The organism is Anaerovibrio sp. JC8 (assembly GCF_002100115.1).
In the GTDB taxonomy this organism is placed as follows: Bacteria; Bacillota; Negativicutes; order Selenomonadales; family Selenomonadaceae; genus Anaerovibrio.
On record NZ_ANBM01000002.1, the window covers coordinates 230,686 to 288,356 of the forward strand.

The 57,671-nt window shown below is 46.9% G+C and carries 41 protein-coding genes (2 of these 41 only partly in view); 21 read left to right on the forward strand and 20 right to left on the reverse strand.

What is annotated here, in order from left to right:
* Positions 1-1,138, forward strand: the 3' portion of a protein-coding gene (dnaB, locus tag D081_RS02765; protein ID WP_085022661.1) for a replicative DNA helicase. Its footprint begins 194 nt before the window's first position; 1,138 of the gene's 1,332 nt are visible here — the last part of the coding sequence; the start codon falls outside the window, past its left edge; the stop codon is at positions 1,136-1,138.
* A 182-nt stretch (positions 1,139-1,320) separates the two neighbouring features.
* A complete protein-coding gene (gene cysK, locus D081_RS02770; RefSeq protein ID WP_085022602.1) occupies positions 1,321-2,250 on the forward strand; it encodes a cysteine synthase A in 930 nt (309 codons plus the stop codon).
* Between the two features lie 69 nt (positions 2,251-2,319).
* Here cysK and D081_RS02775 read toward each other — a convergent pair whose 3' ends face one another.
* Positions 2,320-2,991, reverse strand: coding sequence for an A24 family peptidase (locus tag D081_RS02775; RefSeq protein ID WP_143272103.1), 672 nt, complete (start codon positions 2,989-2,991; stop codon positions 2,320-2,322).
* A 208-nt stretch (positions 2,992-3,199) separates the two neighbouring features.
* On the opposite strand from D081_RS02775, the gene cpaB reads away from it, so the two are divergent.
* From cpaB to D081_RS02825, 10 genes are all read left to right on the forward strand, one after another.
* Complete coding sequence (cpaB, locus tag D081_RS02780; RefSeq protein WP_085022604.1) at positions 3,200-4,183, forward strand: Flp pilus assembly protein CpaB; 984 nt, start codon at positions 3,200-3,202, stop codon at positions 4,181-4,183.
* A gap of 2 nt (positions 4,184-4,185) precedes the next feature.
* Entirely contained in the window at positions 4,186-5,538 is a 1,353-nt protein-coding gene (locus D081_RS02785) for a type II and III secretion system protein family protein (protein ID WP_085022605.1), read from the forward strand.
* A 28-nt stretch (positions 5,539-5,566) separates the two neighbouring features.
* Complete coding sequence (locus tag D081_RS02790) at positions 5,567-6,379, forward strand: AAA family ATPase (protein ID WP_085022606.1); 813 nt, start codon at positions 5,567-5,569, stop codon at positions 6,377-6,379.
* Positions 6,380-6,393: 14 nt separating this feature from the next.
* The gene (locus tag D081_RS02795) at positions 6,394-7,527 is read left to right on the forward strand and encodes a response regulator (RefSeq protein WP_085022607.1); all 1,134 of its coding nucleotides are present in this window, start codon (positions 6,394-6,396) and stop codon (positions 7,525-7,527) included.
* Positions 7,517-8,485, forward strand: a complete 969-nt coding sequence (locus D081_RS02800; protein ID WP_085022608.1) for a type II secretion system F family protein — start codon at positions 7,517-7,519, stop codon at positions 8,483-8,485. Before D081_RS02795 ends, D081_RS02800 begins: the two co-directional genes overlap by 11 nt.
* A gap of 132 nt (positions 8,486-8,617) precedes the next feature.
* Positions 8,618-8,836, forward strand: coding sequence for a Flp family type IVb pilin (locus D081_RS12800; protein ID WP_085022609.1), 219 nt, complete (start codon positions 8,618-8,620; stop codon positions 8,834-8,836).
* Between the two features lie 104 nt (positions 8,837-8,940).
* Positions 8,941-9,381, forward strand: coding sequence for a TadE/TadG family type IV pilus assembly protein (locus D081_RS02810; RefSeq protein ID WP_085022610.1), 441 nt, complete (start codon positions 8,941-8,943; stop codon positions 9,379-9,381).
* Positions 9,382-9,418: 37 nt separating this feature from the next.
* Positions 9,419-10,801: a CpaF family protein gene (locus tag D081_RS02815; protein ID WP_085022611.1), complete on the forward strand. Its 1,383-nt coding sequence runs from the start codon at positions 9,419-9,421 to the stop codon at positions 10,799-10,801.
* Positions 10,801-11,754 carry a type II secretion system F family protein gene (locus D081_RS02820; RefSeq protein WP_085022612.1) on the forward strand — a complete coding sequence of 318 codons (954 nt, stop codon included), beginning with the start codon at positions 10,801-10,803 and terminating at the stop codon, positions 11,752-11,754. Before D081_RS02815 ends, D081_RS02820 begins: the two co-directional genes overlap by 1 nt.
* A gap of 18 nt (positions 11,755-11,772) precedes the next feature.
* Positions 11,773-12,129 carry a DUF192 domain-containing protein gene (locus tag D081_RS02825; RefSeq protein ID WP_143272105.1) on the forward strand — a complete coding sequence of 119 codons (357 nt, stop codon included), beginning with the start codon at positions 11,773-11,775 and terminating at the stop codon, positions 12,127-12,129.
* A 58-nt stretch (positions 12,130-12,187) separates the two neighbouring features.
* Here the strand turns inward: D081_RS02825 and D081_RS02830 are convergent, their stop codons facing one another.
* The gene (locus D081_RS02830; protein ID WP_158087533.1) at positions 12,188-13,432 is read right to left on the reverse strand and encodes a TadE/TadG family type IV pilus assembly protein; all 1,245 of its coding nucleotides are present in this window, start codon (positions 13,430-13,432) and stop codon (positions 12,188-12,190) included.
* 374 nt (positions 13,433-13,806) lie between these two features.
* On the opposite strand from D081_RS02830, the gene trkA reads away from it, so the two are divergent.
* The 4 genes from trkA (at position 13,807) to D081_RS02850 (ending at position 19,424) form a co-directional block, all read left to right on the forward strand.
* On the forward strand, positions 13,807-15,144 hold the full coding sequence (trkA, locus tag D081_RS02835) for a Trk system potassium transporter TrkA (protein ID WP_085022614.1): 1,338 nt from the start codon (positions 13,807-13,809) through the stop codon (positions 15,142-15,144).
* 25 nt (positions 15,145-15,169) lie between these two features.
* Complete coding sequence (locus tag D081_RS02840; RefSeq protein ID WP_085022615.1) at positions 15,170-16,627, forward strand: TrkH family potassium uptake protein; 1,458 nt, start codon at positions 15,170-15,172, stop codon at positions 16,625-16,627.
* Positions 16,628-16,639: 12 nt separating this feature from the next.
* A complete protein-coding gene (locus D081_RS02845) occupies positions 16,640-18,085 on the forward strand; it encodes a TrkH family potassium uptake protein (RefSeq protein WP_085022616.1) in 1,446 nt (481 codons plus the stop codon).
* A gap of 463 nt (positions 18,086-18,548) precedes the next feature.
* Positions 18,549-19,424, forward strand: a complete 876-nt coding sequence (locus tag D081_RS02850; protein ID WP_085022617.1) for an Rpn family recombination-promoting nuclease/putative transposase — start codon at positions 18,549-18,551, stop codon at positions 19,422-19,424.
* 186 nt (positions 19,425-19,610) lie between these two features.
* On the opposite strand, the gene D081_RS02855 is transcribed toward D081_RS02850, so the two are convergent.
* From D081_RS02855 to D081_RS02900, 10 genes are all read right to left on the reverse strand, one after another.
* Complete coding sequence (locus tag D081_RS02855) at positions 19,611-20,258, reverse strand: SIS domain-containing protein (RefSeq protein ID WP_085022618.1); 648 nt, start codon at positions 20,256-20,258, stop codon at positions 19,611-19,613.
* A 281-nt stretch (positions 20,259-20,539) separates the two neighbouring features.
* A complete protein-coding gene (locus tag D081_RS02860) occupies positions 20,540-20,686 on the reverse strand; it encodes an aminoglycoside phosphotransferase (RefSeq protein WP_085022619.1) in 147 nt (48 codons plus the stop codon).
* A gap of 135 nt (positions 20,687-20,821) precedes the next feature.
* Positions 20,822-27,484, reverse strand: a complete 6,663-nt coding sequence (locus D081_RS02865; RefSeq protein ID WP_085022620.1) for an autotransporter outer membrane beta-barrel domain-containing protein — start codon at positions 27,482-27,484, stop codon at positions 20,822-20,824.
* 472 nt (positions 27,485-27,956) lie between these two features.
* The gene (locus tag D081_RS02870; protein ID WP_158087534.1) at positions 27,957-28,532 is read right to left on the reverse strand and encodes a type III toxin-antitoxin system ToxN/AbiQ family toxin; all 576 of its coding nucleotides are present in this window, start codon (positions 28,530-28,532) and stop codon (positions 27,957-27,959) included.
* Between the two features lie 203 nt (positions 28,533-28,735).
* Positions 28,736-29,512, reverse strand: coding sequence for an autotransporter outer membrane beta-barrel domain-containing protein (locus D081_RS02875; RefSeq protein WP_085022622.1), 777 nt, complete (start codon positions 29,510-29,512; stop codon positions 28,736-28,738).
* Positions 29,513-29,548: 36 nt separating this feature from the next.
* On the reverse strand, positions 29,549-36,724 hold the full coding sequence (locus D081_RS02880) for a hypothetical protein (RefSeq protein WP_085022623.1): 7,176 nt from the start codon (positions 36,722-36,724) through the stop codon (positions 29,549-29,551).
* A 491-nt stretch (positions 36,725-37,215) separates the two neighbouring features.
* Positions 37,216-37,440 (reverse strand): DUF6718 family protein, encoded by a 225-nt coding sequence (locus D081_RS02885; protein ID WP_085022624.1) that lies wholly within the window; start codon positions 37,438-37,440, stop codon positions 37,216-37,218.
* A complete protein-coding gene (locus D081_RS02890) occupies positions 37,412-38,047 on the reverse strand; it encodes a hypothetical protein (protein ID WP_198941938.1) in 636 nt (211 codons plus the stop codon). The genes D081_RS02885 and D081_RS02890 overlap by 29 nt, the downstream gene beginning before the upstream one ends.
* 151 nt (positions 38,048-38,198) lie before the next feature.
* Positions 38,199-38,642: a hypothetical protein gene (locus tag D081_RS02895; protein WP_085022625.1), complete on the reverse strand. Its 444-nt coding sequence runs from the start codon at positions 38,640-38,642 to the stop codon at positions 38,199-38,201.
* Between the two features lie 132 nt (positions 38,643-38,774).
* Positions 38,775-40,013, reverse strand: coding sequence for a dicarboxylate/amino acid:cation symporter (locus D081_RS02900; RefSeq protein ID WP_085022626.1), 1,239 nt, complete (start codon positions 40,011-40,013; stop codon positions 38,775-38,777).
* A gap of 332 nt (positions 40,014-40,345) precedes the next feature.
* On the opposite strand from D081_RS02900, the gene D081_RS02905 reads away from it, so the two are divergent.
* Positions 40,346-42,118, forward strand: coding sequence for a hypothetical protein (locus D081_RS02905; RefSeq protein WP_085022627.1), 1,773 nt, complete (start codon positions 40,346-40,348; stop codon positions 42,116-42,118).
* A gap of 74 nt (positions 42,119-42,192) precedes the next feature.
* Here D081_RS02905 and D081_RS02910 read toward each other — a convergent pair whose 3' ends face one another.
* Positions 42,193-43,128, reverse strand: a complete 936-nt coding sequence (locus D081_RS02910; protein ID WP_085022628.1) for a sugar-binding transcriptional regulator — start codon at positions 43,126-43,128, stop codon at positions 42,193-42,195.
* A gap of 219 nt (positions 43,129-43,347) precedes the next feature.
* Here D081_RS02910 and D081_RS02915 point away from each other — a divergent pair, with 219 nt between their 5' ends.
* Positions 43,348-44,364 (forward strand): YitT family protein, encoded by a 1,017-nt coding sequence (locus tag D081_RS02915; protein WP_085022629.1) that lies wholly within the window; start codon positions 43,348-43,350, stop codon positions 44,362-44,364.
* 78 nt (positions 44,365-44,442) lie between these two features.
* Here the strand turns inward: D081_RS02915 and D081_RS02920 are convergent, their stop codons facing one another.
* The gene (locus D081_RS02920) at positions 44,443-44,892 is read right to left on the reverse strand and encodes a cytidine deaminase (protein ID WP_085022630.1); all 450 of its coding nucleotides are present in this window, start codon (positions 44,890-44,892) and stop codon (positions 44,443-44,445) included.
* A gap of 653 nt (positions 44,893-45,545) precedes the next feature.
* On the opposite strand from D081_RS02920, the gene D081_RS02925 reads away from it, so the two are divergent.
* Together D081_RS02925 and D081_RS02930 are read left to right on the forward strand one after the other, a co-directional pair.
* Positions 45,546-46,742 carry a lipopolysaccharide assembly protein LapB gene (locus D081_RS02925; protein WP_158087535.1) on the forward strand — a complete coding sequence of 399 codons (1,197 nt, stop codon included), beginning with the start codon at positions 45,546-45,548 and terminating at the stop codon, positions 46,740-46,742.
* 399 nt (positions 46,743-47,141) lie between these two features.
* On the forward strand, positions 47,142-48,329 hold the full coding sequence (locus tag D081_RS02930; RefSeq protein ID WP_085022664.1) for an LCP family protein: 1,188 nt from the start codon (positions 47,142-47,144) through the stop codon (positions 48,327-48,329).
* A 293-nt stretch (positions 48,330-48,622) separates the two neighbouring features.
* Here the strand turns inward: D081_RS02930 and gyrA are convergent, their stop codons facing one another.
* Positions 48,623-51,052 carry a DNA gyrase subunit A gene (gene gyrA / locus D081_RS02935; RefSeq protein ID WP_085022632.1) on the reverse strand — a complete coding sequence of 810 codons (2,430 nt, stop codon included), beginning with the start codon at positions 51,050-51,052 and terminating at the stop codon, positions 48,623-48,625.
* Positions 51,053-51,112: 60 nt separating this feature from the next.
* Complete coding sequence (locus D081_RS02940) at positions 51,113-52,021, reverse strand: exopolyphosphatase (protein ID WP_085022633.1); 909 nt, start codon at positions 52,019-52,021, stop codon at positions 51,113-51,115.
* Between the two features lie 295 nt (positions 52,022-52,316).
* Between D081_RS02940 and D081_RS02945 the strand changes: the two genes are divergently transcribed.
* Positions 52,317-52,892, forward strand: coding sequence for a guanylate kinase (locus D081_RS02945; RefSeq protein ID WP_085022634.1), 576 nt, complete (start codon positions 52,317-52,319; stop codon positions 52,890-52,892).
* Between the two features lie 42 nt (positions 52,893-52,934).
* Here the strand turns inward: D081_RS02945 and D081_RS02950 are convergent, their stop codons facing one another.
* The 4 genes from D081_RS02950 to D081_RS02965 form a co-directional block, all read right to left on the reverse strand.
* Complete coding sequence (locus D081_RS02950; protein WP_085022635.1) at positions 52,935-53,963, reverse strand: acyltransferase; 1,029 nt, start codon at positions 53,961-53,963, stop codon at positions 52,935-52,937.
* 45 nt (positions 53,964-54,008) lie between these two features.
* On the reverse strand, positions 54,009-54,872 hold the full coding sequence (gene htpX / locus D081_RS02955) for a zinc metalloprotease HtpX (protein WP_085022636.1): 864 nt from the start codon (positions 54,870-54,872) through the stop codon (positions 54,009-54,011).
* Positions 54,873-55,008: 136 nt separating this feature from the next.
* The gene (gyrB, locus tag D081_RS02960) at positions 55,009-56,982 is read right to left on the reverse strand and encodes a DNA topoisomerase (ATP-hydrolyzing) subunit B (protein ID WP_085022637.1); all 1,974 of its coding nucleotides are present in this window, start codon (positions 56,980-56,982) and stop codon (positions 55,009-55,011) included.
* A 19-nt stretch (positions 56,983-57,001) separates the two neighbouring features.
* A protein-coding gene (locus tag D081_RS02965) for a DUF721 domain-containing protein (RefSeq protein WP_085022638.1) crosses the window boundary here: on the reverse strand, positions 57,002-57,671 show its 3' portion. Its footprint extends 275 nt past the window's final position; the window shows 670 of its 945 coding nt (coding positions 276-945); the start codon falls outside the window, past its right edge — the gene reads right to left on this strand; the stop codon is at positions 57,002-57,004.

Genomic DNA, 57,671 nt, shown 5'->3' on the forward strand with positions numbered 1-57,671 from the left:
CGTTTCCGAGTATCTCAACAGCGAGAACCTCATGGAAAAGGCAGGCGGCGTAACCTTTATTACGGCCCTGGCCAATACGGTGCCAACGGCGGCCAACGTCACCTACCATGCCAAGATTGTCCGGGAGAAGTCTGACCTCAGACACCTTATCAACACAGCCACGGACATTGCCGGCATGGCCTACGAGTCCTCCGAGGATGTGGCCGATGTCATCGACAAGTCGGAAAAGATGATTATGGAGGTGGCCAACCGCCAGAATGTGAGTGCCTTTACCCCAATGCGGGACATTGTTATGGAGACCTTTGACAAAATCAATGTGCTCTACGAGAACAAGGGTGGCCTCACGGGTATTCCCTGCGGCTTTACGGATTTGGACAAGCTCACCTCCGGTCTCCAGGCCTCTGACCTTATTCTGGTGGCGGCCCGCCCGTCCATGGGTAAGACTGCCTTTACATTGAATATTGGTGCCCACGTGGCCCTGAAGGAGCACAAAACCGTGGCCTTCTTCTCACTGGAAATGTCCAAGCAGCAGCTGGTTCAGCGTATGCTGTGCTCCGAGGGCGGTATCGATTCCCAGAAGCTCCGCAAGGGCGAGCTGGACAAGACCGACTGGAGCAAGCTGGTAAACGTGGCCAACAAGGTGGCCGAAGCGCCCCTTTATATTGATGATACAGCCGGCATTACCGTTATGGAGCTGCGCTCCAAGGCCCGCCGTCTCAAAGCGGAAAAGGGGCTGGATTTGATTATCATCGACTATCTGCAGCTGATGCAGGGCCGCAGCAGCAAGGGCTCCTCTGATAACCGTCAGCAGGAAATTTCCGAGATTTCCCGCTCCCTCAAGGCAGTGGCCCGTGAGCTGAATGTTCCGGTTATTGCCCTTTCCCAGCTGTCCCGTAGCGTGGAAAGCCGCCAGATCAAGCGACCGATGCTAAGTGATTTGCGTGAATCCGGTTCCCTGGAGCAGGATGCAGACATAGTAATGTTCCTCTACCGCGAGGATTACTATGACCCGGAAACCGCCAACAAAAACATAACCGAGGTTATTGTGGCCAAGCATCGTAACGGCCCGGTGGATACAGTGAAGATGTTCTTCAAGAAGGAATTCACCCGGTTCAACGATTTGTCCAAAATGCAGTAATATCAGCAACAAGCCTGATTTCTCCATGAGAAGTCGGGCTTTTTTTATGTCCCAAAATAAAAACTGAAAAATTTTCTATTTTTCTATTGACAACCAAAATGGTAGGTATTACAATACAAACATACTAAACATATATGTTTTCACCACGCAATTATAATTTTACTATCCAGGAGGCGTTTATTATGGCTAGAATTTTCAACAGTGTTACAGAACTTATTGGCGGTACCCCACTTTTAAAGGCTAATAACTTTGCCCGTGCAAATGACCTTCAGGCAAATATTTTGGTTAAGCTGGAGTACTTCAACCCAGCCGGCAGTGTTAAGGACAGAATTGCCAAGGCCATGATTGAAAAGGCTGAGGCCGAGGGCAAGCTGACTGCTGATTCCGTTATTATTGAGCCTACCAGTGGCAACACCGGCATCGGACTTGCCAGCTTCGCCGCAGCCCGTGGCTACAAGGCTATTCTCACCATGCCGGAGACCATGAGCGTTGAGCGCCGCAACCTTCTGAAGGCCTATGGCGCAGAGATTGTCCTCACCGATGGTGCCAAGGGCATGAAGGGTGCCATTGAAAAGGCCGAGGAGCTGGCCAAGAACACCCCACATTCCTTTATCCCATCCCAGTTCACCAACAGTGCCAACCCAGAAGCCCACAAAAAAACCACCGGCCCAGAAATCTGGAATGATACCGATGGTAATGTAGATATATTTATTGCCGGTGTCGGTACAGGCGGTACCCTGACCGGTGTAGGCGAATATCTCAAGTCCCAGAAGAAGGACGTAAAGGTAGTAGCCGTGGAGCCTGCCACCTCTCCTGTACTCAGCAAGGGAACTGCCGGTCCTCACAAGATTCAGGGCATTGGTGCCGGCTTTGTTCCGGATACCCTGAACACCAAGATTTACGACGAAATTGCTCCTATTGAGAACGATGATGCCTTCAAGTATGGCCGTCAGTTCTCCCAGAGCGAGGGCATTCTCATCGGCATCTCTTCCGGTGCAGCCCTGGCCGCAGCAGTACAGCAGGCCAAGAAGCCGGAGAACAAGGGCAAGAACATTGTAGTTCTGCTTCCGGATACCGGCGACCGTTATCTCTCCACACCACTTTTCTCCTAAAAGATTAAGGTATAAGCGGGTTCCATTCGCCCATGAACAGGTTCCATTCGCCTATAGATAAGCCTCATTTCACTGAACACAAAGTAAAAACAGGACCATGCCAGTAATGGCGAAATAGGGGCCGTAAGGAAAATAATCCTTGCGGCTTCTTTTTTTTGTAATTAACAGAAGCAGGGCCATTATGCCCCCCATGATTATCCCCATAATCACCGTGACCAGAAGCAGGTCCGAGCCCAGCCACAGCCCCATGGCTCCCACCAGCTTCACATCACCGCCCCCAAAGCCGCCACGGGTAATGACGGCCAGCAGGAGAAAAACTGCAAAGCCCACGGCAGCGGCCACAAGACCGTCCATAAGCCCCTGCCCGCTCAGCAAAAGCCTGGTTAAGCCCAAAAGGGCAAACAGGGCCAGCTGCTTGTCAAAAATAACCTGCCACAGAAAATCAGTTAAAGAAAATTGTATCAAAAAAAGGGAAACAATGAAAACATATAGAATATTAGGGTACTGGAGGCCGTGAAAAATATAAGCTGCAACGGCACACAGCAGGGGAAGGGCCCCGGAGATAGCCAGCAGCCATCTGCTTTCGGCCACAGTCCCCCTTATGGGAATAAAAGTGTCCAGTTCACTCTCATATTCCCTGCTGAGGGCACCGGACCAGGACAACAGCCCCCGGCCCAGGAGGCAGCCCAGTATAATAAACACCCCAAGGGGCATAATATTATTTAAAAAAATGTGCCACAACACCTAATCACCCACTTAAATAGTTTTTTTACAAATCAATTAATGTTATAACGAAGATTACCTTTTTAATCCTCGTTGAAACGCTAATCAGAAGATTTTTCTTCTTTTTAGGAAGAAAATTTTGAACAATTGCGTTATAATTATTTCAAAGCTTATTTTAGAATATTACGAAGAATAACTCAATTTTTAAATAAGGACAGGCAAAAAAATGAAACCAGAATTTAAAAAACAATTTTCTGAAATGGCTGAAAAGATCAGCTACAAGTATTGGATAGTTTTCGCCGCCATTGCCAGCCTTCTGTTTGGTATCCTGCTGTTCATTTATCTGGAGCAGGAACCGGAAAAGCCGGCACCGGCCTACAGCGGTGAAAAGACCACTATCATAGTGGCGGCCACCGACATCGCGCCCCGGACACTGATTCAGTCAAATATGCTGACCACCCGGGAAATACCGGTGGAGCTGGCTCCTGAGGATGCCATTACGGATGTAAAGGACATCGTGGGCAAGCCTGCAAGAATCCAGATTCTTCGGGACGATTTCATCACGGACCGAAAGGTATTGATGGATATAAAAATGGCGGGCTTCACGGGACTTATTCCTCCTGATTGCCGGGCCATATCCGTGGGAATCAATGATGTTACGGGCATTTCCGGCTTTGCCAAGCCAGGTGATTACGTGGATGTAATGGTGGTATCCGGCTCCGGCAACGATGCCCGCATCACCTCCAACATTATTTTGCAGAATATCCTGCTGCTGGCCATCAACAGAACTCCGATGAACAGCCAGCGCAATGTGGTTACCCCACCTGCCAATAATGAGGGTAACAGCGGCAGCAACAATAATAACAGCAGCAACAGTGTTCTGCCTTCACAGACCACCCAGCCTGCTTCCTCCGCCATGGCCACTGCCACCCTGGCAGTATCCCCAAGGGATGCCATGGAGCTTATAGCCGCGGCCCAGTCCGGAACAATTTATCTTGTGCTGAGACCTTATAAGCCAAGAGATACCTTTACTACCACTACGGAATACACCAAGGTAACCAACAAGGCCACCACGCCGCAGAACGGCAAGCAGCCGGCTCCGGCAGCAGGCGGCAGTGCACCACCGGCCCAGGCAGCTCCTGCCCCGGCCCAGTCCTATGGCAGTGTTGAAGTTATTCGAGGTACCACCGTTACCAGAGAAGGAGCCTAAAAATGGAAAAAATAATACACAAATGGCAACTTCATATATCCATGGTGCTGACGGCATTTATGCTGTTTCTGTCCACCTCCGTGGCAGCAGCCTACGTTCAGCCTCTCTATCTGGAAATAAACCAGTCAACCCTTTTTAACGCTTCCAGCTACGCTGACATCATCAGGGTAGCCATAGCCAATCCCGCCATTGCGGATGTAAATGTCATCAATAACAGAACCTTGAATATTATCGGTGTATCCCCCGGCTCCACCAGCCTTACGGTGTGGACCGACGATGGAATGCAGCAGGATTTCGTGGTAAATGTTTCCAACAAGGATTCCACCACTGCCAATGCCATCAGACAGGCCATGAACATTCCGGGGGTTCATGTGGAAAAGGTGGGAGACAGGATTCTCCTGAAGGGCAAGGTTAAAAATCAGTATGAAAAACAGCAGGCCTATGCCATGGCCGTTATGTTTGTAAGCAATCCGGAAAATGTCATCAATATGCTGGAAATGGAAAATCCCAGCCAGATTAATCTGGCAGCCATGGTAATTGATATTTCCAATGCTGATGCCCAGGAGCTGGGCATTATGACAGGCTCCAGCGGTACTGTAAGGACAGAGGCCGGCGATTTCAGCGGCATATCCTTCGGCACCTTCTACGGAGGTCAGGATTTCAAGCAGTTCGGACCTCATGTTTACAACAATATCAATTTCAAGCTCAATATGCTGATCAAGCAAGGAAAGGCCCGGATTCTGTCCAGACCTAACGTGACCACCATGAGCGGTGAGGAAGCTGAAATTCTCATTGGTGGCGAGATTCCACTGCCTACAGCCAACAAAAACGGTGATATTTCCATCACCTGGCGTGAATACGGTATCAAGCTCCATATCAAGCCAACTGCCACCCCTGACAACAACATTACCGCCGGGGTAAATGCAGAGATCAGCAACCTTGATTACAGCAATGCCGTAACCACCAGTGCCGGCACCATTCCGGCCCTGCTTTCCCGCAAGGCCTCCACCATGATTACCATTCCTGATGGTGAGACCATGTCCATTGGCGGTCTTATGAACAACAGTGAAAGCAAGAACGTAAGCAAGATTCCACTTCTCAGCTCCATTCCAATTATCGGGGAATTCTTCAAGTACACCAGCACCTCCAAGGACCGTCATGAGCTGGTAATCCTCATTACCCCTACCATTGTGAACAGTGATGAGCCTGTAAAGGTGTCCGATCCCCTGAAGAATGCAGTGGAACAGGCCCAGCAGGAATATTCCAATATGAAGGATGTAAGCCCAAATGATTTGGACATTACCAAAAATCCAAATCGGGATATGGACGAGAACATAAATAAAGCAAGCAAGTAATACGGATGTATTTTTCGGAGATGAGCGTATGTCTGACGAACAGATCAATGGTGTCATTATAACCTTTTTCAGCACGGCGTCCGCCGTGGGCAAAACCCTTATAAGCATTAATATGGCCTCAGAGCTGGCCAGGGAGGGCTATAGTGTGTGCCTGGCTGATTTTGACCTGCAGTTTGGGGACATCAGGAATTATCTGCGCCTTAACCCCGAATACACCATTACGGACCTTTGTGACAGCATAAAGTCAGATTCGGGCACCTCACTGATGCCGATGCTGACCACCTATGCCTACGAGGGTGTGGCCTTCCAGGTGATTCCCAATCCTACCAAGCTGGAGGACGCCTACAACCTCAGTCCGGAAACCATTATTGACGTGCTGAAAAATCTGCGTATGCAGTATGACTACATCATTGTGGATACCACCTCCATGTTCAGCGTACTGAATCTGGCCCTTTTGGATATCAGCACCATCGTTACCTTTTTGGGTATTGTGGATTTTATTCCTACCATCAAAAATATGAAGATAGGCAATGAAACCCTCCGTACCCTGAACTACGATTCCAACAAGATACGTCTGGTGCTAAACCGCAGTGATTCCAAGACCCACATTCAGCTGAAGGACGTGGTAAGCATTTTGGGCGAGGATTTCTACCACATTCTCCACAATGATTTTATTTCTGCCAGAGAGTCCATTGCCACGGGAATACCCCTGGTACTAAACGGACAGGAAAGCGAGCTTACCCAGGAGCTCCGGGCCCTGGTGGCCAGATATACCAACAAGGGCTATCAGACCGAGGAAACCCAGAAGCGAAATTCCTGGCTGTCCAAGATATTTAGTTAGGAGGTGCCTTCTCAATGATAAATAACAACATCATGCTGGTGGAGGGCAACCGCCTTTATCTGGAGCAGCTTTCCAACATAATAAGGGCAACGGAAACCGTCACTCTGGTGGCCCGCTTCCGGGATGCCAAGGATGCCCTGGGACAGGGCATGGTATTTACCCCGAATATTATTCTGCTGGATGCAGATAATCCCAATATTATGAATCTGCTGGAGGAATTCCATCGGGTTTATCCCAATGCGGATATTATATGCACCGGTGAAAAATGGTCTGCCGAAAGCTCCAGCCTCTACGTCAATGCAGGGGCCAAGTGCTTTCTGGTAAAGCCATTTTCCAGCGAGGAGCTGCTGGATGCCATTTTTGCCTTCAGCAAGCCGGCATCAGGGGGTAAGAAAGCCAAGGTTATGACCTTCTTCAGCCCCAAAGGGAAAAGCGGCAAGACCACCCTTATAGCCAATCTGGCCATGGCCATTTCCCGAAAGACCAATGCCAGCGTGGGCATTATTGACGCGGATCTGCAGTTTGGTGACATGGCCTTTTTCTTCAATCTGAAGCCCCAGAGTACCATTGTGGAGGCCGCCAGAGATACAGATTTTCTTTCTCCTGTGTCATTGAATTCCTACTTTGTGCCGGTGGCCAAAAATGTATCTATCCTCTGTGGTACCAAGGAACCAAGCCTTATTGACAAGGTGAGCATTTCCGCCTTTGAGGCCATCGTAAACATGGCCAAGACCATGTTCCAGTACGTGCTTATCGATGTGCCGGCGGGCTTTAACCCCACCTCCATTGCAGCGGCGGAAATGGCTGATACCACCTACGTTGTAGCCATGCTGAACGGTGGCTACGAGGTACAGCACATTCAACGGTCCCTTGATGTTTTCACCACCTGGCCGGACTACAAGGAAAGGGTGAAGATTATCCTTACCCGTGTGGAGCCTTGTACCATCACTGCCAAGCAGGAAATGGAGGAAATTATCGGTTATCCTGTGGTGGGCATCATTCCAAATGCCTATCTGGATGTGGCAACTGCCGCCGATGACGGCCGCATGGCCCTGGATTTGAAGCCGAACAGCCCTCTCAGCCAGCGGATCAACTATCTGGCCGGGCGGATAACCAAGGAAAAGCAGGACGATAACGATGATTTTTAAGCTAATGATTGCACTTCTTGCTGCCCTTATAGTTTTCAGCATATTTATGTTTTTTCTGGGCCGCAGGAACAGTGAAAAACAGAATATCAAGGAGCGCATAGCTTATTTTGCCGACTACCGTACTGACAATACTGCCTCTGCTCAAAAGAAAGGTCTGGGGGATTTTATAAGAGGCCTGTTTCACCGGGGCGGTGAAATGCTGGAGCCCTTTAAGAAAAGCAATTCCTTTGACGTGAAAATGCAGCAGGCGGACTGGCCCCTTACGGGAACGGAATTCCAGCTTATTTTGACGGGTCTGGGGATTATTGGTGCCTTGGTTTTCTTTGCCTATACCCTTCAGTTTGTGGGCATGATTTTAGGCTTTATCTTCGGAGCCCTGCTGGGATGGACGGTGCTGCTTTTCCATATTCAAAGGCGTCAGGCCGCCTTCACCAACCAGCTCAGCGATATGCTGAAAATGATTGCTGATGCCATGCGCGCAGGCTTCAGCTTTATGCAGGCCATGGAGCATGTGGCCAGGGAAATGGATGCCCCCGCCAGCCGGGAGGTACAGAAGCTCATGCGTGAAACCAACCTCCGCATTCCTCTGGAAACAGCCCTGGAAAATATGAGCCAGCGGGTCCAGAGCAAGGACTTTGACCTTGTTGTTACGGCAGTGCTGATTCAGCGCCAAGTGGGTGGCAATCTGTCCCAGGTGCTGGACAATATCAGCGATACCATCAACGCCCGTCTGAAAATGCGACAGGAAGTAAAAACCCTTACCTCCCAGGGGCGGTTATCCGGGATTATCCTGGCCCTGCTGCCAGTTGCCCTGGCAGTGTTTATAAATTCCGTTAATCCCGGCTATTTAAAGCCTTTATTTGAGGAAGAAATCGGCCATATTGCCATAGGAATAGCTATTTTTTTGGAAATTATTGGCTTTATAGTTATTAAAAGGATTGTAAATATCGATACATAGGTAAATAATAATTCTTTTAACTAGTGACATTTCACCTGGAAAATTGTATTATTATTTTACAGCTATCATTTTATAATTTATATTTTTAAGTGATGTAGCTATAGTTATTTATTTTGAAGGGAGGATCTTATAATGAAGGTTATGCGTTTTTTGGAGCAGAAGGCTCAGGGTATGGTGGAGTACGCTCTTATTCTTGCATTTGTAGTTGGTATTGCAGCTGTTGCACTTCAGAGTGATAACGGTTTGGGACAGGCAATCAAAAGTACTTTTTCATCCGTTACAGAGCAGCTTAACACTACAAAAAATCAGAAGCCAGCAGCTGGTGGCGGTGAAACAGCCCCTGCTAATTAATTCCTCTGGATGTGTTTAGAAACTACATCAGCGGAGGATCGCTAGTTGAAGTGACTGCATTCGGAAATCTTTAAATGAAAAATTAAAACTGAGGAGGCAGAAGTATGAAATTCCAAAAAGCACAAGCCATTGTGGAATTTGCATTCGTTCTGCCTCTTTTTCTTTTGTTTATGGTGGGCATCATCTACTTTGGCTTTGCCTTTGCCGACTATCTGATGCTGAACAATACTGCCAGAAGTATTGCTCATGAGGCCTCTATGACCAAGGATGCTGCCACCCGCCAGATAATTGTAAAAAACAACATCAAAAATGTATATCTCACCAGTGATATCTTTAAATGGGAACCGAACAGGGAATCCGGCATCAACAATGCTTATCTGGAAGTCAAGAATGAAAATAACGATGTGGTGGTTACAGCCAACGCACCTTACAATACCAATTCCTATTTTGGAAGACTTATGAGAAACTTTGGCTCGAAAAGTGCCCTTAAGGGGATTAATATAAAATACACCATGTACTGTCCTAATTCCGGCGGAGGCAATTAGGCAGCCTTTTGGTGCTTTGAATTGGAGTGAGGGTATTTTGTCACTTTTGGAAAGATTAGGCCGTCCCAACCAGCGGAATATACAGGTGAGAATCTTTGCCTCCCTGTCCGTTGACCAGGTGGACAATTCCTTTCAGGAAATCAAATTAAAAATACATCATCGCATTGTGGAGGAAATGACTCCTGAGGAGCAGCGCATTTTATCCACCAAGAATCAGGACGTGCTGGAAATTGAGCACGTCATAGATTCCTATGTCCAAAAGGTGCTGGATGAGAATCCCTTTGCCATTCCAAGAGGAGAACGGGGCAGGGTTATCAGCGACCTGCGGGATGAAATGCTGGGGCTGGGGCCTATTGAGGGTCTCCTGAAGGATGATTCCATTACAGAGGTAATGGTAAACGGTCCCCGGAAGATATTTGTGGAGCGCATGGGCAAGCTGCTGCTGACAGATATTACCTTCCATGATGATGAGCATCTGATGAATATAATTGAACGGATTATTTCCCCTCTGGGACGCCGCATTGATGAGGCCTCCCCATTGGTGGATGCCCGCCTGAACGACGGCTCCCGTGTAAATATTATTATTCCGCCCCTGTCACTGGTGGGGCCGGTGCTTACTATCCGTAAATTCTCCAAGAAGCCTCTGACCTTTGATAATCTGATTAATTTTGGTACCCTGGACCGCAGAATGGCCAAATTCCTGCAGGCCTGTGTGGCCGCCAAAATCAATATACTGGTAACAGGTGGTACCGGCTCCGGTAAAACCACCACCCTTAATGCCTTATCTTCCTTTATACCAAGCACCGAGCGTATTGTAACCATTGAGGATGCGGCAGAATTAAGGCTGCAGCAGCCCCATGTGGTAACATTGGAATCCCGCCCGGCCAACATTGAGGGCAAGGGGCAGATTACTATCCGTGATCTGGTGCGGAACGCCCTGCGTATGCGTCCAGACCGTATTGTGGTAGGAGAGGTCCGTTCCGGCGAGGCCCTGGATATGCTTCAGGCCATGAACACCGGCCATGACGGCTCACTGACCACAGCCCATGCCAACAGCCCAAGGGATGCCCTCAGCCGTCTTGAGACCATGGTGCTCATGTCCGGCTTTGAGCTGCCTGTAAAGGCCATAAGGGAGCAGATTTCCTCTGCCATTGACCTTATACTCCATCAGTCCCGTATCAAGGATGGCAGCCGCAAGATTACACATATTACCGAGGTTCAGCATCTGGAGGGGGATACCATCACCACCCAGGACCTTTTCTATTACCAGATGACAGGCATGGACGAAACCGGCAAGGCCGTGGGACGCTTTGTTTCCACAGGACTGCTGCCAAGCTTTTTGGACAAGTTCCAGGTTAACGGCGTTGAAATGCCTGATGAAATGTTCCAGAATATGGGAGATGAAGGAGGAATGTATTGATGATTCTGGCCCTTCTTTTTTCCATGTCCGTGGCATTGCTGATATTTCTGCTTTGCTTTGGCTTCATCAAAAACTATGTGGAGCCCCAGACCACCTATCAAAAGCGTCTTAACTCCATTACTGACATGAACACTGTGGATGCCAGCCGCATGATGAGCAATATGGCACTGAACAGGGAGCGGGAAAAGGATGATATGTCCTTTTACAGCCGTGTCGTCAAGCCACTGGTGAATAAGCTGGAAAAGAACTTTTTTGAGCTGACCCCATCCACCCTTACCGGCAGCATCCAGCAAAAGCTGACGGTGGCCGGCCTTAAGAACAGGCTGTCCGTAGGCGGCTTTTCCATTATCTGGGCTATCTTTGTGTGCTTTACCACCTACTTTGCCTACAGATACGCCACATTTCACAGTATGCCACCAATACAGATTATTTTGTGGCTGGTGCTGGGCTTTATTATTGGCGGCACCCTGCCAATAATTATACTTAATACCCTTATTGCCAAGCGTCAGGAAAAAATATTGAAGCAGCTGCCGGAGATTCTGGATCTGATGTGTGTCAGCGTTCAGGCCGGCCTCACCTTCGATGCTGCCCTGAAAAAAATAATCCAGCGTACCCATGGACCCCTTATAGACGAGTTGCGGGATGCCCTGGATGACATGAGCATGGGTGTGACCCGGCGTCAGGCCCTAAAGGCCATGTCCAACCGCTGTGAGGTGCCGGAGCTGTCCCTCTTTGTATCCTCCATAATTCAGGCGGAGCGTCTGGGTACCAGTATCAGCAACACCCTCACCATTCAGGCCAGCAACATGAGGGAGCGGCGCCGTCAGTCCATCAAGGAACAGGCACTGAAGGCTCCCGTGAAGATACTCTTTCCTTTGGTAATATTTATATTTCCGGCCCTTTTCGTAGTAATATTGGTGCCGGTGCTGCTGAACATGATTAAGCATTTTTGATTTGAGGATGATGGGAAAATGGTGATTTTGACATTAAACTGTGCTCCCAAGGAAATAAAATTCAGGCTTATGGTGGCGGATAATTTTCTAAAGAGATTTCTGGGCCTCATGGGCCGCTTCAGGCTGGAGCCCAACACGGGGCTGCTGCTGACCCCCTGCAACAGCATTCACATGATGTTTATGCGGTTTCCCATTGATGTAATCTTTTACGACAAGAATTACAAGGTGGTGAAGGTGGCCACAGAGCTAAAGCCCTGGACAGGAATATGCATTGCCCCCGGGGCCAGCGGAGCCATAGAGCTGCCTGCGGGAACCCTGAGCCAGCTTCCCCTTGAGAGCCTTACTTCCATAAAAATAGAACCGGAGCCTTGCTGATACATACAGTATTGGCAAGAAGCCGGTTCTTTTTTATTGGTATGATGTTGGCATGAAATCACAGTATATCCGTGGCACTGACCAGGGAAACTACATAACCCACTGATGGCCCTGATGCTCTGCCCGTGTAATTCTTTTGGAAATAATAGCCCTGGCTCTGGAGCTGGATTCTGTTGCCGGCCACAATACTGCCATAAAAGTTGGTATGGTTGTCATTGACATAAACAGAACCAAAAGGGGCATAAATATCTCCGGTAAATGTGCCCCCCTGACAATTCATCCAAAATTCTCTGTTACCATTATTGATAAGCACTATAGGCCTGCCAGAGGTCATATCACCGGAGAAACTAAAGTTATTTATATTGTCACAGATAACATAAAGGGGCTTATTGGTATCCCCGCTTATGGCCTGGGAAATATTAAGATTGAGGTTGGGAATATTAAAATATATTACATCCACATTTCTTTGTTCAGTGCGTACTATGTCGTCATAAAATTTACTGAGTTCTGCATTCTGCTGATTCTGGTCCGTAACCCTGTAGGTGGAGGAATCATTCATCATGCTCTGTACCGTGTCCCGATAATAGTCCGTCACATCCAGGGTACCATTGTATTCGGGATAATTCACCTGCCCCTGGGCTATGGCCTCGTTCACCGTAGGTCTGTCAGTGCCATTTGGACCAAAGGCCGATGGGTCCAGAAAGATCTTGCCCGCAGCATTGTCATATTCATTTCTGTCCCCCACAACAATGGGACCATCAAAGGTTGAGACATTGTTTTTGTCCTGTTGAATATTATAATTGTCCGGATTTTGAATATTATTTACGGAATTAAAGGCTATGGCCGTAAAGAGATTATCAAAGAGGGCGTAGCCGCCACCACCGCTGCTTCCCGAAGCCGTCCGCCTTAAGGAAATCTGGGCAACACCGGCAGCACTGATTTCCGTATCATCCCCAATTTGCGGGAAATACCGCAGAAAATACAGGGGAACCCTTTCCTTGAGAACAACCACATAATAGAAATTCCCGTTCTTCTCCTGCACCTTGGGCGGTGTTTTAAATGAGGCCTTGTTATCATTTACGGTCACATATTTCTGGGCAAATTCATTTGCCTTCTCCAGCTCGCCGCCACTTTCCGCAAAGGCACTGCCTCCCGCCAGGGCTGCGGCATCGGCAGTATTCTGGAGCCTGGAGTAATGTATATATAAATTTCCCAAATCTATTACCAATCCGGCAAAGCACATAAGAAACGGTATCAGCACTGCAAATAAAATCATGACAGCGCCCCGCTGTTCCTTCATCATATATGCCCTCCCTTCACTGCTGTAATAATTTATTTTATGCCTACAGTATATTATACCGCAGTTATTCATATAATAGCTAACAAATATTTTCATATTTTATAACATTGTCCATTATAACGCCATTGTTCAAATTTTTCTTCTTTCAGAAGAAAAATCTTCCAATTAGCGTTTCCCTAAAGGACTAACTCACTTCGTTCGTGTCGCAACGAGCTGGGAGATATGCTCGCCAGCTGTTGCAGTTTGTTTTCCCCCACCTAAAGAGGTGGGAGACATCTTAAAGCTCGTTATAACACAAGCCATAATTATGGTTTTTTTTATCAAAATAGAGTATGATATAGCTTGAAATATTGTTAGATTTTTTAGGAGGTTCCATCGTGCGTATCGTTGTAGTTGGCGCGGGAAAGCTGGGCTACTCCATAGCCGAACGCCTTTCCCAGGAAGAATATGACGTTATTGTTGTGGACAACAATGCATCCCGCCTGCAGAATGTACAGGCCAGCCTGGATGTTCTGGCCATCGAGGCCAACGGCTCCAGCCCTATTACCATGAATAATGATGATATCCGTGGCGCCGACGTGCTCATAGCAGTTACCGCCACCGATGAAGTAAACATGGTATCCTGTATTTTGGCCAAAAAGCACGGCATAAAGCGGACCATTGCCCGCATAAGGGATATGCAGTTCATTTCCGAGGCCAAGGAATATCTGAAATCCAACTTTGATATAGACCTGATGCTGAATCCTGAGCTGATTATGGCCATGGAGATAAATCGTATTCTCATGGTGCCGGCAGCCCTTAATATTGAGGATTTTGCCGACGGACAGGTGCGTCTTTTCGAGACCAAGGTAAAGAAAAAATCTCCTCTGACAAATATACAATTGAAGGATTTGGAAATGCCAAAGACCATTATGGCGGCCATGATTTTCCGGGGGCAACGCATGATCCTGCCTCATGGTGATGATTCCTTCCAGGCCGGGGACAACGCCTATTTCATAGGCCTGACCCAGGATATAGATGATTTCTCCAAGAATCTGGTGGAGCGCAATGCCTCCAAGCTGGAAAAGGTTACCATCATAGGTGCCGGCCGCATGGGACGCTTTGTGGCCACCATGCTGGACAAGCAGCACGTAAAGGTGAAGATTTTCGACACCAACAAGGAACGCTGCCGTCTGGTGGCCTCCATGTTCAAAAATCACGGCAAGGCCATATGGGCCGACGGTGCCGACATCAACAAGCTGCTGGAGGAAGGCATCAACGAGGCTGATGCCCTTATCTGCCTTACTGATGATGACAAGCTGAACTTCCTGCTGGCCCTATTGGGAAAGCATCACGGCGTAAAAAAGACCATTATCCGCCAGGCCAAGACCGACTACAAATCCATTTTGGCCGAATTGGGCGTGGATATTTCCCTGTCCTCCAGACTGCTGGCCACCAATGAGGTTCTGGCCTTTGTCCGGGGCAATTCCGCAGTATCACTCCTGCAGGACGCAAGAGCCGAGGTTACTGAGGTCACCATTGAAGATGGCTGCCCTGTCTGCAACAAGCGGCTCATGGATGCCAAGCTGCCAAAATCCTGTCTGGTGTGCGCCTTCGTAAAGGACGATGTGGTGGAGATTCCTAATGGTAATACGGTGCTGGCTGCCGGCGGCAGGGCCATCATAATCACGGAAAAGCAGGCCACCACCAAGGTTTTAAAATATTTCTACAGCTAAGGCTGGGAAGAAAATAGGAAGAAAAATGGATAAACTGATCCTGTTTCTGCTGGGCAGGGCATTGCTGCTGTGCTCAGGCTGTATGGCGGTTCCCTTTGCCTACAGCATTTACCTCCATCATAATTTCATGACGGGGGTTTTCGGACAATCGATATTTGTTACACTGCTGCTGGCAGTATTTCTCATAAAAAAATCAACCAATCCACCGGAATCCTTGTCAGTTTACGGTGGAACTATCTTTTTGTGCGCAATTTGGGTGGCGGTGGCCCTGTGTGGCGGTCTGCCCTACTATCTCAGCAACAGCCTGGGGGCTGTGGATTCCTTCGTGGAAAGCATGTCGGGCTTCACCACCACAGGCTATACCAATATCCTGTATCTCAAGGACCCTGCCCTTATTCTGTGGCGCAGCATGACCCAGTGGATTGGCGGTGGCATGATTCTCATGTTTATTGCCACTGTGTTGCCGGCCATTACGGGGATGTTCGGCACCAGCTTTGCCATGCCCGTGGCCCTGAAAACCGGTATCGTCACCATAAACCGTCTCAAAAAGAATACCCGCCGCCTGTTTGTTTTGTACGGCATACTGTCCCTTATCGGCGTGTTCTTTTTCAGCATTGCGGGGCTGGGCACCTACGATGCCATCAACTTCGCCATGGTGACCATTTCCACAGGAGGCTGTTATTTTTCCGATGCCTATCTGTACAATAACATCTGGTTTGCCTCAGCCGCCATTGTGGGCCTGATCGCCGCCGGAGGCAATGTAATTATCTATTGGCAGGCCATTAAGCGGCGTCAGTATTCCATGCTGAAAAAGACCATCCACAATTCGGAGTTTCATATCTTTTTGCTGATTATTCTGGTCATCGGCCTGATTTGCGGCCTTCACCTTTATCACAACAATTATTACAGCCTGTCTGACAGCCTGCTGTACGGCTTTTTCTCCGTGGCCCTCTATGCGGGGACCACAGGAGCACCACCATCAGAGGTGCTGACCTGGACCGACTTTGACAAAATGCTGCTCATCGTAGTGGCTTCCATCGGCGGCTGTATCGGCTCCCTGGCCGGGGGCTTCAAGATTCTCCGCCTTATGATTCTCTTTAAGTCCTGTGCCAACGAAATGACCCGCACCATTCATCCTGATATTATCATGACCATGAAAATAGACGGTGACGTGGTGCCATCCAAGGTAATCAACAGAATTCTGGGCTTCTTCTTTATGGTCATTGTGACCATTGCCTTTTCCATTCTGGTGATTTCCGCAGCGGGGCTGGATATGCAGCAGTCCATGGACATCGTGCTGGCCTGCATTACCAGTACAGGACCCATTATGCTGTTTCATACCAGCCACAGTGAGCTTCTGGCACTGCCGGTGATAGTGAAGCTCTTCTGCTGTTTTCTGATGGTTTTGGGCAAGCTGGACATTTTTGCCTTTTTGATTCTCATATTCGGCAGCCGCCAGCAGCTGCTGCATAAACACTGGTAAGGGGGGTGCATCATGAGTTATCCGGTCATATACTATATGCTGAGCCGCCTTATGTTTGCCATGTCCCTTACGCTGCTGATACCCTTTTTTACGGCCATACAGCTCCACGAAAACAACGAGCTGGATTTTCTGGCTGCCATAATTTGCAGCCTTTCCCTTTCGGTATTCTTCAGCAACCGGGGAAAAATCACCACCAAGGACATAAGCATCCGTGAGGGTATCGCCATCACGGGCCTCAGCTGGCTCTTTGCCTCCATAATCGCCTCACTGCCATTTCTGACAGGCCATTATATGCCGGCGGTGGACTGCCTCTTTGAAGGAGTTTCCGGCATTACGGGCAGCGGTGCCTCCGTGGTCAAGGACATTCCGGGGCTTCCCACCAGCATCATGCTGTGGCGCAGCCTTACCCACTGGCTGGGTGGCTTGGGCATCATCGTTATCTTTATAGCCATTGTGCCCCAGACCGGTACCAAGAGCCTGAAAATGTTTGAGGTGGAAACCACGGGCCCAACTGAAACAAGGCCGCTCCCGAGATTTCGGGATACGGCCCATGCTCTGCTGATCGTATATATTTTACTTACCTTTATTCTCACGGGAATGCTGCTGCTGTGCGGCTTCAGCTTTTCCGATGCGGTGAACAATGCCATGTCGGCCATTGCCACCGGTGGCTTCTCCACCCAAAATGAAAGCATTGGCTACTTTGACAATCTGGCCGCCGAGATAGTGCTGACCATTGCCATGCTGGTGGGAGGCGGTAACTTCTCCCTGTACCTCATAGCCTGGAAGCAGGGCTACCGCAAGATTATAAAGGACGGGGAATTTATTGCCTACATGGTGCTCTTTGGCACCATATCACTGGCCATAACCGTCAACCTCTTTGCAGCCATGGATATGAATCTCTTTGAGGCCTTCCGCTATGCCACCTTCCAGACGGCAGCCACCATCAGCACCACAGGCTTTTCCAACAGTGATTTTGATGCCTGGCCGGCCTTTTCCAAATACGCCCTGCTGATAGTCATGATAACCGGCGGCTGTGCCGGCTCCACCTCAGGAGGCATGAAAATAGCCAGATTTTTGCTGCTCTTCAAGATGCTGCACATCATTATTCAGGAGAAGCTGCACCCCAACCAGATTATCCACATGAGTTACGATACGGTGGAACGGCTGGACATTGTGGTAAACAGAGTGGGACGCTTCTTCTTTCTGTACGTGTTCCTGGCCCTTATGGGTGCCCTGGTATTTACTATTGAGGGACTGCCTATAATGGATGCCATTGTGCTGGGCTTTTCCGCCATCGGCAATGCAGGCGTGGCCTTTGGTGCCGCCAATGATTTCAGCAGCCTTAACGATCTGACCAAATGCATCTGCTGCGGTCTTATGGTAATTGGACGTCTGGAAATATTCCTGTTTCTGGTAATGCTGAAGCCATCCTTCTGGCAAAAGGGCGCCAGCTGGTAACTAAATAAAAAACAATGCCATCAATCCAAATATTAATACCATTGTCTTCAAGGTACTTGGCTAATGTATGTATTTGCCATTTTAGCTGTTTCAATGGATTTCCCATAGATGAAGTATAAGTACCAGCAATATCCTCGATATTTCAGATTGTTGACTTTTATGCTGTAGATTAATTTAAAAAGAAGCCGTTCATTGATATCTGACCTGTCCATCTGGCAGGTAGCATACCATAAACGGCTTTTTTCATGGGCAAAAATACCCTGGGGGTAAAAGGATCACAAAGATAATATCTAATTAAACTAATTCGCTGTAAAATATAAGAAAATTTGATACAGTTTCATAAAAATATTAACATTAAAATTGACTTTACAATAATAAAACAATATACTGAACTTGTAGATCTACAGATGATGTAGTATCAGGTATCCATGGCAGCTTGATACATATAGTATGGGTATGGCACATGCAAAATTTGTGTGCTAGAATACAAGGAGAAGGTATTATGTCGGATGAAGAAATATTGTCGACTCAATTTGAACCATGGGAACAAGCCACCATTACTAACGCTGTAATGTTTAGGTTAGTTATGGAAAAGCCAGGCTTGTGCAAGAAATTATTAGAGAGACTGCTTAATATAACCATATCAAAGATGGAGATTCCTGAATTTGAAAAAGATTTCAGAGAAGGTATGGTTAGCAGAGGTATTAGGCTGGATATCTATATTGAGGATGCTGATGGAACGGCCATTGACATTGAAATGCAGGCGGTTACCAAATCAAAAGAGGAACTTGGGAAGCGGGCAAGATATTATCAGTCTATAATGGACCATAATCTGCTGGCTAAAGGCCAGCATTATACGAAATTACGGAAGTCTTACATTATCTTTATTTGTACCTTTGATCCCTATGGTACTGGATTACCTCGTTATTTCTTTTCAAATATATGTGTTGCCGATAATAGTCTGGAGCTTTGTGATGAGGCATATAAGATTTTCTTTAATGCTTCTGCGGTAAATATGGATAATATCACAAAAGACCAGAGGGCATTTTTAAAGTATGTAAACGGCGGTTTGGCCGAGGATGATTTCACACGGGAGCTGGATAGCACAGTAAAGGAGTATAGGGAAGATAAAAGAAAGAAGGCGACATATATGACTTTTCAGCAGGATATAATGGAAATAGAAGCTCGTGGTGAAATGCGAGGGGAGCTGAAAATGGCTGTTCAGACAGTAAGGAATTTTATGTCCAAAAATCCTCAAAAGGATGTTAATACTGTCATGGATGATCTTAGCTATGAAGGTGAGCTTCGAGAGCAAATTTTAAAGCATATTATGCAATAATCTATCTAATATGACATTCATAATATTTCCTGACATAAAACTAGACGAAATCAAAAAAATCTTGGTGGCAAGAAAGAAGCTTTTTATGCTGTAGCTTAATTTAAAAGAAGCCGTTCATTGATATCTGACCTGTCCAACCAGCAGGTAACATACCATAAACGGCTTCTTTTTTATTAAATATTTATCTCATGCATCAAAAAACTCGTTTTCCACCGCCATGCAAAGCAGATGATAAACCGGCAGATGAAGCTCCTGAATCTTGTAGGTTTCCATCTCCGGAACGCAGATGGAGATATCGCACAGGCCCTTCAGCTTGCACTCACGGCCACCAAGAAGGCCGATGGTCTTTACGTTCATGACCTTGGCCATTTGAACTGCATAAATTACATTGGAAGAATTACCGGATGTGCTTATACCAATAAGTACATCCTCTTTTTTTCCCAATCCCAGCACCTGCTGGGCCATGGCCAGATCCGGAGCCTGGTCATTGGCAAAGGCACTGTTCAGGGCCACTGCATTCATAAGGGACACTGCCGGCAGGGCCCCCTGAAGATTATCACGGAGATAATCGGCCTCATCGGGGCATACAGACTTCATCCGCTCATATAAATCATCCCCGATAGGACGCTTCAGAATAAACCCCTTCATAAGCTCACCCACAATGTGCTCCGCATCAGAGGCACTGCCGCCGTTGCCGCAGGTCAGCAGCTTGCCGCCGTTGCTGTAGGACGCACAGATAGCCTCTATGGCCTGATCAATGGACTCACGGCACACTGTCAGGGCAGGGTAACGCTTAATAAGGTTATCGATCATCGTCAAAGTAGTTTCCTTCATTTATCATCACCTCATATCAATACAATATATGCACGCGAATAGGCTTGGGACATTATATACGGACGTATTTTGCCTTGGTACTTAGTGAATTCAAGCCATTGGCGCCGAATGAGCTTAGTACCACTAGGCAAACTAGTGAACGCGAGTGTTCCGTATATGATGTTCCAGCCTATTAATATAGTATTCCAGCCTATTAATATAATGTCACCAGACTCTTTATTTAATGTTAACAGGCTCTTTATATAATGTTATAGCCTCTCTATATAATGTTCCAGCCTATTTTACTTTCTGTTTATGAGCTGCTGAAGCTCCCGTACCTGGTTCAGATGAGTCTCATAATCCAAATCGTTGGCATCATACTGCATACGCTTTTTCAGCTCATCTATACGCTTCTGGAGCTTCTCCTTCACTTCCTGACTAAGAGCCATATATTCACCTCACTAGCTAAATCTAACACATTATACATTAATTGTTCAGATTTTGCCACAGGCAAAGTCTCCTTATTAAAAGAAGTCCGTTGGCTCCGTGAGTCAACGAACTTCTTTTGTTATGTCTTAACTATCTTAGAAGGTATAAACTGTGCTTATGCTGCCCATGACGCCCTGCTTCTTGCCCGCATAGGCGGTGAGATTCAGGTCTACGCCCCATGGGGTGTCAGCAGTTGGCTTCATGAAGGCGCCGATTTCGCCGCGGATTCTGCCGCCGCCAATGTCAGCACCACGGATATCAACACCATTTACAGTGCCATAGGCCCTGCCGCACATCTCGTACTCATAGGCCAGACCGCCGTAGAAGCTCCACTGATCGTCCCTCTTTTCGGTGTAGCGTGCCCCTACCCGCAGCAGGCTGCTGGTAATGTCGTCAAGTCTGTAGTCAGCGCCAGCCACCGTAAAGTCGGTACCATTTCTGTGGTTGTAGAAATACTTGGCATAGACATCCAGTACGGTGTGTCTGTCAAGCTTCAGCTCACGGCCCACACCAACATGGAAGCCATAATAGCCGGTGTCGGTGTTGTAGCTGTAGGCATTGCCCATGTTATCCCGCAGGAGGCTGTTGGCATCCTCATGAACAGTACCGGCACGGAGGCTGCCCTCCACATAGAGGCCCTTAGGAGTATACCACTTGGCCAGGAGACCGCCGCCGGTATAACGGGTGCTTCCGTCGCCACGCTGTGCTGCATCGTTATAGGTGGTGTAGTTGCCGTTTCCATACTCGAAGAAGGCACCATACTCAAAGGTGGAGTGCTTCTTCACGTTCTTGTGGCCCAGGGCCAGGATGGCATTCCAGGTGCTTACATCAATATGGCTGCCGGTTTCCTGGGTCAGCTTGCCGCCACCCAGCTTGGCAAAGGTCGCAAGACCGTCCTTGCCGGTGTTTTCCGGCAATGCCAGACCATCAACTGCAGAACCGATGTAGTCATTACCTACATTCAGGGTGGTCATGGTAGCCTCGGCACCCATCAGGGTGTTGTGGGTCTGCTCAGTGGCCCTTACACTCTTTACGTTGTAAACTACGTTGCCGTTAGCATCGAGGGCAACCTTGCCGGTACCTTCCACTGCTATGCCAATGGTAAAGTCGGAATCCTCATTGACATTGACAGCCTTGTTGGTTACCGCACTCTGGTCAAGGAGAGTCATGGTATCATCTACTGCCACTACCTTTACGCCTGTAAATTCAACATTCTTGGCACCTACAGTTGTCATGGACAGATCACTGGCCGTGCCGTCACTGATGGTAACAGCTGCCTTGGATTTGCTCCATGGAGCAACTGAGAAGTTCATGGACTCAAAATTCTTGATATTCTTTACGCTCTGGTCACCGCCGGTCCATGGTGTTTTGTTATAGCCAATATTTAAAATATTGCCGTTATACTGGAGGTTACCGCCAAAGAGACCTGTATTGGATACATCGGCGGTACCAAAGAGATTTACTGTATTATTCTGAGTAGTGCCGCTTACGCTGTAACCACCATATACGCCACCGTCAATGGTTACACCCAGGGTTGCAGAAGTAATGGTATTGCCGGATACGGTGCCACCACCAAGATTAACTGTGTTGTTATCCGCTGTGGTAGTGCCGCCATAGCCACCGATAACGCTGCCATTAACGGTGCCGCCGGTCAAGGTTACCGTATTGCCAGTAGCCGTGGTGGTGGCAAATCCGCCGATAACGTGTTCAGTTACGCCACCCTTCAGCAGGGATACACTGTTGCTTACTGCCTCGTCACAGCCACCGCCGATAATACCAAGAACGGTGCCATCGTGGAAGTATACCAGATCGTTGGAGGAACGGATCTTGCTCTTGCCGCCGTAGATGTAATCATCAACAGCAGCTTTCTTTACGGTAACTACGTTGCCGTCAGCAGTGCCGTTTTCACTGTAGCCGCCATATACTGCACCCTTAACTTTTACATCACCGTCAAGGGTTACATTGTTGGAAGCTGCTGCTTCGGTTCCGTCTGTCTTGCCGCCGTATACGCTGCCGCCTACACTGCCGCCAGTTACATTGGCCTCGTTGGTGGAAACAGTGCCATTCTTGCTGTAGCCACCTATTACATTGCCACCAACAGTGCTTTTGGTAACATTGGCCTTATTCTCGTTGGAAGTGCCGCCACCGTTGCTCTGGCCGCCAATTACATTACCAGTTACCTTGCTGCCGCCAGTTACAGCAGTCTCGTTCTTGTTGGTGTTACCCTTTTCGCTATATCCACCAACTACGTTACCGCCAACTTCACTGCCAGTAACATTGGCCTTATTCTCATTGGATGTACCGCTGCCATTGGTCTGGCCACCAACTACATTCTTCTCTACCTTGCTGCCACCAGTTACGTTGGCTTCATTCTTGTTGGTATTGCCGCTTTCAGTCTTACCACCGATTACACTGCCACCAACGGTACTCCCGTCCTTGACATTAGCCTTATTTTCGCTTGTATTGCCGCTTTCGCTCTTACCACCGGTAACATCACCAGTAACCTGGCTCTGGCCCTCTACTGTGGCTTCATTGCCTGAGGACTCTCCGTTGCCGCCGGAATGGCCGCCGTTCACGTTGCCGCCAACCTTGCTGCCACCCTTCACATCGGCCTTGTTATTCTTGGTGTCGCCGTTACCGTCGGACTTACCGCCGTTTACGTCACCATCAACCTGGCTCTGGCCCTCTACTGTGGCTTCATTGCCTGAGGACTCTCCGTTGCCGCCGGAATGGCCGCCGTTCACGTTGCCGCCAACCTTGCTGCCACCCTTCACATCGACCTTGTTTTCCTTGGTGCCGCCTTCGCCACCGGTCTTGCCGCCGTTTACATCGCCATCAACTGTACTATTTCCGCCCACAGTGGTCTCGTTGCCGGAGGACTCCCCGCTGCCACCGCTGGTGCTGCCGCCGTTTACGTCACCGTGAACAGTAGTGTTCTCTATATCAGTCTTGTTATTCTTGGTGTTCCCGGTGTCACTCTTGCCACCGTTTACATCACCATCAACTTCACTATCCTCCACTGCGGCCTTGTTGTTAGTGGAGTCGCCATCTTCGCTGGTACCGCCGTTTACATCGCCGCCAGTGCCGTCATCGTTCTTCTGGATATGGGAGTTTTTGACCTTGGTTTCATTGTCCTTGGCCTCGCCATCACCCTGGGCCTCGCCGCCAGGAACATCGCCCTTATGAGGATTTTCGCCGTCCACTGTGGTCTTTGTTGCCACGGCATTCTTGGTTTCAACTTCTTCATCAATGCCACGGTCCACAACATATACAAGGCTCTGGGTTGCACTGTCCCAATAAGCATGGCCCTTGCCGGTCTTGCCGTTATCCAAGGTAAAGATACCGCCACGAACCTTGTTGACGCTGTTACCAAAGTTGGTTACCAACTTCATGGTATCACCCTTGTTAAGAGTGCTTACTCCCGTAAAGGCCACATTGTCTGCATTTACAAAGGCATCCGTATAGGCGATTTCATCTGCAGAACGGGCGTATGAGCTGTTCCAGGCCACCTTGCCAACATTAATGTCAGAGGCCTTGTTGGAGTCTACTGTGTAGAGCACACTGCCACCGCTTGCAGATACATTACCCGTTACAGCCCCCTTGACGGTCAAGCCCGGATTGGCTGTATAGGTGTAGTTAAGCTTCCCAGTATCCTGGGCAACAATATTATTTAAAGTATTATTGGCCTTCAACAGGGTCATGAAATCATTGGCCTTGGCTGTCTTTTTCTGGTCATCGGACATGTTTATGCCAAAGCCGGACTTGTCCAGACTTTTAACACTGGAATAGTTGTACATGGCAGAGCTCTTGTCCATAAGCACTGCGCCCTTATTATATGTTACCTTACCAAGGCCGATGGTATCTATGTAGGCTGCACCTATGCTGTACTGGAGAGCAGTTCCATCACCGCTGGCCTTCACGCCCTTGGCCTGCTTGCCGGAGATAGTGATGTTATTCTCGGTTTCGCTGTAAGTTCCGCTTGGCTGGTAAGCAATAGCACTGTCAATTTTGGCACCAGTAAAGAAGCCCGTTGGGGTCGCGGTAAGAATATTATAATCTCCCACAGCTGTAGGCGTTTTAAAGCCGCTGCCAGTAACGGCAATAATACCGCTGTCGAGTTTTCCCCAAGTGCTATTCACAGTACCAGTGCTGGAACCGTCCCACTTGGAAATATCTACAGTTTCAAGAGTCTTGCTGGTTACAGCATATTGAACTATGCCGTCACCTGTAGTAACGTCACCCTTCAATGTACCAGTAAGGTTTGCTGCATTATTTATGCCATAGCTAACCTTCTGGCTTACTGGGGAGCCCTTTACTGTAAGGTTTGGTTTAAGGTTATTGGCACCATAAAGCAATCTCCAATGGTTTCCCGTGGCAACATCATTGACGGAAGTAGCTCCATCAAAAGTAAACGTCAACTTAGATGCGTCCACGCCGTTGTTTCCTACATTATTGAAATTATAGCCTGTCCCCGTAATTTCCCGGCCAGTGTCCCATTTCATTTCACCCAGGGTGATGGTATCTACGGCCATGGACTCGGCATAGTATTTCAAGGTTGCGCCGCTGTCTTCCGTCTTAATACCGCCGGTTTTGCCGCCAGCCAGAGTTACGCCATTTTGGGTATCGTCAGTAACCCGCTCATCGCTTTTGTAAACCTTGGACCCGGATACGGTGCCGAAAGTGTTTGCAGCCAAGTTGTTAAAGAGGATTTTATCTTCCGCCAGGGAAGGAAAATTCCCTGTCTCCACCGCTATGTTGGTGCCTGTCCAGTTGGTAGGAAGCCCCATACCGTCTGCGCCCGTCCAACCATTAAGGTTCATGCTGCTAATGGTACCGCCAGTAATGGTATATTTTACATCAGTGCCAGATACCCCTACTGTACCCGTACCAGTACCTTTATAGGCAATATTATTGTCGGTAAATTCAGCAGCTACCTTGGCATTGACCGGCTGGGTAAGAGTGTAGGATGTGGCACTATCCAGCCCCGTAGCCCCGGTAATCATACTGATGGAAGCGTTCGGTGCAGTAGCCTTGCCTGTAAAGGTCAGATTTGATGCGTCAAGTTTGGTTAATCCCGAAAATTCATACCCTGTAGGTGCCGCCATCGACGTTCCCCAGGCCATCTGCTCCAAAGTAATCTCCTTTACACCATGGATCCCGGCATAATAGGTCAGTGCCGAGCCATTTGACGAGACTTTGACTCCGCCGCTACCATTGCCTTCCATGATGATTCCATTTTGGAAATCATTACGAAATTCTTCTCCTTCGCTTTTATAAGCGATGGCATCAGCGATTTGATTGTCAGTGAAAAATCCCTCACTTGCTGTCAGAATATTCTTGGAAGTAGTCCCTTCCGGCAATGTTGGAGCAAAAGTGCCTGTCGCCGTAATAGAACCAGCCGTAAGGCCATTTTCCAGGTCTGTCGTGGAAAGAGCCACCGTATTGCTGGCGTCCCACCCCGCTAAATCGATACCCGTGAGTTTGTCCTTTGCGATTGTATATTGCACCTTATTATAAGCATCGTTAATGGAAAGGGTGGTCTTTCCCACCAATTTTTTAAGCGTTACATTATTCGTCAATGTCTGCGGAGTATTTGGTGTACCAGCATTGATAACTTTGCTTTTTGTCGTGGAGTTAAATGTCTGCGAACCGCCATTATACGTGACCGTGATGGAATTTAAGCTTTGTGGGGTTTGTGCGTCAGGTGTCCCTTGGTACCATGCACCCTCAAGCAACGTCATAGTGCCGGGAGCAGAATTTAAAATATTTATGTTGGATATATCCAGTTTGGCGCCATTTTGAAAACCTATACCGCTCGTTGCCTTTAATACAGGCACAGACTCGCTCCAGTTAACCTTACGAAGCACAATCGAGTCAGCACTCTTTACCATTTTTACTGTGTTGTTTGAACTGCCAGACCACGCATTAGCAGCTGTAGTGATGGTTGCAGTTGTTGAGCCATTATAAACTCGGGAACCGCCAATATAGATATTATTATCCGTAAACGAACCTGACCCACCGCTAACAGTCGCGGCAAAAGCTCCAGCAATGATTGCATTTTCCAACCCCGTGGTTGTGCCATACAGATTTAAGCTGTTATGCTCCATTATATTAGGTGATGCAACGTTGGAATTTACTGCATAAACACCACCAATATAATTTCCATTAGTGAATGTGCCACCACTTATGGTAACGCTGTTATAACGCATCTTCTTTGCAGCCGCACCAGTAATATAACCTATACTAGATGTAGTAGCAGTAGAACTCCCTGCGGTAATTTCCACCTTGTTATAATTTGCCTCACCATTGCCTGAACCATAGCCACCAAAAACACGCTTGAAACTTCCACCATCTATAGTTACAGTGTTATTATTGATAAGGTTATTGTTTTGCGGGGATGAGTAATTACCATAGCCACCATAAATATACTCTACATTGCCATTCTTCAATGTAACCGTGCGGCCACTTAAACCTACATTATCCGTTGCGCTATAACCACCAGAAAATCCCCAAATATTCAAACTTGAGGAATTAACCTTCAAGCCCGTATAAGTCGTCCCATCTTTTAGATAATAAACCGTTTGCTGCTGCTCATCTTGGAAACCATCTACGTTTGCACTGTATGCTCCACCGCTAGGGTTCTCGGTGATTGGAAGTTCTTCCGCCTCGGCCACAGGCCCAAAAAGGCTCCCGCTGCCCAATATCAATGCCGCCAATATAAGACGGGTCAATTCCTGCTTGCTTTTCTTGCTTTTCATATTACTCCCCTCCCTGGGTTAAATTTACTAATCCCATGCTAACGGGTCCTAAAGCTCTGGATTAATTCGACTAAATTCAGTGGTAGTTTAACACTCCCACTGAATAGTCTCATTGAAAACAAAAAGCCGTCCCTCAGGCCGTAGGCAAGCCGCAAAAGCTCACCAACCTCCTGAGAGAAGGCTTTTTCACATAGTTATGTACTTGTCGATGAGTGTCTACCGGAGCCGAACAGCTACCCCCCCCCGCGAGGACAGACTCAGGCACAAAAAAAACGCCCTGCACGTTGGTTGTCAATAGCTTCTGCGCTTTCATGCCTTGTCACTCCCTTCGGGGTAAAATTGTAGATACCTATTTGTGTACCTCTTCGCCAAAAAAGCTGAAAATCCTGCAAAGCTAAATGCTATTATGATAATTTATCGGAAGAAAGAGGAGTTGCATTAAATAGCAGAAAGTCAGTAAACACCTGCTAAATCATTTCTTTTTAAAAAATTCCTCTACTGCTGTAAAATCCACACAAAAGCGTACATTACCTTTTTCTTTTTGTTTTATATATATTTTGGTTGCTTTATTAACTATCTCATCTTTTATCTTTATACAAAACTGTAATTCTTTCTCCAGTAATTTTTTATATTTCCTGATTTCTTCTGTATCAGAATCAGCAGCATTTATATTAACCTCACTGTATAAATCTTCTGATACCGGTATCATCTTTTTTAAATCGAGAACAGCCAAGATATGTTTAACCTTCTTTGGTGATTCACTATTATTGAGAGAAAAGTAAATATCTTTTTTTGACATCTTGGACTCATCTGCAAATTCATAAACCAGAAAATAATCCTGAGATGAATTCTTCCAAGATACGTGCTTTCTTTTTGCGGAAGAAAGCGGAATGACATATTTTATATCATCTTCTTGAATAAGAATACCAACAAATGGCTTATTTTGATAGCCATCTGAATAGCGAATCTCATCAGATACTTGGTGTAAATCGCGTAAATAATCGACATTTACATTAACCAAGCAAATTTTATCGTCTATTAATCTCATAAAACACCCCAAAATACAAAATGAGGAGGATTTCCTCCTCCTCATTCTTCCTTAATGGTCATCTCTTCGAGGCCAAGCCTCAGGGTTAATGGAGACCCTTCCTTAACGGTCATCTCTTCGAGGCCAACGCCCCAAGGTTAATGGAGACCTTTCTTTAATGAAATGCTATCATATACAAACAAATTTGTCAATTTCTACTTATCTTAGAACGTATACACTGTGCTTATGCTGCCCATTACGCCCTGCTTCTTGCCCGCATAGGCGGTGAGATTCAGGTCTACACCCCATGGGGTGTCAGCAGTTGGCTTGATAAATGCGCCGATTTCGCCGCGGATTCTGCCGCCGCCAATGTCAGCACCACGGATGTCAACACCATTTACAGTGCCATAGGCCCTGCCGCACATCTCGTACTCATAGGCCAGACCGCCGTAGAAGCTCCACTGATCGTCCCGCTTTTCGGTGTAGCGTGCCCCTACCCGCAGCAGGCTGCTGGTAATATCATCAAGTCTGTAGTCAGCGCCAGCCACCGTAAAGTCGGTACCATTTCTGTGGTTGTAGAAATACTTGGCATAGACATCCAGTACGGTGTGTCTGTCAAGCTTCAGCTCACGGCCCACACCAACATGGAAGCCATAATAGCCGGTGTCGGTGTTGTAGCTGTAGGCATTGCCCATGTTATCCCGCAGGAGGCTGTTGGCATCCTCATGGACAGTACCGCCACGGAGGCTGCCCTCCACATAGAGGCCCTTAGGAGTATACCACTTGGCCAGGAGACCGCCGCCGGTATAACGGGTGCTTCCGTCGCCACGCTGTGCTGCATCGTTATAGGTGGTGTAGTTGCCGTTTCCATACTCGAAGAAGGCACCATACTCAAAGGTGGAGTGCTTCTTCACGTTCTTGTGGCCCAGAGCCAGGATGGCATTCCAGGTGCTTACATCAATATGGCTGCCGGTTTCCTGGGTCAGCTTGCCGCCACCCAGCTTGGCAAAGGTCGCAAGACCGTCCTTGCCGGTGTTTTACGGCAATGCCAGACCATCAACTGCGGAACCGATGTAGTCATTACCTACGTTCAAGGTGGTCATGGTAGCCTCGGCACCCATCAGGGTGTTGTGGGTCTGCTCAGTGGCCCTTACACTCTTTACGTTGTAAACCACGTTGCCGCTGCCATCAAGGGCAACCTTACCAGTACCTTCCACCACATTACCAACAGTAAAGCTGGAGTCCTCATTTACCTTGGTTGCCTTGTTGGTTACCTTGGTCTGGTCAATGAGGGTCATGGTATCGTCCTTGGAGACGGACTTAACCCCGGTGAATACCACGTTCTTGGCACCTACAGTGGTCATGGAGAGGTCACTGTTTGTGCCATCGGTAACGGTAATCGCAGACTTGCTCTTGCTCCAAGGCACTACGGAGAATTCCAGTGCCTCAAAGTTCTTTATATTCTTTACCAGCTGGTCGCCGCCGGTCCATGGAGTACCGTTGTAACCAATATTCAGGACATTGCCCGTAGCCTCGCTGGTACCACCAATGAGACCAGTGCCGGAAACATCTGCAATTCCAAAGAGATATAAGCTGTTATTTCTGGTGGAGCCTGTGCCGTAGCCGCCATAAACTCCGCCCTTGATTTCCCCAACACCCAAAATCGCGGAATCAGTGTCAGTTCCCTGTACAGTGCCGCCACCAAGATATACGGTGTTGTTTTCAGCGGTGCCGTTGCCGTAGCCGCCGATAACGCTGCCCTTAACGGTGCCGCCGGTCATCTGAACCTTGTTGCCCTTGGCAACGCCGTCAGTTCCCGTTGCAAAACCGCCAATAACATGCTCCTCCACAGTACCGTCTGCAAGCTCGGCCAGGTTATTGAGGGATTCCTCGCAACCGCCGCCGATAATGCCCCATACGGAGCCGTTCTTAAAGTAAACCTCATCATTCTGGGAGAGATATTTACTCTTGCCGCCGTAGATATAGTCACGAATGGTGGTTCCATTGACAGTTACGCTGTTGTTGGCAGCGGAACCGTTCTCGCTGTAGCCACCGAATACGCCGCCATTTACGGTGCCACCCGTCAAGTTGACGGTGTTGGTGTCCGCCGGCTTGTTGTCACCCAGGGTCTTACCGCCGTAGATATTGCCATCTGTGGTTTCAGTGCCAATGGTGGCATCGTTCACAGTGACTGTATTGCCGGAGGCACTGCCGCCGGTGCTGTCACCGCCGGAGAGGCTGCCCTTGATGATACTGCTGGCGATATTCACAGCATTGTTGTCGGCACTGCCGGTACCGGTGGTCTTGCCGCCGGATACGGAGCCGTTGACAGTGCTGCCCTCAGTAACATTGACCTCATTCTTGTTGGTATTGCCATTTTCACTCTGGCCACCCATAACATTACCGCCAATTTCGCTGCCGGTAACAGTGGCCTTGTTCTCATTGGAAGTGCCATTACCCTTGGTCTGGCCACCAATTACATCCTTTTCTACCTTGCTGCCGCCAGTTACAGTGGCTTCGTTCTTGTCGGTGCTGCCGCTTTCACTCTGGCCACCGGTTACGGAACCGCCTACAGTACTTCCATCAACAGTTGCCTTGTTTTCACTGGAAGTGCCGCTGCCCTTGTTCTGGCCGCCAATTACATCCTTATCTACCTTGCTGCCGCCAGTTACAGTGGCCTCGTTCTTGTCGGTGTTGCCGCTGGCACTCTGACCGCCGACTACGGAACCGCCAATCTCACTGCCACCTTCTACTGTAGTCTTGTTTTCGGAGGAAGTGCCGCTGCCATTGTTCTGGCCGCCGGTAACATCACCGGTAACCTTGCTCTTGCCACTGACTTTTGTTTCGTTCTTGTCGGTGCTGCCGCTTTCACTCTGGCCACCGGTTACGGAACCGCCTACAGTACTTCCATCAACAGTTGTCTTGTTCTCATTGGAAGTGCCGCTGCCCTTGTTCTTGCCGCCGATTACATCCTTTTCTACCTTGCTGCCAGTGGTTACAGTGGTCTCGTTCTTGTCTGTATCGCCCTTATCGCTCTGGCCGCCAATAACATTGCCGCCTACGGTGCTGCCGGAAACGGTGGTCTTGTTCTCATTGGCAGTGCCGCCACCGCCGCTGGTACCACCGGTAACATCGCCTGTTACCTTGCTGCCGCCGCTGACAGTGCTTTCATTCTGGTTGGCATTGCCCTGTTCACTTCTTCCGCCGTTGACATCGCCGCCGACCTCACTGCCATCCACTTCGGCCGTGTTGCCGGTGGACTCGCCGTTGCCACCGGACCCGTCGTTTTTGCCGGAGTGACCGCCGTTCACGTTGCCAGTAACCTTGCTGTCCTTAACATGGGTTTTGTTTTCTTTGGTATTGCCATCGCCGTCGCTCTGACCACCATTGACATCGCCGCCAACCTCACTGCCTTCCACTTCGGCCGCGTTGCCGGTGCTGTCACCGTTGCCGCCGGAACGACCGCCCGTTACGTTGCCGGTAACCTTGCTGCCGTTCTTAACGTTAGCCTCATTGCCCTTGGTTTCGCCATCGCCGTTGGTAGAGCCGCCGTTGACATCTCCGCCAACATTACTGTGATCTACATCAGCTTCGTTGTCTGTAGCGTTGCCGTTATCGCTCTTACCACCGTTAACATCGCCCGCAATGGTACTGTCTTCCACATCAGCCTTGTTTTTCTTGGAATCGCCTTCCTCACTGGTACCGCCGTTTACATCACCGCCGGTGCCGTCAGTATTGGTAATGATTTTACCCTTAACACCCTGCTCGTTGCCGGTGGAGTCGCCATCACCCTTGGCCTCGCCGCCGATTACTGTACCCTGATGCTCCTGACCATCAGGAACAACCAGGATTGCCTTGTTGTTGGTGGCGCTTACTGCCGGCTGAACCTCACCGGCGCCCAGGGTAACCTTATACTTGAGTACGCCACCCTCATAGTATGCAGTACCTTTTCCTGTCTTGCCATTCTCCAGAGTAAATATACCGCCCCTGGTCTTATTGATACCGCTTCCATAGTTGGTAACCAGAGTCATCACATCACCAGTGGACAGGTTGGACACCCCGGTAAAGAAAACATTGGAGGAATCCACCACCGCACTCGAGTAGTTAAGCTCAGCAGCATCACGGTTATAGGCTGTTCCCCAGGCCACATTGGTCACATCAAGGGTAGATGCCGTGTTGTCTTTTATGGTGTAAAGCACATTATTGCCCGATGCAGAAACGCTGCCGGAAATAGTACCGCCTACCGTGAGACCCTCAGTTGCCTTATAGGTGTAGTTTTTGTCCCCTGTATCCTTTGCTGCAATATCGTTCAGGGTAGCGTTGCCCTTGAGCAGTGTCATGTTGTCATTTTTAACTGCCGTCTTCTTCTGGTCATCCGTCATGGACATGACAAACCCCGCTGTATCCAGTGAGCTGAGATTTGAGAAGTCATACCTGGCTGTATCGCTCTTATCTAACCAGGTACCATCCTTGGTATAGTCCACCGTACCCAGCTTAAGGTTATTGATATATGCTGCCCCGATGGAATAAACCAGCTTGGAACCATTATTATCATCAGCCTTTATGCCGAGGCCGCGGGTTCCAGACAGGGTAACATTCTTCTCGGTTTCTGTATAGCTGCCGCTCGGCTGATATTTGATATTATCCGCAATCTGGGCATTGCTAAAGTAACCGGCAACGTTAGTCGTCAGAATAGGGGTATCCCCTATGGTCGTTGGAGCAGTAAAGCCATTGCCGGTTACCTTTATGCCGTTGGCATTCTTTGTCCAGCTTACATCAAGGTTCTCATTGGTGGCACCGTCCCAGCCGTTAAGATTAACGCTGTCCAGGGTCTTGCTGGTTACCGTATAGTTTACGGCCCCTGCCGAAGTGGTTACGTCACCGGTTAATGTGCCGGAGAGTCCCGCACCATTGGTAAGGCTGTAGCTTACGCTCTGACTGTGAGGGGAACCATTGACACTAAGGTCTGATGCAAGGCCAGTGGCCCCGGAAAGCAGGGTCATGGTATCATGGGCTGCAATAGTGTTGACACTCTTTCCAACAGCGTCAGTAAAGGTGAATTTAAGGTTAGTGGCATCCACATCATTGTTGACCAAGTTGGAGAAGTTATAATTTCCAGTCAATGCACGGGCTGTGCCATCCTTAGTCCAAGCCACTTCACCCAATGCAATCTTGCTGCCCGTGGTGGACTCGGCAAAATATGTGAGTCTTTTACCACTTGTTGTTGGGGTCAGACCATCCTCAGAAGGAGCAATACCTCCGGACTTGGTTCCGGAAATGGTAACACCATCCTTCTTGTCATCTGGCATCGGCGCATTGTCCTTGTATTTTTTATCTCCTGTTATATTGTTTTCATTAAAGAAGCCATCCTCAGTGGTGGTAAAAATATCCACATTATCAGTGCCAGTTGGGCTTTCAAAATCTCCAGTGTCAACTTCTACGCCGCCTGTTGGAGTTGACCAGCCAGTTGGGAGATTACCCACGCCTCCTGTTCCGTTCCACTGGCCCAGATCAATTTCATTCACTTTGCCGGCACTAATGGTATATTTTAAATTGGTATTATCACGGGTCAGACTTCCATTGGTTGCCTGGCCCTTATATGTAATCTTGGTATTATTATCCGTATATGTGATGTCAAAGGTCTTATTAGTTGGCTGGGTAATGGTATCACTGGTAAGACCAGTTGCCCCTGTAAGAAGGTTGGTGGAATCATCCAAGGAATTCAGGGTAGCTGTTCCCGTAAAGGCCAGTCCTGACGCGTCAATATTGGTAACCCCGGAGAAATCATAGGCTGCAGTGGCCGCACGTGGAGTCCCCCAGGTCATGGAACCAAGGGAGATGCTGCTAACATCATTCTTTTCCCCGTAGAAGGTCAGATTCTTACCACTGTTGGTTGCCTTTACGCCACCAGCCTTATTACCAGCAAGGGTGACACCAGCCACCGTATCGGAGAAGGAATCCCCCGCTTTGTATTTGATATCATCAGATATAGTGGCATCACTGAAAAAGTCCGCCGTATCGGTGGTCATAATATCCTTGGATGCTCCAGGAGCCAATGTAGGCTTGGTGAACACACCGCTGACACTGATGCCACCATTCTTTTTCGACCAGCCAGACAGAAGGGTGCTAGTGGAACCATTCCAGCCAGCAAGATTAAGACTATCTAAAGTAGCACCAGTTACTTTATATATAATATTCTTATTGGTATTGCTGGAGATTACATTACCATTTGTTGCCGCACCGCTGTATCCGATGCCATTGGCATCCTGGAAGGAGGCAGCAAGATTAATTGCCTTCGCTGTGGTACTATCCTTTATACCATTTGCATTAGAAAGCAAATTTGTGGTTTGATTAATCGGGTTACTGTTAAAAGACCCTGTAAAGGTCAGATTCGACGCATTGATGGCGGTATTGCTATCATAGGTATACCCCGTGCCGCTGGCACCTGTGCCCCATGTCATACTACCCAGTGTAACGGTATTTACTGCACTGTCGCCAATGGTGTACAAGACTTTCTTCTGGGTGGAATCCAGCTTGACATTATGGCTTCCCTGTTCATATGTCACGCTTACGCCCGTTGAACCAATGCCAGCAGTCGTGCTGGTTCCATTTTTTACCTTGATGGCTGTCGTTGAAAGGGTTCCACTTGTAGTTCCAGAGCCAGTAAGCTTATTATATATGAGTTTTTGGCCATTAAGCGTATTCAACCCATTGGAGAACAAAGTCATCGTCCCATTGGAGGTGGTGTTGGCAAAACTCATGCCGGATATATCGAATCCGCCGCCACTATTAAAGTAAACACCGGTCGTCACGTTTAAAGCAGGTGTTGTCGTACTCCAGTTTACTTTACGGAGCACAAGGTTATCTACATTTTTTACCATGATAACGGTATTTTTGATAATGTCACTGCTGTCCTTGCCTACCCACGGTGTTTCATCTTGTAGGGTTGCAGATGTTGCGTCATTGGCATAAACCCGGGAACCGCCGATATAGATATTATTATCCGTTGTAGAAACACTACCTGTATTATGCTCAGAATAACCACCGGCAAGGGTTGCCTTATCCAAGCCTTTTGTCGTACCGTAAAGGTTCAAGCTGTTATGCGTTATTTCACTAGCAGTATAATTGCCGTTATAAACACCACCGATGCTATAAGATTGGCTCTTGAAATCGCCGCCGCCAATGCTAACGCTGTTATACGACATTTTCGCACCAATCGCACCGCTAATTTTCGTATTATCGCCATTCAAACTACCCGCGGTAATCTTTACCTTGTTATAATATGTATTAAGGTCGCTAAAGGCACCAATTATATCGCCATTTATAATACCATTTGATATTGTAACGGTATTGTTTTTGGCATTACCATTAACGCCATATCCCCCCACAATATGATTTAAAACGCCGCCATTGATTGTCACTGTATTCGATGAAGCCTCTTTAGCGCTGGTAGCAATATAAACACTATTTTCATGCGAATAACCTCCATATACTGTGCCAGAGATTGTAGTGTTATTCCCAACTGTAACTGTGTTGTTTATGGCACTACCGTCATACCCATTTGTATTACCGCCAGCAAGCCCACCAAAAACATGATGGCCTATGGTAATCGAACCTGTTGACGCACCGATTGTAACGGAATTGTCATTAGCATCGCCTTTAGATGATCGTCCGCCATAAACCTCTTGAGTTACCTCGCCACCGGTTATATTTACTGTATTATCATAAACATTTTTAAGACTAACTTCGCCGTGCTGTGAATTTCCGCCATACACATATAATGCTCTGCCGCCTTTCATGTATACATGGTTACTATATGCTTTACCACTATCTGTATTGCCACCAATTAGGGTACCCAGTGCATAGTGGTGATCAGACGGCCCTGTTTCAAGAGTAACCGTATAACCAGTTGCATCTCCACCACTACGATAAACGCCAAAAATATTATAGCTAGCCCAGCGTGTATCGGTGGTGTTAAACTTCAAGGTATCAGTATTGCTTTTGAGATAAAGTTTTTTATTAGAGTCATCCAATATAAGACCATTTTTCTTAAGATCTGGCCATGAACTATAGTTTGCAGGATACATGTTAATATCTACTTCCAACTCTTGGGCGTCTACCTCGGCCACAGGCCCATAGAGGCACCCGCCGCCCAATATAAGTGCCGCCATAATAAGACGGGTCAATTCCTGCTTGCTTTGCTTGCTTTTCATATTACTCCCCTCCCTGGGTTAAATTTACTGCTCCCATGCTAACGGGTCCTAAAGCTCTAGATTAATTCGACTAAATTCAGTGGTAGTTTAACACTCCCACTGAATAGTCTCATTGAAAACAAAAAGCCTTCCCTCAGGCCGTAGGCAAGCCGCAAAAGCTCACCAACCTCCTGAGAGAAGGCTTTTTCACATAGTTATGTACTTGTCGATGAGTGTCTATCGGAGCCGAACAGCTACCCCCCCCGCGAGGACAGACTCAGGCACAAAAAAATCGCCCTGCACGTTGGTTGTCAATAGCTTCTGCGCTTTCATGCCTTGTCACTCCCTTCGGGGTAAAATTGTAGATACCTATTTGTGTACCTCTTCGCCAAAAAAGCTGAAAATCCTGCAAGGTTAAAAAAGATTTTTGGGGGAAGGAAAATAAAAAATAGCTCAATTTAAAAAGCTGGATTTCACTGTAAAATCCAGCTTTTCCTTGTTTTGAAAAATTACTACATATCAATAACACGTTCTTCAAATTCCTGGGAATTCGACACAAAATCATATGGTTCATATTCGCCAAATGCCGATGGTCTGCTTATGGTCACCAGCTGTATACGTGAAATATCAACCTTACTGTTAAGTTTCTTTTTTAGTTCAACAAGTTCTGCACCGCCACGCATCTGCAATGCAACACAACCTGGTTTATTAAAATCTTTTGCTATCAGAAAGCACATTATCAAGCACCTCCTTGAATTGGACTTCGTTCTTTATTATGCCTTGCTCATATTTTTCTCTTAATTCACAGCAAAGACTATCAGGATAACCTTTTTTGTAAGTATACTTGTGCAGCCAATTATTGATTTGCCTATCATAATAGGTATTGTACTGAATTTCTACAGGATAATGATGATTGCTTAACTGAAAATAAACATGAACACCTCTATATCCATCGTCTTTTGACTTTCCCTGTGACAAATCGACAATTTTAAAATGTCTCATAGATTGTAAGACAAGAATATCATCGTAATTATCACATAAGGTCCTAAATCCAACAATATCATTAAATACCTTGGCAGCCTGATGGTCCGGATAATACCGTTCATATTTCAAATTAATTGACTGGATGGATTTTATTCTATAGTCCAAAACTATATCATCATATTCCGGCATTTTCAAATCCAGCAGTTCTTGAACCCTGTATACATCAGCAAGCAATTCGTCTTTTGAAAAATAGTGAAGGTTTTTCTTCAAACTGATATCCAGATTTGATTTGCATGATAGACACGATAGCCGCTCTAAAGATAATCCGTCTTTCATTAGAACCTTTATAATATCTGCCACACAACCACCTGCTTTCTATAATCAGTATAATCAAACAAAAGTTTCAATGCAAGTAAAATCATACCGAAAATGCTTCTATTGTACGCAACAAAAAACTGCCGCATAGAGCTGTGCGGCAGTTATATTGTTTATTTTGTCTGGGTACGGAATATTACCAGATTTCCTTCATCCAGGTGCGATAATTTTCTCCCATGAACTTGATGACCAAATCAAGCATGCCGTAGATTTCGTCACCCAGGTTGGAAAAATCCTTTTCCTTCTGGCCAGGGGTGGTCAGGCACACATCCATGAGCAGGGCACCGTTGCGGTCAAAATACAGCTTGAAGGGCTTGTAATTCATATTCTGGGTATTGGCCATATACAGAACCTTAAGCTCATTTTCCGAGGTAAGTGCATTGTTCAGGATCAGGACCCGTATTACGGAAAAGGCGGTATCATCCAAAATCACCAGTGTAGGAAGCTGCTGGCCCTCCACCACTATATGGGAACGGAACACTACTGTATTATGCTCGTCCTCCGGAATTTCCTCCACCTGAAATACTTCAATCTCTTTTTCCTTAAGATACTTACTAAAAACTTTTGCCTTGGTATTCATATATAAACTCCTTTGTAAATATATTTTATGTTACTGTCATAAATACGACAAAATATTTCATTATCCTTCCTGATAATAATAAAAGGGTGCCGTCATAAGACGACACCCAAAATAACTCCTAGTATGTGAGCCTTATGCCTCTTCCTCGCGGAACTGGTCAACGATACAAGCACAGGCAGCATCACCAGTGATGTTAACTGCGGTACGGAGCATATCGAAGATACGGTCTACACCGAAGAGAATTGGCAATGCCTCGATTGGGATACCGGCAGCTACCAGAACAGCAACTACCAGCAGGGTAGGACCAGGAACACCGGCCTGACCAACTGCACCCAGGGTGGAAGTAACAATAATTGCAATGTACTGGCCAAAGCTCAGCTCCATGCCATACATCTGGGCAATGAAGGTGGCAGCCATTGCGTAATATGCAGCGTTACCATTCATGTTGATGGTAGCACCCAGTGGCAATGCGAAGGAAACTGTACCCTTGTTCAGGCCAAATTCCTCTTCGTTGGTCTTCATGTTCAATGGCAGGGTAGCCATGGAGGAGGCAGTGGAGAATGCGAACACCTGGCACTTCCACATGCTCTTGAAGAACTGGATATAGCCAACCTTCTTGGAGAAGAGGGCCACAGTACCTCCGATCATTACATAGGTAACGATAGCCAGTACCACTACATAGAGAACGATCAGATTAATAATCTTAACCAGTACGTCATAACCGAAGGTACCGGTGGCATCAGCCATCAGGGCAAATACACCGATAGGGGCAACGCACATAATGGCAGTCATAATCTTGATGAAAATCTCAGTGAAGTAATTGAAGATATTCACCATGAACTGCTTCTTTTCAGGCTCCAGAGCAGAAAGAGCAAAGCCTACGAACAGGGCAAATACGATGGTCTGGAGAATGTTGCCCTCAACCAATGCAGCAAATGGATTGGTTGGAACGAAGCCGATTACGGTCTCCCAGAAGCCCGGAATGGAACCGCTCTGGGACATATCAACATCGATGGCGGCCTCAGAAATTGCAGCCATATTAATACCGGAGCCTGGCTTGAACATCTCACTGAACAGGAGACCCAATGCTACGGCTACGGCTGTGGTAACACCATAATAAATGAATGTAATAATACCGATTTTGCCTGCACCTTTGGAATTTCCCAATGAAGCAGCTCCTCCTACCAATGAGAAGAAAACCATAGGTACGACTACCATCTTGATGAGTGACATGAACAGGTCACCAACAGGGGCAAACATATGGGCTGGCTTGCCCATTACCAGGCCTACGACAGCACCAAGGATTGTGGCGATAATAATCCACTTGCCAAGGCTGTCAAGAATTGATTTCTTTCCTTCTTCCTCTGACATCAATCATCCCTCCAATTAATAATAACATTAATGAGATAAATTCGCTGAAAATTCACGCAATTCTCAACACTTATCCGTCTTTGATTATAGCAGGATTTTTTAGTTTTGTATACCATAGACATACATTTTTTAAGATGTCTATCTAAAAAAGACTTGTTGTCTGACAAATTTTAAGATTATTTGTGAATTGACTTCAATAATTGTATAACACTATAAAAGATAGTGGCATATCTTTTATAGTGTTGAAACGCTAATAGGAAGATTTTTCCTTTTTTAAAGGAAAAATTCGAACAACTGCGTTATAATAATCCACAGTGTTAGGAGGTTAAACCGTGGAAAAATCATATTTTGAACAGCTGGCCCGGGAATCCCAGGCTGCCATAGATAGTTATAAGAAAAGGAGTCAGGCCTTTACCACCAAGCGGACCCTGTCCTTTATGGCCCTTGTGGTCTGTGTGGCAGGAGCCTATGATTTAAATGCTTTCTGGCCTCTGGGGGCTGCCCTGATTATTTTGGGATATTTCTTCTATCTCATCCGGGGCCACAGCCGCCTTAATGACAGGCTGGAGTACGAAATTCGCCGGCTGGGGGTTATCAATGACTATATCGCCAGATACACCGACCAGTGGAAGGAGTTTGAGGATAAGGGTGCTGACTTTCTGGAGAGGAACCTTACCCAGGACATTGACCTTAATATTTTAGGCCCGGCATCCATCTATCAGTATATCAGCACCGCCAGAACCAGCAAGGGTCGTGGGCTGCTGGCCGGCCGTCTCCGTCCAGAGCCGGTGGAGGCTGCTGAGCTGAAGCTGCGGCAGGAGGAAACCGGCTTTTTTGCCGGCCATGTGGAGGAGGCCATCAGACTGCAGGCCATCAGCCGCCAGATTCCCTTTAACCACAGTGCCCAGCCACTGCTGGACTATCTGCAGGACCGGCAGCATGATCCAAATCCCTTCATTAATAAAATGATATTTGTGGTGCCCGGCATAGCACTGCTGCTCCTGCTGGCCAGCCTGCTTAAGCTGGTGCCCATGGAGATTCCTGTAGTATTATTTATCATACAACTGGCGGCCGCCTTACTGATGCTGGGGAAAAATGCCACCCATATTACGCCCCTTTATAAGCTGAACAAGGAGCTTATCAGCTATTGCCACCTGCTGGGGGCCATGAAGGATATGCTGCCCGGCAAAACCGGCTATATTGACCCGAAGGAAATAGAGGAGGCCATGGCCCCTATTGCCAGACTTGGCAAATTGTGTGCCCTGGCGGAAACCCGCCACAATTTTATTTTGCTCTTTGCCTTAAATGCCCTTGTGCTGCTGGATTTTCATATTGTGAGGATATTCATTGGCTGGCAGCAGCAATACGGGGAAAAGCTGGCCCATTGGCTGGATCTGTGGCATGAGGCGGAGGTGGCCATCAGCCTGTCCGTTATCGGCCATGTCCGCCCGGACACGGTGATGCCGGAGCTGATAGACAGTGAAAGCAGGGAGCCCCATATTGAGGCCAGGGCCCTCAATAATCTCCTTATTCCCTATGAGGAAGGTGTGCCTAATTCCATCAGCCTTAAGCCTTCCTTGAATATTATCACCGGCTCCAATATGTCGGGCAAAACCACCTGGCTGCGGACTTTGGCCAGCTCCTGCATTTTGGCATATTCCGGGGCTCCTGTTTGCGGCAGGGAGTTCAGGCTGACTCCGGTCACTGTGCTCACCTCCATACGGGTAAATGATGATCTGAGCAGCGGCATTTCCACCTTCTATGCGGAGCTGATGCGCATTAAAACCATGATAGAGGCCTCCCAGAAGGATATGAGGGTGCTGGCGGTAATTGATGAAATTTTCAAGGGTACCAATTCCGCTGACAGAATTGTGGGGGCAGAGGCGGCCTTAAGGCAGCTGAGCCGCAAAAACCTCATTACTTTGGTTTCCACCCATGATTTTGAGCTGTGCCGTATCGGGGCCGAGGAGGTACCGGTTATAAATTATCATTTTGAGGAGCATTTCCAGGAGGACAAAATTCTCTTTGACTACACCATGAAGGATGGGCCGTGCAAAACCACCAATGCCCAATTTCTCCTTAAGCTGGTGGGTATTATCCGCTGATATAAAGCATCTAAAAAACTCTTCCAGAAGCATTCCCCACAATGCTTTCGGAAGAGTTTTCTTTTTTTACGGTACTACTTTAAGAGCTCCTTGGCAGTAAACTGGTCCGTAATCAACACATTGGCATAATGGCCCTTCAGGGCAGCACGGATGGCCGGCACCTTGGCCTCGCCACCGCCAATCATAATGCTGTGCTCCTTGTTCCGCAGCTCGTCCAGGGTAATGCCCACTGTACGGGCATCCAGCTCCTTGTTGCAGATACATCCATCTGCATCAAAGAAGCGGGAGCAGATATCGCCTACTGCTGTCTGCTGAATTCTTGTCTGCTCCTCCTGGTCGGTGTAGCCAAGGCGGAAAAACAGTGCATTTGGCCGCACAGTACCGACGCTGAACACAGCTATATTTGCATGACTGCCCATTTCCAGAACCCGCTTGATATGGCTGTCCTGATCCACCATTTCCTTTACCTCCCGGCTGCCAAAAACAACCGGCAAGGGCAGATACTGGGCAATGGTGCTGTAATTATTGGCAAAATTCTCCAGAATGTCCTTGGCATAGTTGCGCCACTTGGAGTGAGTGACACCGCCCTCCAGCTGAACAATCTGGGACCCCTTAAGGGTCTTTGGCAACAATGAGCATGACATTTCATACAGGGTGGTCCCCCAACCAACACCTATCATATCCCCGTCATGCACAATGGAATCAAGATACTCGGCTGCCTTGATACCGATGTATTTCTTGATTTCATTTTCATCGTTGATGGTAGAGGAAGCTATACGCACCTCATGGAGACGATACTTTTCCACAAGCATCTGCTCCATATTGGACATATCCTCCACCGGGTCCATAATCTGGATTTTAACGTAGCCCCTGTCCTTGGCATACTGCAGCAGCCGTGACACCGACGGCCTTGATATGCCCAGCTCTTCAGCTATCCGTTGCTGGCTGTATTCCGAACGGTAATACAGCTTGGCCACGTTAATGGATAGCTTGTCCCTATCACGAGTCATACCCCTTGTCCCCCTAAATATCATATTATGCCGGAAAAAATGTCCGCATAATTGTAAACACAATTTCATTATGTATGTTACAAATGTAAAAATCAAGCAATAATAAAAATTTACTGAAAATTTTTTCAAAAGTTTCCCGACCCGTTAGTATGGCTATTATAATAATGCCTTGTGCCATCTTTATTCTTGTGTTTTAATAAATAATAGAGGTGAACGTGTATGAGTGAAACACCAAAGGACAGCATCCTAAACGATGTAAATGATACAAATGATAAAAATGACATAAAAGATAACATAATTTCAGATGCGGCGGAGGAGCAGGAGGAAAAATCCCCGGAAGCCCCTGTCATAGCTGAGATTCAGGAGAAAAAGGAATTTGTGAAGAAAAAGAAAACCCTTGGCAGCCATATAAAGAAGTTCTTAATTCTCTGCTTTGGTGCCTTTCTCTATGCCGTGGGGCTGGAAACCTTCCTGATTCCCAACCAGATTATTGATGGCGGTGTGGTAGGCATTTCCATTATGGCTGCAGCACTGACCCCTATATCCTTCAGCGTATATCTGGTGGCCATCAATATTCCTTTCCTGTATCTGGGCTACAAGCATATCGGCAAGACCTTTTCACTGTCCACAATAGTTTCCATTATTCTGTTGTCGTTGTGGACTGAATATTTCAAGCCAGTGCCCCAGGTGACGGATGACTACTTCCTGGCGGCCATCTTCGGCGGTATTATCGCCGGTCTTGGGGTGGGGCTGATTATCCGAAACAGCGGCTCCCTGGACGGGACGGAAATTGTGGCCATTATTCTGGATAAGCGCACCACCTTCTCCGTAGGTGAAATCGTGCTGGCCTTCAATATCTTTATTCTTGGTGCTGCCGGCTTCGTCTTCGGCTGGGACAAGGCCATGTATTCTCTGGTGGCCTACTTCGTAATTTCCAAGATGATCGATGTGGTTATCAAGGGTCTGGACGAATCCTACGCGGTGATGATTGTCTCCGATGAAAGCGAGGAAATTGCCGATGCCCTTATGCACCGTCTGGGCCGTGGCGTTACCTACATAAAGGGCATGGGTGCATACACCGGTGATTTGAAGAAGGTTATCTACTGCGTGGTGACCCGTCTGGAGGTGGACAAGCTGAAGGAAATCGCCATTGAAAAGGACGAAAATGCCTTCATTACCATAAATCCGGTCCACGATATTGTAGGTGGCCGCTTCAAGAAAAAGTCCATACATTAATAATGCTGTAATTTTTCGGCAATACAAAAGGCTACCGCCCATCAGCGATAGCCTTATTTTTATTGGAAATAAATTGGCTTACTCCAGCTCTTCAAATACGTTGAAGTGATCCTCATAACGCTCCTTAACGTGGTTGACACCCATGTACTTAACAAATGGAGCCAGCTCCTCCAGCTGCATTACACGGATATCGCCATCCAGGTTGGCCATAACGATTTCCGGAATGTCGAACTCAGCCATAACCTGCAGGCAGCCGCCACATGGTACAAATGGGCTCTCAGTGTCAGCCACTACTGCAATGGCATCAAATTCCTGCTTGCCATCGGATACGGCCTTGTAAACAGCAGCCCGTTCAGCACATACCGACAGGCTGGAAGAACCGTTCTCAACCTTGCAGCCGCCATATAAGGTACCATCTGATGCCAAAATGCAGGCACCCACTTTAATCTTGGTATACGGAGAATAAGATTTCATCCTCGCATCCTTGGCCATCTTAATCATAGTGTCGCAGATATCTTCATTTAACATACTTCATGGCTCCTTTGCTGAATATTATACCGATGCAAACTCGGGTATTACTTAAGTTTATTTTATTCTATAAGGCTGATTTTATCAATTCATTTTTTTGAGGTTGTATACACCTTTTATACACACTTTCCACAGAGTTATCCCCAGTTATTAACATCTATCAACACAAGAAATGTGGATAAGTGCGCTAATCGTATAAAAAAAGACCAACTTACAAGCTGGTCCTTAATCTTTTAGAATTAGGCAGTCATTTTAATGACTCCCGGCTTCGGCTGGGAGTTTTTTATAACGCCATTGTTCAAATTTTTCTTCTTTCAGAAGAAAAATCTTCCAATTAGCGTTTCCCTAAAGGACTAACTCACTTCGTTCGTGTCGCAACGAGCTGGGAGATATGCTCGCCAGCTGTTGCAGTTTGTTTTCTCCTACCTAAAGAGGTGGGGGACATCTTAAAGCTCGTTATAAATATCAAAGTAAATGGTATAATTAAAGATAACACTTATGCAGCTTAAGGTATATAAATAACATAACAATATTTTCACAAGAAATGCTCACTAAGTGTTCATAGTAAAAATCATAAGGAAATAGAGGTGCTGAAGATGAATAGCCTAAACACACTCAAGAAAAGCATATTAATCATGGGAATAATCCTATTATTGCCATTATTTCTTTCCACATCAGCATTTGCAGAGAGGCATCAGGTAGAAGGTAATGGCTCCTACTTCCTGATAAACAATGAGCTTGAGGATGAAGCACTTGCCAAAGAACGTGCCAAGTATGAGGCATTGCAAATTGCCAGCGAGCAGGCTGCTATTTTTGTTGACACTTCACCTGAATTGTATTTTGACCAGCTGACCTTTTCTGAATTACATAGCTATGCAGCCAGCGTAATAAAGGTTCAGGGATTGCCACAATTTACCAGTTCAATCAGAGGAAATGGTACCATGTATTATTGCCATCTGGTTGCGGTGGTAGACACCAACGACTTTAAGCATACCTCTATTGAGTCTATCCAGAAAAGCTGTCGACAAAGGGAGGAGCGTAACCGTCTGATACGGGAAATGGATGAATTGAAGCATAAATATGCCCGGGCCTACAGCGAAATAGAAAAACAGAATATCCGCTTCCGCATGAAGCAGCTGCGGGACAAATTTATGAGAAATGAGCCAAATACTTCATCTACATACAATACGGCAATGGCAAAGCTGGCATATAATGATGGACTTGATTATGATAATAACAAGGATTATTCTAATGCCATTGAATGCTATCAAAAAGCCCTTAGCTACGATCCTCGGTATGTCAAGGCATATAACAATCTGGGTATAATTTATGAAGATGTATTAATGGATTATGAAAAGGCCCGTGAATGCTTTGAAACCGCTGTACAGATAGACCCTGCCTACGATTATGGCTATTGTAATCTGGGTATACTTTATAACGATGTATACCATGATTATGCTAAGGCCATGGAAAACTACAATAGGGTTCTTCTCCTGAATCCAGGATTCCCTGGTATAAATCGATATATAGCCAGAACCTATCTGGCCATGGAGCAATATGATGATGCCTTAAGCAATGTACAGAAGGAAATGTCCAATAATAAACCAAAGAAATACGACTATTGTCTTTTAGGGGAAATATATCTGGCAACTGGTGAATACGATAGAGCAATGGAAGCATTGGAAAAGGCAATCCGCATGGATAATGATTTTGCAGAGGCCTACCTTTATCGGGGACTTACCTATGAACAAATGGGTAACAATAGCCAGGCCCTTCAGGATATTGGCAAAGCCAAGGAGCTTGACCCTAACAATGAAAAGGCCAGACAGCATTATGACCGCTTGAAATAATTATCCACAGATATTAACATTTATGCACACAATATGTGTTCTGTTTTTGTGGATAAAGTGGATAACTTTGTGTATAACTCAATATATAGTGGCTTTTTTCATCCAAAACACAATATATAGGATTTGAAACTCCAAAATATCCAACAAAACTTGTGGATATTTTACACCTCATTTTCATTTGGATAAATTATACTAAAATAAAATGGAAATATTATCCACAATTTGTTGCATTGGTCATCTGAAAAACGTATAATAGCAGGGCAGTTGTATTTTTTTGATAATAATTCTTTCATATAAAATAAAAGGAAGCGAAGATAATTGCAAAACAATAAATATAATCAAGAACAACCCATATACCGCTCCAAGCGGCGCCAGAAAAAGAAAAGCAGCTTCTGGCCCATGTTCCTGCTCCTATGTGCCTTTATCATAGCGGCAGTGGCCGGAGCACTTTTTGCTTCGTCAGTGCTGTTTGACAAGCCTGCCAAGCCTGAAAAGCAACATCTCATGACTGCCAAGGATAAGGTAGTCGTGATGATTATGGGCGTGGATGAGCGTGAGGGAGATGTGGGACGGTCCGATACCCTGATGGTAGCCACCCTGGACCCTAAGAAGAAGAAGGCAGCTCTCCTGTCCATCCCTCGTGATACCAGAGTTAAAATCAATGGCCACGGCTTTGATAAGATCAATGCGGCCTATGCCTATGGTGGCTATGAGCTGACCATGGATACGGTGGAGGACCTGATTGGTGTTCATATGGAACACTATATCCTGATTAATATCAAGTCCTTCAAGAAGATTATCGACGCCATTGGCGGTGTGGATATCAACGTGGAAAAGCGGATGTACTACGAGGATGTGTGGGATGATGACGGAGGCCTGCTCATAGACCTTCAGCCGGGACTGCAACACATGGATGGCGATACTGCCATTACCTACGTACGCTACCGTGATGAGGAGGGTGACATCGGCCGTATCAGACGCCAGCAGAAGTTCATGCAGGCGGTTATGGATCAGATAACCTCACCTGCTATTATTACCCGGATTCCATCCATCATAAAGGAAGTTGTCAACAGCGTGCAGACAGACCTGTCCATGAAGCAGCTGATTGAATTTGCCACCTCCTTGAAGGATGCCCAGAAATCCGGCCTGCAGGCTGAAATGCTGCCGGGCAAGCCTATCTACATTGATGGGGTAAGCTACTGGATGCCGGATCTGGCTAAATTGCGTACCACTGTGGCCAATACTCTTGACTGCACCCTGGATAAGAGCCTCAGGGATGATCTGGCAGAGGATACCAGGGAATATGAGGAATCCATTCCTGGTAATGCCCGTGAGCTCAACGCCGAGGAGGCAAGGGAAATCTACCGCCGTGAAAATACGGAGGATGTAGAACGGGCCAAGAAGATCAGCAAGAAGGAGTCCACTGACAGTACTCTCAGAAGGGACCCTTACGAAAAAGAGGAAAAACCGGCCTCAAGGGAAACCAGAGAAACACAGGAAGAGGAACAGCCGGTCAGCAGACCACCACAGAGTCGGGGACCAGCTCCTTCTCCAACAGTGCCTAGTGCCGGAAAAACCGCAAACTAAATTATGAAAAACTAATGGTATGGTCGTTGCCTATAGCATGAATCCATCACTAAAATTTTTTCTTGTACTCATATAGTGAAAAAAATTATAACTCGCTTCGCCCTTACAGGACTGGCTTCGCTCAAACAGATAATTTTTTCCACTAATATATAGGTAATACAAGAAAAAGATTTCTTAACGTTCTGGATTCAACTGCTCTAGGCAATCGACCATACCATTTTTATTACTTCGTTTTATTACAAGTGTTTTTGCATAAAAAAAGGACTGCTTTCACGCAGTCCTTAATTTTTTGTTTAGTCGTTTTTCTGCAGCAGGGTGGCCATGGAGGAAACCTTGTCGCCCTCGCTTGGCTTCATAATGATTACACCCTGGGTATTGCGGCCAATCTGGCTGATACCGCTGATGGAGGTTCTCAGAACCACACCGCCCTCGGTAATGAGAAGCAGCTCATGGTCCTCATGAACCACAGCCATGCCAATTACCTTGCCGGTCTTTTCAGTAACCTTCAGATTTATGAGGCCCTTGCCGCCACGGTTCTGTACGGTGTATTGGTCAATGGTGGTGCGCTTGCCCAGACCACACTCGGTGATGGTCAGAACATCAGCATCCTCCTTCAGGCTGTCCATAGCCACAACCTCGTCGCCAGGGGTAAGTCTGATACCCTTTACGCCACGGGCTACGCGGCCCATAACACGAACCTGTTCCTCATCAAAGGCAATGGCCATACCGTTTCTGGTACCCAGCATAATCTTCTGCTTGCCGTCAGTAATCTTAACTCCGATGAGCTCATCATCATCCTGGAGACTGATGGCAATAACACCAATTTTGCGGGAGGTGTTGAAGTCAGACAGGCTGACACGCTTAACAACACCCAGCTTTGTGGCCATGAAGAGGTACTTCTCAGGGTCATAGTCACGAACCTGGATAACGGCACTGACCTTCTCGTCCTTATCCAGCTTCAGGAGATTAATGAGGGCTGTACCCTTGGCGGTACGGCTGGCCTCAGCAATCTGGTAGGCCTTGAGATAGTATACGCGGCCCTTGTTGGTGTAGAACAGAATGGTGTGATGGTTGGTGGTAATCAGGAGATTTTCAACGAAATCGTCCTCCTTGGTAGGCATACCATTTACCCCGGCACCGCCACGGTTCTGTCTTCTATAGGTATCAAGCTTAATGCGCTTGATGTAGTTTCTGTGAGTGATGGAAATTACCACGTCATCATCGGCAATCATGTCCTCAATATCAATCTCACTCATATCGTGGGTGATATTGGTGCGACGCTCATCACCGAACTTGCGCTTAACCTCGGTAAGCTCCTCCTTGATGATTTCCATAATCTTCCACTCGTCAGCCAGAACGGACTTCAACCATTCGATTCTCTTCAAGATCTCCTGGTATTCCTCCTCAATCTTTTCACGCTCCAGACCGGTCAGGCGCTGGAGTCTCAGATCGAGGATGGCCTGGGCCTGCTTCTCGCTGAGGCTGAAGCCTGACATGAGAGCTTCCCGGGCAATATCCGCAGTACGGGACTCACGAATGGTGGTAATTACTGCATCAATGTGGTCAAGAGCAATATTCAAGCCCTCCAAAATGTGGGCTCTTGCCTCGGCCTTGGCCAGCTCGTAACGGGTACGTCTGGTAATAACATCTTCCTGATGCTTGATATAGTAATGGAGAACCTGCTTTAAGGTAAGCACCTTTGGCTGATTGTCCACCAATGCCAGCATGATGACACCGAAGGTCTCCTGCATCTGGGTATGCTTGTACAGCTGATTCAGCATGATATCAGCATTGATGTCCTTGCGGAGCTCCATAACGATGCGCATACCGCTGCGGTCAGATTCATCTCTGAGGTCAGTAATACCCTCAATCTGCTTGTCACGAACCAGCTCCGCAATCTTCTCAATGAGGCGGGCCTTGTTCACCTGATAAGGCAGCTCAGTCACGATAATGCGTGGCTTGCCATTGGACATGGTCTCAATATTGGCCTTGGCACGCATCTTAATCTGGCCACGGCCTGTGGTATAGGCACTCTTAATGCCGGAGGTACCCATAATAAGACCGCCGGTTGGGAAATCTGGTCCCTTGATAACGGTCATGAGCTCCTCGGCAGTGGCATCAGGATTGTCGATGAGCATCAGCACACCGTCAATAACCTCGTTCATATTATGAGGAGGAATATTGGTGGCCATACCAACGGCAATACCGGAGGTACCATTCACCAAAAGCTCCGGGAACTTGGAAGGAAGCACGGTTGGTTCCTTCAAGGATTCATCATAGTTAGGAGTAAAATCAACGGTTTCCTTGTCAATATCCTGGAGCATAAGCTCGGAGATTCTTGACATACGAACCTCAGTATAACGCATGGCAGCAGCCGGGTCACCATCCACGGAACCGAAGTTGCCATGGCCGTCAGCCAGCATATAGCGCATGGAGAAATCCTGGGCCATACGGACAATGGCATCATATACGGAGCTGTCACCGTGTGGGTGATATTTACCCAATACTTCGCCGACAATACGGGCAGATTTCTTGTATGGTTTGCCAGGAGTCATGCCGGCTTCCTGCATGGCGTAGAGAATACGTCTATGTACAGGCTTCAGACCGTCACGAACATCCGGGATTGCTCTGGAAACAATAACACTCATGGCGTAATCAATATAGGAATTACGCATTTCCTGTTCCAGATTTACCGGTAAAATTTTACCTTCGCCGAATTCCACTATCTCACCTCAAAAAGTTTAACAAAATCAATTAGCTCCTTATTATACCATATTTTGAGCCTATTTACCAATTATCTCAGCGTAAAGAAAGCCTTCCCTTACACCGGAATCACTGTAAATTACCTTCTCGGCACCAAACTTGGTGGCAATGATATCCGCTATGACAAGGCCGGAAATAATGGTGTGGATCCTGTCGGGGATGTTTTTCATCAAGATAATGGATTCAGACTGGGACAGCTTCCCGGTGCTGCCAAAGCGGCTGATAATTTCCGGAAAACGGCTTACATCCAGCTCCTTGTTGGACTTGGACTGATTATAAAGGGCATTGTAAAGGGCCGTGGTGCCCTTGTAGGTTCCACCGATGCCGCAGATAACCTTGGCCCGTATATTTTCAAAATCCGTGGCACCCTCTATGGCCTTTTTGGCCACCTCATACATTTTCGCCACTTCCCCACTATTTGGCAGCATGGAAGTACAGCACTCCTTTTTAAGACCCAGGGAACCCAGAGGAAGGCTTATTTTATGCTTTATTTTGTGATTTTCATAGTACACCAGCTCAGTGCTGCCGCCGCCGATATCCACCAGCATGCCATCACTGGACTGGATATTTCTTGTGGCCCCCACAAAATCGTATTCTGCTTCCTCTTCCCCGGAAATAACCCTTATCTGTATGCCGGTGCGCTGAATAATTTCAGCCACCACCTCAGTGCTGTTGGCACAGTTTCGCAGGGCTGCCGTGGTGAAGGCCATTACATTGTTTATGCCGAATACCTGCAGAAATTCCCTGTATTCATTGAGAACCTCCACTACCCTGTCAACGCCCTCCTGGCTCATTATATTGTCCTTCAGATAGCCCGCCAGGCCCACCATGTGCTTTTTCTTCAGAATCTGCTCCATGGAGCCCCCTTCTATTTCGTATATGGCCATCCTCACGGTATTGGAACCAATGTCAATAATTGCCTGAATCATCCTGTTTCGCCCCTTACAGTAACTTTTTATATAATAATAGCATAGTAGAATTGAATTTCGTATTAAAATGTGTTATTATCTTTTTGGGTGAACACTGTGGGGACAGTGTTTTGGTGGAAATAGGTAGATGGCATGAAACGGGTGGCGTTCGGTTGCTGCCCGTTTTGTGTTTTCGTAAATATTTTTTGCAATTAATTTAACTTACCTCTACTTATTTAATATTTTTTATGCTAAAATGAATATATAACACTTGATGATTTATAATATTTGCACAATGAATCGATGGTGACTGTATATGACATCTAAAATTTATGCATTGATTGGACCACATGCCAGCGGCAAGTCCACGCTTATCTCCAAGCTCATAAAGATGGGAGTTCATTACATTCCGGTGTATACCACCAGGGCTCCTATGGAATTTGATAAAGAGACAAATACCACAAAGTTTTTGAGCCAGAGCGATTTTCTCAAACAGGATTGGATTGTTAAGGTTACCTACAAGGGGGATTACTACGGCCTGTTAAAGACCGATGTTCTCAATGCCCTGAAAACTGAGAAAATCAGCGTTACCATGCTTACCATCAACGGTGTAAAGCAGGTCAGCAAGCTGTTGACCAACAATCTGGAGACCGTTTTCATCATGGTGGATTATGTTACCCTTATCGACCGTATGCTCAAGATGGGACACAACAATGTGGATATGAAGTACCATCTGGAATATGCGGAAAACAACGGTGAATTTGATAACTGGAAAACCACCAATTACGTTATCAAGAATATCGGTGATCCGGAGAAATCCCTGGACCAGCTGATGGCCATTATGGGCCTTATCGGCAAGACCCAGGTGACAAAGATAAATACACAGACCTAATTATAGGCATACAAAAAGCCACTCATTATGAGTGGCTTTTTCTTATTTGACTAATTTTTTTATTATCGACTTGGTAACTGGGTCTTCTATTGTAAAAAACACATATCCAATTATTGGAGGAACAAAAAATAAAATCAACAACTGGATGACACCATAACTAACATACTGATACACCAAACCGGCAAAAAAATAATAAAACAGCATCTGGAAAAGATAAATATTATACGAAGCCTGACCACACCTGACAATGATATCAGTAAATTTGTTTTTCAGAATACAATTCCTTCTGACCAGTACATAAAATACAGGCATAATATACATGGACGCTATAAAGCAGGTCCCTGTCCATCGCTCCAAAAACAAAACCTGATTATCAAGATATTTAGTATATATAATAAATACAATTCCAACTATGAAAAAAGGTAAAAGACTGCTTTTTGACAGCTTGTTCGGATTTAAGTAGGAGTAAATTCCAAAGGATATAAGTAAAATATATCTAAAAATCAGCAATCTATACAGGACGGGAGATACATCAAGAATTGTTTTTGAAACTTCCCATCCGAAATTTAACAGCAGGGCCAAAATCAAACCCGTTTTACTGTATTTTTTTATTAAAAAATATAGTATTGGATATAAAAATATCAGCTGTATGAGTAACGGATAGTAATAGCTTCCCGGCCCCCATCCACCAGTAACCAAGGCATATAAAATATTGGGAATTTTATATCTCGGATCTATAGTATGCCAGATTACATACAATAAACATTCAGCAATAAATACAATTATAAAGGGAATCGTATACCTGATAAGGGACTTTATAATTCTATTTTTTCCGTAGGCCTGTTTGAAAGAAATAATATTATTTCTTTCATATGACAAAGCATAAACATAACCGGATATAAGCATAAATAAGGGAACAGCCATATCCAGCTCAAAGGGAAAGCCCATTAAAAGCTTATCATGTTCACTCCAACGAAAATGAGTAAACACAACAGCCAAAATACATATTCCCTTTAATAAATCCAATAATGTATTTCGTGTCTGTTTATCTGTGCTAACTATGGAACTCATTATTATTCTATTAATCACTATTTAGGAAGTCTTTTTTTTATGCCCTTATTTACCCATGGCAGCTGCCTGCTGACGGAGAAGCTGGATTCTTTCACTGGTAGCAGGATGAGTGCTGAACAGTGTGGACAGCTTCATGCTGGAGCCAGCCAGAGGGTTGATAATAAACATATGTGAGGTGGCCGGAGTAGCCTGTTCCATTGGTCTGGCATGAAGGGAATAATACTCGATTTTCTGAAGGGCATCTGCCAGATAATTTGGATTACCGCAGATAACACCACCGGATTTATCCGCCTCATACTCCCTGGAACGGGATATGGCCATCTGAATAAGGGCAGCGGCCAACGGAGCCAAAATAATGGTGGCCAACAGACCAATAATATTGCCGTTGTCATCATCATCGGAGCTGCTGCCGAAAATCATGGACCACTGGGCGATATTGGCAATCATGGAAATGACGCCGGCAAAGGCTGCCGCCACAGTGGAAATAAGGGTATCACGATGCTTGATATGGGAAAGCTCATGGGCCAGAACGCCGCTGAGCTCCTCAGGACTGAGGGCATTCATAATGCCTGTGGTCACTGCCACTGCAGCGTGGGACGGGTTACGGCCCGTTGCAAAGGCATTTGGAATGGCACTGTTGATAATGCAAACCTTAGGCATTGGCAGCTGTGCATTGGCAGCCAGACCGGCCACCATATTGAAGAGCTGTGGAGCCTCCTGCTGGTTGATTTCACGGGCACCGTACATTTTCAGTACCATGGTATCACTGAACCAATAGGTAAAGAAATTCATTCCCAAAGAAATCATCAGCATCAGCATGGCACCATGGCGTCCGCCAAAGGCATTACCGATGGTTATCATTATACCCATAAGCAGGGCCATCAATACTGTAGTTTTCAATGTATTCATAATTTACGTTCACCTCTTTAAGATATACACCTCATCCGTCAGCCTAAAGGCTGACACCTTCCACTTTAGGGGAAGGCTCTTTATGAAAAGAGTATATATCAGAATTATGAAAAATAAATTAAAAAATGTCAAAAAATCAAATATCCAGATTTCTTACGTATTTTGCGTGTTCCTCAATGAACTGGCGGCGAGGCTCAACCTTGTCACCCATGAGGATATTGAAGAGCTCATCGGCCTCCTGGGCATCCTCCATGTCTACCCGGAGCATGGTTCTGGTCTCAGGATCCATGGTGGTTTCCCACAGCTGCTCAGGATTCATCTCACCAAGACCCTTGTAGCGCTGTACGTTTACGCCGTCACGGCCCACCTCGTTCAGCTTGGCCTCCAGCTCTTCATCACTGAAGGTATACCAGTGCTTCTTGCCCTTGCGGATCTGATAAAGAGGCGGCTGGGCAATATATACATGGCCCCGCTCAATCAATGGCTTCATATAGCGATAGAAGAAGGTAAGGAGCAGGGTACGGATATGGGCACCATCAACGTCCGCATCGGTCATGATAATAATCTTGCCGTAGCGGCGCTTTGAAATATCAAATTCATCACCGATACCGCTGCCAAAGGCGGTAATCATGGTGCGGATTTCTGCATTGCTGTAAATCTTGTCCAGACGGGCCTTCTCTACGTTGAGAATCTTGCCGCGGAGAGGCAGAATAGCCTGGAAGCGGCGGTCACGGCCCTGCTTGGCGCTGCCGCCTGCAGAGTCACCCTCTACGATATAAATCTCAGCCTTTTCCGGGTCCTTGATGGAGCAGTCAGCCAGCTTGCCAGGAAGAGAATTAACCTCCAGGGCATTCTTTCTTCTGGTGAGCTCACGGGCCTTTCTGGCAGCCTCACGGGCACGGGATGCCATTACGGCCTTGTCCAGAACACGCTTGGTAATGGCTGGATTTTCCTCGAAATATTCGTTGAGACCCTCAGAAACAATGGAATCAACAATACCACGGACCTCGGAGTTGCCCAGCTTGGTCTTGGTCTGGCCCTCAAACTGAGGCTCACGGATTTTCAGGCTGATAACACAGGTCAGACCCTCACGGACATCCTCACCGGAGAGATTCTGCTGATTTCCCTTGATGATGTTGTTCTTCTTTGCGAAATCATTGGCTGCACGGGTAAGGGCTATCTTGAAGCCTGCCAGATGGGTGCCGCCTTCCTCGGTATTGATGTTGTTTACAAAGCTGTAAATATTCTCCTGATAGGTATCGTTGTACTGCATGGCAATTTCAACAACGATGTCATCCTTGGTACCATTGAAGTAAATAGGAGTCTCATTTATTTTGGTCTTTTTGCGGTTCAGATGCTCCACAAAGGAACGGATACCGCCCTCAAAGTGGAAGGTTTCACGGTTGCCGCTGCGCTCATCACTGAGATTGATGGTAATGCCACGGTTAAGGAAGGCCAGCTCTCTCAGTCTGTGCTTCAAAGTATCAAAGTTATATTCAGTAACGCTGAAAATTTCCTTATCCGGCATGAAATGTACTCTGGTGCCGGTTTCCTCAGTATCTCCTGTAATGGTCATTGGAGAAGTGGTAACACCGCGCTGGAAGGCAATTTCATGAATCTTGCCGTCACGCTTTACCTGTACATCCATATACTCACTGAGAGCATTAACTACGGATACACCTACACCGTGGAGACCGCCGGAAACCTTGTAGCCATCACCGCCGAACTTGCCGCCGGCATGGAGAACTGTCAAAACTACCTCCACGGCTGGCTTGCCGGTTTCATGGAGATCAACAGGAATACCACGGCCATTGTCCACTACAGTTATGCTGTTATCGGTGTGAATGGTTACATCAATATCAGTACAGTAGCCAGCCAAAGCCTCATCAATGGAGTTGTCAACTACCTCATAAACAAGGTGATGGAGACCGCGCTCGGAGGTGCTACCGATGTACATACCAGGGCGCTTTCTTACAGCCTCCAGGCCCTCAAGAACCTGAATCTGGTCTGCACCATAATCGCCATCAACGGCAGAAACCTCGGAACCTATCTCATCAACATGTATCTGTACTTCTTCATCATTAATCAAAGCTTCATTTTCAGTGGCCATGAATTAATTCTCCTCCAACTTAAACTTTCTTTTGTATGTTCTTATGGTACTTGCTTCCCTTTGAAGGGGAAAAGCTGCCAATAAAATCATATCTGAATTTTTTTATGGTCTGCTCCCGCAGCTCCGGCGTTAATTTATCCGGAGAAACAGACTTATAAAGCATGGTAAGCAAAGTGACCTCCATGCAGTCTGTATTATTGGCATTTATCTTTGATGCCAACAGCTTCATCAGGATAATCCGCTGTTCATTGACCTCATCGGCAGTGCAGGGTATATCCTTCACAATATCACAAAATCTGGCCCAGGGTACATCCACCAGATATTTTCTGATGCTGTCCAGCCTTTCTTCATTGGCCAGCCGCCTGCAACCGTCACAAAGCTGCTCCTCAGGAGGACACAGGGTCTGACATCTGCTGCAGGGATGCCAATTGGACTGCCTGCGGTATTTTTTCAGCTTGGCATCGTTAATCTTAACCTTCAGAAGCAGCCTTCGCAGATCATCATCCTTAACCTCGGCAAGATCGTTGGATATTTCATCCAGCTCATCATCAGTGATATTTATCTTTCTGATTTCCCTGCCCAGATTAACTTCATTTTCATTTTCTTCAAAATCAATTTTTTCGGGCTTAATATTGGTAAAAATCAAATCCTCTACCAGATATTCACCCATAAAGCTGTTGATTTTATCC

Excerpts from the sequence above, each read along its gene's own strand:
- cysK (WP_085022602.1), top strand. The coding sequence starts at position 1,321 with ATGGCTAGAATTTTCAACAGTGTTACAGAACTTATTGGCGGTACCCCA.
- cpaB (WP_085022604.1), top strand. The coding sequence starts at position 3,200 with ATGAAACCAGAATTTAAAAAACAATTTTCTGAAATGGCTGAAAAGATC.
- D081_RS02785 (WP_085022605.1), top strand. The coding sequence starts at position 4,186 with ATGGAAAAAATAATACACAAATGGCAACTTCATATATCCATGGTGCTG.
- D081_RS02790 (WP_085022606.1), top strand. The coding sequence starts at position 5,567 with ATGTCTGACGAACAGATCAATGGTGTCATTATAACCTTTTTCAGCACG.
- D081_RS02795 (WP_085022607.1), top strand. The coding sequence starts at position 6,394 with ATGATAAATAACAACATCATGCTGGTGGAGGGCAACCGCCTTTATCTG.
- D081_RS02800 (WP_085022608.1), top strand. The coding sequence starts at position 7,517 with ATGATTTTTAAGCTAATGATTGCACTTCTTGCTGCCCTTATAGTTTTC.
- D081_RS12800 (WP_085022609.1), top strand. The coding sequence starts at position 8,618 with ATGAAGGTTATGCGTTTTTTGGAGCAGAAGGCTCAGGGTATGGTGGAG.
- D081_RS02810 (WP_085022610.1), top strand. The coding sequence starts at position 8,941 with ATGAAATTCCAAAAAGCACAAGCCATTGTGGAATTTGCATTCGTTCTG.
- D081_RS02820 (WP_085022612.1), top strand. The coding sequence starts at position 10,801 with ATGATTCTGGCCCTTCTTTTTTCCATGTCCGTGGCATTGCTGATATTT.
- D081_RS02825 (WP_143272105.1), top strand. The coding sequence starts at position 11,773 with ATGGTGATTTTGACATTAAACTGTGCTCCCAAGGAAATAAAATTCAGG.
- D081_RS02830 (WP_158087533.1), bottom strand. The coding sequence starts at position 13,432 with ATGATGAAGGAACAGCGGGGCGCTGTCATGATTTTATTTGCAGTGCTG.
- D081_RS02840 (WP_085022615.1), top strand. The coding sequence starts at position 15,170 with ATGGATAAACTGATCCTGTTTCTGCTGGGCAGGGCATTGCTGCTGTGC.
- D081_RS02845 (WP_085022616.1), top strand. The coding sequence starts at position 16,640 with ATGAGTTATCCGGTCATATACTATATGCTGAGCCGCCTTATGTTTGCC.
- D081_RS02850 (WP_085022617.1), top strand. The coding sequence starts at position 18,549 with ATGCAAAATTTGTGTGCTAGAATACAAGGAGAAGGTATTATGTCGGAT.
- D081_RS02855 (WP_085022618.1), bottom strand. The coding sequence starts at position 20,258 with ATGAAGGAAACTACTTTGACGATGATCGATAACCTTATTAAGCGTTAC.
- D081_RS02860 (WP_085022619.1), bottom strand. The coding sequence starts at position 20,686 with ATGGCTCTTAGTCAGGAAGTGAAGGAGAAGCTCCAGAAGCGTATAGAT.
- D081_RS02865 (WP_085022620.1), bottom strand. The coding sequence starts at position 27,484 with ATGAAAAGCAAGAAAAGCAAGCAGGAATTGACCCGTCTTATATTGGCG.
- D081_RS02870 (WP_158087534.1), bottom strand. The coding sequence starts at position 28,532 with ATGAGATTAATAGACGATAAAATTTGCTTGGTTAATGTAAATGTCGAT.
- D081_RS02880 (WP_085022623.1), bottom strand. The coding sequence starts at position 36,724 with ATGAAAAGCAAGCAAAGCAAGCAGGAATTGACCCGTCTTATTATGGCG.
- D081_RS02885 (WP_085022624.1), bottom strand. The coding sequence starts at position 37,440 with ATGTGCTTTCTGATAGCAAAAGATTTTAATAAACCAGGTTGTGTTGCA.
- D081_RS02895 (WP_085022625.1), bottom strand. The coding sequence starts at position 38,642 with ATGAATACCAAGGCAAAAGTTTTTAGTAAGTATCTTAAGGAAAAAGAG.
- D081_RS02900 (WP_085022626.1), bottom strand. The coding sequence starts at position 40,013 with ATGTCAGAGGAAGAAGGAAAGAAATCAATTCTTGACAGCCTTGGCAAG.
- D081_RS02910 (WP_085022628.1), bottom strand. The coding sequence starts at position 43,128 with ATGACTCGTGATAGGGACAAGCTATCCATTAACGTGGCCAAGCTGTAT.
- D081_RS02915 (WP_085022629.1), top strand. The coding sequence starts at position 43,348 with ATGAGTGAAACACCAAAGGACAGCATCCTAAACGATGTAAATGATACA.
- D081_RS02920 (WP_085022630.1), bottom strand. The coding sequence starts at position 44,892 with ATGTTAAATGAAGATATCTGCGACACTATGATTAAGATGGCCAAGGAT.
- D081_RS02930 (WP_085022664.1), top strand. The coding sequence starts at position 47,142 with ATGTTCCTGCTCCTATGTGCCTTTATCATAGCGGCAGTGGCCGGAGCA.
- D081_RS02940 (WP_085022633.1), bottom strand. The coding sequence starts at position 52,021 with ATGATTCAGGCAATTATTGACATTGGTTCCAATACCGTGAGGATGGCC.
- D081_RS02945 (WP_085022634.1), top strand. The coding sequence starts at position 52,317 with ATGACATCTAAAATTTATGCATTGATTGGACCACATGCCAGCGGCAAG.
- D081_RS02950 (WP_085022635.1), bottom strand. The coding sequence starts at position 53,963 with ATGAGTTCCATAGTTAGCACAGATAAACAGACACGAAATACATTATTG.
- htpX (WP_085022636.1), bottom strand. The coding sequence starts at position 54,872 with ATGAATACATTGAAAACTACAGTATTGATGGCCCTGCTTATGGGTATA.
- gyrB (WP_085022637.1), bottom strand. The coding sequence starts at position 56,982 with ATGGCCACTGAAAATGAAGCTTTGATTAATGATGAAGAAGTACAGATA.